Origin of the sequence: Acinetobacter sp. neg1, assembly GCF_000788125.1 — a bacterium.
GTDB lineage: Bacteria > Pseudomonadota > Gammaproteobacteria > Pseudomonadales > Moraxellaceae > Acinetobacter > Acinetobacter vivianii.
The window spans coordinates 115,344-173,014 of record NZ_JSZD01000012.1; the positions used below are offsets into that span (position 1 = coordinate 115,344).

54 protein-coding genes, 1 pseudogene and 1 riboswitch (1 of these 56 only partly in view) are annotated in these 57,671 nt (G+C 40.8%); of the genes and pseudogenes, 35 read left to right on the forward strand and 20 right to left on the reverse strand.

Features of this window, described 5'->3' with window-relative positions:
* Window positions 1-290: 290 nt before the first annotated feature.
* A complete protein-coding gene (locus tag PJ15_RS09000; protein WP_047430005.1) occupies window positions 291-722 on the forward strand; it encodes a hypothetical protein in 432 nt (143 codons plus the stop codon).
* A gap of 2 nt (window positions 723-724) precedes the next feature.
* Window positions 725-2,032, forward strand: coding sequence for a PQQ-dependent sugar dehydrogenase (locus PJ15_RS09005; RefSeq protein ID WP_047430007.1), 1,308 nt, complete (start codon window positions 725-727; stop codon window positions 2,030-2,032).
* Between the two features lie 47 nt (window positions 2,033-2,079).
* Here the strand turns inward: PJ15_RS09005 and PJ15_RS09010 are convergent.
* From PJ15_RS09010 to PJ15_RS09030, 5 genes and pseudogenes are all read right to left on the reverse strand, one after another.
* A pseudogene (locus tag PJ15_RS09010) lies at window positions 2,080-2,798 on the reverse strand (SDR family oxidoreductase).
* 198 nt (window positions 2,799-2,996) lie between these two features.
* Window positions 2,997-4,106, reverse strand: coding sequence for a D-alanine--D-alanine ligase (gene ddlA, locus PJ15_RS09015; RefSeq protein ID WP_047430009.1), 1,110 nt, complete (start codon window positions 4,104-4,106; stop codon window positions 2,997-2,999).
* Window positions 4,107-4,343: 237 nt separating this feature from the next.
* Complete coding sequence (locus PJ15_RS09020) at window positions 4,344-6,053, reverse strand: tetratricopeptide repeat protein (RefSeq protein WP_047430011.1); 1,710 nt, start codon at window positions 6,051-6,053, stop codon at window positions 4,344-4,346.
* A 127-nt stretch (window positions 6,054-6,180) separates the two neighbouring features.
* Complete coding sequence (locus PJ15_RS09025) at window positions 6,181-6,594, reverse strand: divergent PAP2 family protein (RefSeq protein WP_005260183.1); 414 nt, start codon at window positions 6,592-6,594, stop codon at window positions 6,181-6,183.
* 19 nt (window positions 6,595-6,613) lie between these two features.
* Window positions 6,614-7,492: a decaprenyl-phosphate phosphoribosyltransferase gene (locus PJ15_RS09030; RefSeq protein ID WP_005260181.1), complete on the reverse strand. Its 879-nt coding sequence runs from the start codon at window positions 7,490-7,492 to the stop codon at window positions 6,614-6,616.
* Between the two features lie 28 nt (window positions 7,493-7,520).
* On the opposite strand from PJ15_RS09030, the gene PJ15_RS09035 reads away from it, so the two are divergent.
* The 3 genes from PJ15_RS09035 to PJ15_RS09045 are packed head-to-tail and all read left to right on the forward strand — an operon-like array spanning window position 7,521 to window position 9,992.
* Window positions 7,521-7,934, forward strand: coding sequence for a GtrA family protein (locus tag PJ15_RS09035; protein ID WP_032863994.1), 414 nt, complete (start codon window positions 7,521-7,523; stop codon window positions 7,932-7,934).
* Entirely contained in the window at window positions 7,935-9,236 is a 1,302-nt protein-coding gene (locus PJ15_RS09040) for an FAD-binding oxidoreductase (RefSeq protein WP_047430014.1), read from the forward strand. It abuts the gene before it with no gap.
* On the forward strand, window positions 9,237-9,992 hold the full coding sequence (locus PJ15_RS09045) for an SDR family NAD(P)-dependent oxidoreductase (RefSeq protein ID WP_005260175.1): 756 nt from the start codon (window positions 9,237-9,239) through the stop codon (window positions 9,990-9,992).
* Between the two features lie 57 nt (window positions 9,993-10,049).
* Here the strand turns inward: PJ15_RS09045 and PJ15_RS09050 are convergent, their stop codons facing one another.
* Both PJ15_RS09050 and PJ15_RS09055 read right to left on the reverse strand, forming a co-directional pair.
* Complete coding sequence (locus PJ15_RS09050; protein WP_047430017.1) at window positions 10,050-10,253, reverse strand: DUF3565 domain-containing protein; 204 nt, start codon at window positions 10,251-10,253, stop codon at window positions 10,050-10,052.
* On the reverse strand, window positions 10,254-10,706 hold the full coding sequence (locus PJ15_RS09055) for a MarR family winged helix-turn-helix transcriptional regulator (protein WP_047430020.1): 453 nt from the start codon (window positions 10,704-10,706) through the stop codon (window positions 10,254-10,256).
* Between the two features lie 178 nt (window positions 10,707-10,884).
* Here PJ15_RS09055 and PJ15_RS09060 point away from each other — a divergent pair, with 178 nt between their 5' ends.
* The 9 genes from PJ15_RS09060 (at window position 10,885) to lpxC (ending at window position 20,832) form a co-directional block, all read left to right on the forward strand.
* A complete protein-coding gene (locus tag PJ15_RS09060) occupies window positions 10,885-11,367 on the forward strand; it encodes a glutathione peroxidase (RefSeq protein WP_047430022.1) in 483 nt (160 codons plus the stop codon).
* Between the two features lie 215 nt (window positions 11,368-11,582).
* Window positions 11,583-12,527 (forward strand): glutathione synthase, encoded by a 945-nt coding sequence (gshB, locus tag PJ15_RS09065; RefSeq protein WP_047430024.1) that lies wholly within the window; start codon window positions 11,583-11,585, stop codon window positions 12,525-12,527.
* Window positions 12,528-12,753: 226 nt separating this feature from the next.
* Window positions 12,754-13,851, forward strand: a complete 1,098-nt coding sequence (murG, locus tag PJ15_RS09070; RefSeq protein WP_081401154.1) for an undecaprenyldiphospho-muramoylpentapeptide beta-N-acetylglucosaminyltransferase — start codon at window positions 12,754-12,756, stop codon at window positions 13,849-13,851.
* A gap of 13 nt (window positions 13,852-13,864) precedes the next feature.
* A complete protein-coding gene (gene murC / locus PJ15_RS09075; RefSeq protein WP_047430026.1) occupies window positions 13,865-15,310 on the forward strand; it encodes a UDP-N-acetylmuramate--L-alanine ligase in 1,446 nt (481 codons plus the stop codon).
* 47 nt (window positions 15,311-15,357) lie between these two features.
* Window positions 15,358-16,284: a D-alanine--D-alanine ligase gene (locus PJ15_RS09080; RefSeq protein WP_004776253.1), complete on the forward strand. Its 927-nt coding sequence runs from the start codon at window positions 15,358-15,360 to the stop codon at window positions 16,282-16,284.
* 6 nt (window positions 16,285-16,290) lie between these two features.
* Window positions 16,291-17,148 carry a cell division protein FtsQ/DivIB gene (locus tag PJ15_RS09085; RefSeq protein WP_047430029.1) on the forward strand — a complete coding sequence of 286 codons (858 nt, stop codon included), beginning with the start codon at window positions 16,291-16,293 and terminating at the stop codon, window positions 17,146-17,148.
* A 61-nt stretch (window positions 17,149-17,209) separates the two neighbouring features.
* Window positions 17,210-18,472, forward strand: a complete 1,263-nt coding sequence (gene ftsA, locus PJ15_RS09090) for a cell division protein FtsA (RefSeq protein ID WP_004776251.1) — start codon at window positions 17,210-17,212, stop codon at window positions 18,470-18,472.
* A gap of 164 nt (window positions 18,473-18,636) precedes the next feature.
* On the forward strand, window positions 18,637-19,818 hold the full coding sequence (ftsZ, locus tag PJ15_RS09095) for a cell division protein FtsZ (RefSeq protein WP_047430032.1): 1,182 nt from the start codon (window positions 18,637-18,639) through the stop codon (window positions 19,816-19,818).
* A 111-nt stretch (window positions 19,819-19,929) separates the two neighbouring features.
* On the forward strand, window positions 19,930-20,832 hold the full coding sequence (lpxC, locus tag PJ15_RS09100) for a UDP-3-O-acyl-N-acetylglucosamine deacetylase (protein ID WP_004776249.1): 903 nt from the start codon (window positions 19,930-19,932) through the stop codon (window positions 20,830-20,832).
* A gap of 98 nt (window positions 20,833-20,930) precedes the next feature.
* On the opposite strand, the gene PJ15_RS09105 is transcribed toward lpxC, so the two are convergent.
* Window positions 20,931-21,371 (reverse strand): DciA family protein, encoded by a 441-nt coding sequence (locus PJ15_RS09105; protein ID WP_004776248.1) that lies wholly within the window; start codon window positions 21,369-21,371, stop codon window positions 20,931-20,933.
* Window positions 21,372-21,476: 105 nt separating this feature from the next.
* Between PJ15_RS09105 and PJ15_RS09110 the strand changes: the two genes are divergently transcribed.
* The 11 genes from PJ15_RS09110 (at window position 21,477) to recJ (ending at window position 35,229) form a co-directional block, all read left to right on the forward strand.
* Window positions 21,477-22,178 carry a M23 family metallopeptidase gene (locus PJ15_RS09110; RefSeq protein ID WP_005260156.1) on the forward strand — a complete coding sequence of 234 codons (702 nt, stop codon included), beginning with the start codon at window positions 21,477-21,479 and terminating at the stop codon, window positions 22,176-22,178.
* Window positions 22,179-22,382: 204 nt separating this feature from the next.
* Window positions 22,383-25,100, forward strand: coding sequence for a pyruvate dehydrogenase (acetyl-transferring), homodimeric type (gene aceE, locus PJ15_RS09115; RefSeq protein ID WP_005260155.1), 2,718 nt, complete (start codon window positions 22,383-22,385; stop codon window positions 25,098-25,100).
* A 2-nt stretch (window positions 25,101-25,102) separates the two neighbouring features.
* On the forward strand, window positions 25,103-27,067 hold the full coding sequence (locus PJ15_RS09120; RefSeq protein WP_047430035.1) for a 2-oxo acid dehydrogenase subunit E2: 1,965 nt from the start codon (window positions 25,103-25,105) through the stop codon (window positions 27,065-27,067).
* 138 nt (window positions 27,068-27,205) lie between these two features.
* Window positions 27,206-27,493 (forward strand): hypothetical protein, encoded by a 288-nt coding sequence (locus PJ15_RS09125; protein ID WP_047430038.1) that lies wholly within the window; start codon window positions 27,206-27,208, stop codon window positions 27,491-27,493.
* 34 nt (window positions 27,494-27,527) lie between these two features.
* Window positions 27,528-27,668, forward strand: a riboswitch (yybP-ykoY riboswitch).
* A gap of 84 nt (window positions 27,669-27,752) precedes the next feature.
* Complete coding sequence (locus PJ15_RS09130; protein WP_047430040.1) at window positions 27,753-28,328, forward strand: TMEM165/GDT1 family protein; 576 nt, start codon at window positions 27,753-27,755, stop codon at window positions 28,326-28,328.
* Between the two features lie 163 nt (window positions 28,329-28,491).
* Entirely contained in the window at window positions 28,492-29,298 is an 807-nt protein-coding gene (locus tag PJ15_RS09135; protein ID WP_047430042.1) for an MBL fold metallo-hydrolase, read from the forward strand.
* A gap of 127 nt (window positions 29,299-29,425) precedes the next feature.
* Window positions 29,426-29,791: a YkgJ family cysteine cluster protein gene (locus PJ15_RS09140; protein ID WP_047430045.1), complete on the forward strand. Its 366-nt coding sequence runs from the start codon at window positions 29,426-29,428 to the stop codon at window positions 29,789-29,791.
* Between the two features lie 141 nt (window positions 29,792-29,932).
* The gene (gene guaB, locus PJ15_RS09145; RefSeq protein WP_004776237.1) at window positions 29,933-31,399 is read left to right on the forward strand and encodes an IMP dehydrogenase; all 1,467 of its coding nucleotides are present in this window, start codon (window positions 29,933-29,935) and stop codon (window positions 31,397-31,399) included.
* Between the two features lie 128 nt (window positions 31,400-31,527).
* Window positions 31,528-32,865 (forward strand): phosphoglucosamine mutase, encoded by a 1,338-nt coding sequence (glmM, locus tag PJ15_RS09150; protein WP_047430048.1) that lies wholly within the window; start codon window positions 31,528-31,530, stop codon window positions 32,863-32,865.
* Window positions 32,866-32,877: 12 nt separating this feature from the next.
* Window positions 32,878-33,528: a pyridoxamine 5'-phosphate oxidase gene (gene pdxH, locus PJ15_RS09155; RefSeq protein ID WP_047430051.1), complete on the forward strand. Its 651-nt coding sequence runs from the start codon at window positions 32,878-32,880 to the stop codon at window positions 33,526-33,528.
* Entirely contained in the window at window positions 33,529-35,229 is a 1,701-nt protein-coding gene (recJ, locus tag PJ15_RS09160) for a single-stranded-DNA-specific exonuclease RecJ (protein ID WP_047430053.1), read from the forward strand.
* 47 nt (window positions 35,230-35,276) lie between these two features.
* Here the strand turns inward: recJ and PJ15_RS09165 are convergent, their stop codons facing one another.
* Together PJ15_RS09165 and PJ15_RS09170 are read right to left on the reverse strand one after the other, a co-directional pair.
* On the reverse strand, window positions 35,277-36,134 hold the full coding sequence (locus tag PJ15_RS09165) for a putative porin (protein ID WP_047430056.1): 858 nt from the start codon (window positions 36,132-36,134) through the stop codon (window positions 35,277-35,279).
* Between the two features lie 199 nt (window positions 36,135-36,333).
* A complete protein-coding gene (locus tag PJ15_RS09170; protein WP_004776230.1) occupies window positions 36,334-37,146 on the reverse strand; it encodes a putative porin in 813 nt (270 codons plus the stop codon).
* 418 nt (window positions 37,147-37,564) lie between these two features.
* On the opposite strand from PJ15_RS09170, the gene prfB reads away from it, so the two are divergent.
* The 5 genes from prfB (at window position 37,565) to PJ15_RS09195 (ending at window position 42,389) form a co-directional block, all read left to right on the forward strand.
* Window positions 37,565-38,660 (forward strand): peptide chain release factor 2 gene (gene prfB / locus PJ15_RS09175; RefSeq protein WP_123775406.1). Its coding sequence is split into 2 segments (ribosomal slippage): window positions 37,565-37,636 and window positions 37,638-38,660, totalling 1,095 coding nucleotides; the frame shifts between segments, so codons are not numbered across the junction.
* A gap of 162 nt (window positions 38,661-38,822) precedes the next feature.
* Window positions 38,823-39,125 carry an ArsR/SmtB family transcription factor gene (locus PJ15_RS09180; RefSeq protein ID WP_017196833.1) on the forward strand — a complete coding sequence of 101 codons (303 nt, stop codon included), beginning with the start codon at window positions 38,823-38,825 and terminating at the stop codon, window positions 39,123-39,125.
* Window positions 39,126-39,151: 26 nt separating this feature from the next.
* Window positions 39,152-40,216 carry an alkene reductase gene (locus tag PJ15_RS09185; protein ID WP_047430059.1) on the forward strand — a complete coding sequence of 355 codons (1,065 nt, stop codon included), beginning with the start codon at window positions 39,152-39,154 and terminating at the stop codon, window positions 40,214-40,216.
* Between the two features lie 146 nt (window positions 40,217-40,362).
* Window positions 40,363-41,682, forward strand: coding sequence for a 3-deoxy-D-manno-octulosonic acid transferase (locus PJ15_RS09190; RefSeq protein ID WP_047430061.1), 1,320 nt, complete (start codon window positions 40,363-40,365; stop codon window positions 41,680-41,682).
* Window positions 41,679-42,389 carry a 16S rRNA (uracil(1498)-N(3))-methyltransferase gene (locus tag PJ15_RS09195; protein ID WP_047430064.1) on the forward strand — a complete coding sequence of 237 codons (711 nt, stop codon included), beginning with the start codon at window positions 41,679-41,681 and terminating at the stop codon, window positions 42,387-42,389. Before PJ15_RS09190 ends, PJ15_RS09195 begins: the two co-directional genes overlap by 4 nt.
* On the opposite strand, the gene PJ15_RS09200 is transcribed toward PJ15_RS09195, so the two are convergent.
* From PJ15_RS09200 to PJ15_RS09215, 5 genes are all read right to left on the reverse strand, one after another.
* The gene (locus PJ15_RS09200) at window positions 42,369-43,349 is read right to left on the reverse strand and encodes a mechanosensitive ion channel family protein (protein ID WP_004776220.1); all 981 of its coding nucleotides are present in this window, start codon (window positions 43,347-43,349) and stop codon (window positions 42,369-42,371) included. The two genes, PJ15_RS09195 and PJ15_RS09200, sit on opposite strands and share 21 nt — an antisense overlap.
* A gap of 124 nt (window positions 43,350-43,473) precedes the next feature.
* Complete coding sequence (locus tag PJ15_RS09205) at window positions 43,474-44,517, reverse strand: SGNH hydrolase domain-containing protein (RefSeq protein WP_047430066.1); 1,044 nt, start codon at window positions 44,515-44,517, stop codon at window positions 43,474-43,476.
* Window positions 44,450-44,848 (reverse strand): acyltransferase family protein, encoded by a 399-nt coding sequence (locus PJ15_RS18945; protein ID WP_155766457.1) that lies wholly within the window; start codon window positions 44,846-44,848, stop codon window positions 44,450-44,452. The genes PJ15_RS09205 and PJ15_RS18945 overlap by 68 nt, the downstream gene beginning before the upstream one ends.
* Window positions 44,836-45,327: an acyltransferase family protein gene (locus tag PJ15_RS18890; RefSeq protein ID WP_047430068.1), complete on the reverse strand. Its 492-nt coding sequence runs from the start codon at window positions 45,325-45,327 to the stop codon at window positions 44,836-44,838. Before PJ15_RS18890 ends, PJ15_RS18945 begins: the two co-directional genes overlap by 13 nt.
* A 136-nt stretch (window positions 45,328-45,463) precedes the next feature.
* The gene (locus PJ15_RS09215; RefSeq protein WP_047430071.1) at window positions 45,464-46,033 is read right to left on the reverse strand and encodes a DUF805 domain-containing protein; all 570 of its coding nucleotides are present in this window, start codon (window positions 46,031-46,033) and stop codon (window positions 45,464-45,466) included.
* Between the two features lie 329 nt (window positions 46,034-46,362).
* Between PJ15_RS09215 and acs the strand changes: the two genes are divergently transcribed.
* Window positions 46,363-48,306, forward strand: a complete 1,944-nt coding sequence (gene acs, locus PJ15_RS09220; RefSeq protein WP_047430074.1) for an acetate--CoA ligase — start codon at window positions 46,363-46,365, stop codon at window positions 48,304-48,306.
* 58 nt (window positions 48,307-48,364) lie between these two features.
* Here the strand turns inward: acs and PJ15_RS09225 are convergent, their stop codons facing one another.
* On the reverse strand, window positions 48,365-48,907 hold the full coding sequence (locus tag PJ15_RS09225) for a cysteine hydrolase family protein (RefSeq protein ID WP_047430075.1): 543 nt from the start codon (window positions 48,905-48,907) through the stop codon (window positions 48,365-48,367).
* A gap of 104 nt (window positions 48,908-49,011) precedes the next feature.
* Here PJ15_RS09225 and PJ15_RS09230 point away from each other — a divergent pair, with 104 nt between their 5' ends.
* Window positions 49,012-49,425, forward strand: a complete 414-nt coding sequence (locus PJ15_RS09230; RefSeq protein WP_047430078.1) for an Lrp/AsnC family transcriptional regulator — start codon at window positions 49,012-49,014, stop codon at window positions 49,423-49,425.
* A gap of 79 nt (window positions 49,426-49,504) precedes the next feature.
* Here the strand turns inward: PJ15_RS09230 and sfnG are convergent, their stop codons facing one another.
* Both sfnG and msuE read right to left on the reverse strand, forming a co-directional pair.
* Window positions 49,505-50,611, reverse strand: a complete 1,107-nt coding sequence (sfnG, locus tag PJ15_RS09235) for a dimethylsulfone monooxygenase SfnG (protein ID WP_047430081.1) — start codon at window positions 50,609-50,611, stop codon at window positions 49,505-49,507.
* A 26-nt stretch (window positions 50,612-50,637) separates the two neighbouring features.
* Complete coding sequence (gene msuE / locus PJ15_RS09240) at window positions 50,638-51,378, reverse strand: FMN reductase (RefSeq protein ID WP_004776209.1); 741 nt, start codon at window positions 51,376-51,378, stop codon at window positions 50,638-50,640.
* 351 nt (window positions 51,379-51,729) lie between these two features.
* Between msuE and PJ15_RS09245 the strand changes: the two genes are divergently transcribed.
* On the forward strand, window positions 51,730-52,380 hold the full coding sequence (locus PJ15_RS09245; RefSeq protein ID WP_047430083.1) for a response regulator: 651 nt from the start codon (window positions 51,730-51,732) through the stop codon (window positions 52,378-52,380).
* A gap of 123 nt (window positions 52,381-52,503) precedes the next feature.
* Here the strand turns inward: PJ15_RS09245 and omp33-36 are convergent, their stop codons facing one another.
* The gene (gene omp33-36 / locus PJ15_RS09250; RefSeq protein ID WP_047430086.1) at window positions 52,504-53,400 is read right to left on the reverse strand and encodes a porin Omp33-36; all 897 of its coding nucleotides are present in this window, start codon (window positions 53,398-53,400) and stop codon (window positions 52,504-52,506) included.
* A gap of 732 nt (window positions 53,401-54,132) precedes the next feature.
* Here omp33-36 and blaOXA point away from each other — a divergent pair.
* Both blaOXA and PJ15_RS09260 read left to right on the forward strand, forming a co-directional pair.
* Entirely contained in the window at window positions 54,133-54,969 is an 837-nt protein-coding gene (blaOXA, locus tag PJ15_RS09255; RefSeq protein WP_047430089.1) for an OXA-294 family class D beta-lactamase, read from the forward strand.
* A 532-nt stretch (window positions 54,970-55,501) separates the two neighbouring features.
* On the forward strand, window positions 55,502-57,223 hold the full coding sequence (locus PJ15_RS09260) for a GGDEF domain-containing protein (protein ID WP_047430092.1): 1,722 nt from the start codon (window positions 55,502-55,504) through the stop codon (window positions 57,221-57,223).
* Window positions 57,224-57,565: 342 nt separating this feature from the next.
* Here the strand turns inward: PJ15_RS09260 and PJ15_RS09270 are convergent, their stop codons facing one another.
* On the reverse strand, window positions 57,566-57,671 hold the 3' portion of the coding sequence (locus PJ15_RS09270; protein WP_052138585.1) for a hypothetical protein. It continues 305 nt past the right edge of the window; only the last 106 of its 411 coding nucleotides appear in the window; its start codon lies beyond the right edge, outside the window — the gene reads right to left on this strand; its stop codon occupies window positions 57,566-57,568.

Consider the following 57,671-nt stretch of genomic DNA (forward strand, 5'->3'; position numbering starts at 1 on the left):
ATAAAAACAAAATTACGAAAGCATAAAAAACTCAGAATTTATTTTTATTTTGAAACCTATTGTTAAGTAAAAAACTCAAAAATGTCTGTTTTCGCCATAGCGATGGAAGCAGTTTTATTTATTTACCAAAAGTTTTTTGAGAATCAGTATTTGATGAATTTTGACAGCTATTTCATAGAATACTTATAGTGGATAAAAATTATACAGACTGGTGTTTCAGTAAATTATAAGCGCATTTCACTTAAATCATTATTGAACACCTATAAATAATCTAAAAGGAAGAAGTTTGAATGAAAAAAAACAATCCAAGATCTGGTGTTCTATATTACATTTATATGTTATTGAATCCATTGCCTTTCGGTTTCTTCGTTGCAGGTTGGATTTTTGATATTTTTTATAATAAAACTGCTGAGGTCTTATGGGCAAAGGCAGCCGCATGGTGTATTACGTTTGGATTACTATTTTGTATTATTCCACGTTTTATCAATCTATTTTATGTGTGGTTTCGGCCAGTTATAGAGCAAAGGAGGCCAGATGTTGTGGGGTTCTGGCTCTATGGTTTTGCCATCATTGCAGCGACATTTAATGCCTTTATACATAGCCGTGATGCTTTTGCCATCGTTCCAGCAAATATTATTCTATCAACGCTGACGGTCCTTCTTATTGCTCTGCATTATCTATATCAATCCACTCATATACAAAATAAGCTGATTGGAGAATAAATATGAAAATATCAAATACATTTTTCTTTTCAGCTTTGGTTAGCGTTGGATTATTCGGCTGTTCTGGTGGGCAACCACTTGATCCTCAAACACAATATGGCCCAGACCCACAATTACCTGAAGCCCAGAATTTCCTTGTTCCCCCGATGAAAGTGCCGAATGGAGTAGGTTGGAAAGCTCAACAAACACCTACGGTTGCTGCGGGTTTAAAAATTGAAAAGATTGCAGATCAGCTCGAGCACCCGCGTCAACTATATACCTTGCCAAATGGGGATATTCTTGTTGTGGAATCTAATAGTCCTGGAGAGGCGCCACTGACCTCACCGAAACAGGCGATTGCTGGTATTGTTAAAAAATCATCAGGAAAAGGCGGTAAAGGGGGAAATCGTATCACTTTACTTAGACTAGAAGCAGATGGTCATTGGAAGAAATATAAATTCTTGGAAAACTTACATTCTCCTTTTGGTGTGCAATTAATTGGTAATCATCTATATGTGGCAAATACCAATAATATTATGAAATACAACTACGAGGAGAATGCGACCAAGATTACCGACCAAGGTGTTGAATTGTCTGATTTGCCAGATACGGTGAATCATCATTGGACGAAAGCTTTATTGGCGAGTCAAGATGGGCAAAAATTATATGTGGGTGTGGGCTCAAACAGTAATATTACCGAAAATGGATTGGCGATCGAATATCGCCGTGCAACTGTTTTAGAGGTTGATGTTGCCACCGGGGCGAGTCGTATTTTTGCCAGCGGGATTCGAAATCCAACCGGATTGCAATGGGAACCAGAAACTGGAAAGTTATGGACCATTGTCAATGAGCGTGATGAAATTGGCGCTAGCTTGGTGCCTGATTATTTAACCTCGGTGCAGGAAAAAGGGTTTTATGGCTGGCCGTATAGCTATTTCGGTCAGCATGTCGATGAGCGTGTTCAGCCTCAACGACCAGATCTGGTTGCCAAAGCGATTAAACCTGATTATGCATTAAGCTCTCATGTTGCACCTTTAGGCTTATGGTTTGCTTCAAATACCACTCAGCTATCTGAGCGGTTTAAAAATGGCGCATTTGTGAGTAATCATGGCAGTTGGAATAGAGACCCTCTCAATGGCTATAACGTCATCTTTATTCCATTTAAAGATGGAAAACCAAATGGCATGCCTGTCACTGTAGTCAATGGTTTCTATTCCAAAGATGAAAAATCTTTATACGGTGCACCAGTCGGCCTCACAGAAGATAAAACTGGTGCTCTGTTGATTGCGGATGATGTCGGAAATACGATATGGCGCGTTTATTCGCCTTGATGAAATAGTTATAGTTTCTATTCTGAGGCCCAAATTGTTCTAAGAATTTAGATATTTTTATCCAGCATGGCAGGCATGAGTATTTCTTTGATGCAAGCTGCTTTGCTGGTTGAAATAATAAAATGAATCGCCTGAATCACATCTGATAATGGAATCAGAGAATATTTAGTTTCTTCTAAAATGGCTTGAGTCGATTTGTCGATCTCGTATTCACTGGCAAGGTAGCCTAAGTTTAGTACACTGACGCCAATCAAGTGTTCACGTAAGATTTCTCGAAGGGATTGTGCAATGCCTCTTAGGACAAATTTGGTAGCGGAGAAAACAAGTTCTTTACCATTATGATTATCAACGCCCCAAGTGGAACCAATCAGAATGATTTTGGCATTATCGGAGAGTTTTAGATTTTCAATGAGAGATTGAATCGACAAGATACAGGTGGTGATATTGGTGTTAATGATTTGGTTGATTTCAGTAGCAGAAACATCTTCAAAGTTATAGTCTTCGCTAAAAGCATGTTGTTCCCAGATCCCGACATTGTAAATCAGCACATAATTTTTTGTTGTCCAATTGCTATTTTGATATCGCTTACCGCTTGTTCAGGATTGGATAGGTCAGTACAAATCCAGCTTAAATTTGGAATTTCTTTTGGTTGGCTGCGAGATACGCCATAGATGGTATCTGTTGGCTTTGGTACAGCTTGAACAATGGCCTTGCCTAGGCCTTTACTGACACCATATATGAGGAATGTTTTCTTTGAATGACTCATCAATCTATCCGTATTTTTTTGATTAAAAAATCACTATAAAAGCTCAAGTTGGCTTGAGGTCAAGCTTCAAATATGTGAAAGGTTTTTTGTTTTAAGATGAAAAGATTGAGAGTGAAATAAAAAAGCCGTTGCAGAAGTAGAGTGACTGCTACAGCTTATAAAAAGTGATTAAGACTGATGAGATAATTTTTAAAACATTTACACTCTTTTATCTAAAGAAACTGTATTTTTTAGTTGAGCATCATTCTCATGATGTTCAATTGCGAGTTCTATTAAGCGGGTAATGAGATCAGAGTAATTTAACCCGCTTACTTCCCATAGCTTTGGAAACATACTTATATTGGTAAAACCAGGTAAAGTATTTATTTCATTGATAAATATCTCTCCATTTTTTGTTAAAAAAACATCAACTCTTGCAAGCCCTGTACACTCTAAAACTTCATAAGCTTTAATTGATATCTCTCTAATTTTTTCGCTAATTTGATCTGGTATGTTTGCGGGGATAGTCACTGTTGCCCCTTTGTCATTAATATATTTTGTGTCATAGGAATAGAAGCTATCTTCAAGTTCAATTTCTCCACAAACACTTGCTGAAGGCTCATCGTTACCGATAACGGCACATTCTATTTCTCTGCCATCAATCCCTTGCTCAATCAATACCTTATTATCATAAGTGAATGCCATTTCTAAGGCTGCTTCAAATTCTTCTGGAGAAGTGACTTTATTGACCCCCACTGAAGATCCTTGATTAGCGGGCTTTACAAATAATGGGCAGCCAAGCTGAGAGCTTGCGATTTCAAAGCTTATATTCTTTCTATTCTTTTTAGCTAATTTTATGAAAGGTGTGATATTTAAACCTGCATCTCTTAATAATCTTTTCGTTATATCTTTATCCATACACATAGCTGAACTTAAGACTTGAGAACCAACAAATGGAAGGTTCACCATTTTTAACAATCCTTGCAATGAGCCATCTTCTCCAAGTGTTCCATGAACAATAGGAAAAATCACATCTAATTGTGATAGCGTTTTGTCTTGAAACTCAATAATTTGTTCCTCATTTTTACCAGGAATAAATGCGATATTTCTTCCTGATTGATGAAGGGAAATCAGAGATGGATTATCTGAATTTAGTAAAAAATGTGTACTTTCATTGAGATGCCATATTCCATTTTTATCAATACCGATCAATGTCACGTTAAATTTATCTTTATCTATCGCATCAACAATATTTTTTGCGGATTGAAGAGACACTTCATGCTCGGTAGATTTTCCTCCAAATATAATGCCAACATTTTTTTTCTGCATATCTTTATTCCCTTGCGTAATTGAAAATTTCTTGCATTAAATACTAAATATTAATCTACACTTTAATGATGAAAAATTATTTTTTTGCTGTCCAATTGTTGTCTGGGTATAACTTGCTGCTTATTCTCGTTTGGAAATAATTTTTTAAAATTAATATGATATATGGGAAATTATAAAAAAGCCGTTCCTGTACACTGGGCTTGGGAACGGCTTACTATTAGGTTTAAGGGCTTAATGTTATTTCAGCTTAAGTGCTTCCAATGAAATTTCTGCTGGTAAATTTCCTTTATCTTTTAGTTCGGTTAATATTCTTAAAGCGATTTTTTTATTTCTAATAAAGCCATTGTTTCCATGCAAATAATTGATAGCCAACATGAATTTGGCTAAATCATTTCCATGGTTAGAAGCTTGTATTAATAAATTATTTGCCTTCTTAATATTTTTCTCGATACACATCCCGTTTCTATACATGATAGATAAGTTATACAATGCATGCTTATTTTGATTTTGGGCAGACATCTCAAACATCTTTAATGCAGAACAATAGTTTCTAGATGTATGTATTCCATGAAAATAGAAATAGCCAAGAGTATTTTGCGCTTCTGTACTTCCTTTTTTTGAAGCTTCGATATAGTAATTAATAACCAATATGTTGAGTTTATCTTGTTTGATTTCTTCTTGACTTAAAAAGAAAAGTTGTGTGATTGAATTGACATCTCCAATACTTAATCTAATATTGGATAAAGGTAACGGATCATTTAACTTAATAAGTAAGTCCTGATCCCATTTCTCTCTTTTTTCCCAAGGATGGTTTATTTCGTAAAAATTTGTAAAAGTACTTCCTATTCCTAGAGGTCCTAATAATAATGAAACTAAAGAATAGGAATATATAAGTTTTTTGAAATTTATAAAATTTGATGCAATTAAATTCCTGTCAATATTATTCATTATTGCTAATGACATAAATATTACGGAAAGGTTGAAGAAGAATAATGCAATCCATCTAATATAATCAAATGCTATTAAAGTTAGAGCTAAGGGAGATGCTGAAAAGAACAACATTAAAAGGAAAGTTGTTTTGTTTGTGCTTTTTTTAATAAATAAAAGAATAGGAGAGCAAAATAGAAATGTAAAAAATATTTTTAAATATGCTTTAGTTTCAAAGAAAGTCTGATAGTTTGTTACAAAATTTTCTTTTAATGTCAGTAGCGATGTACTTACCGCATAAGGTTGAAAGTGGTCATAATACATGAAACTTTCAATAATTGAGTTAACCTGGAAAGTAGACATTTTCCCAAAAATAACTACAGCAACCAATAGTATAAAAGACTCTACACCAATCAGTAAAATGTGGCTTATTTTTCTATATTTTTGATAGTATATAAATGCCAAAGTTGGAACGAAAAATATTAGCATCGCTTCATGTGTCAATGCCATTATTGGGAGTGTTAATAATATAAATGTTAGGACAATAGATTTTCTTACATTTTTTAATATAAGTAGAACTGAAATCAATAAAATAATTTGACCAATGTGATCAAAGCGAGATAGTTCTCTTACCCATTGGGAGGTTAAGAAGGATAAACTAAAAACACATAATGAAAAAATTATAATATATTCATTTTTAAAATCTAATTTCTTGAAAAAACTATATGTAATTCGGGTGAAAAGATAGAATAAGACCAATAGTAAGAGAATTGATGCTATACGAATATGTTTATAAGTTGGATCTACTCCTAAAATACTTAGTAATTCACCGGGTAAAGCTCTTCTTACAAAACCATAGTCATAGCTAAATACCCACTGGGAGTATAAATAGTCATGTAGTCTTATTGTGAAATCAAAAGAATAGATATTGCTATGGATAAATAAGATTATAATGAGAGTGAATAGGGAATATAAAATAAACTTAATATATCCCTCATTACCTTTAATGAACATGTTCATAGATATACTACTAGAAATTAATTTTGAAATAACTATTAATTAACCGACATTAGGTTAATAAAACAAAAAAATAAATTGGTGACTAAATTAACATTTAGAGTTATGTAGTCACGAATTAATATTTTATTTATAACGTACTCGCTAAATAAGCAACCAGACAACCTACCAGTACACCAGCTAAGATCTCAATCTTTGTGTGTCCCATACGTTCTCTTAGCTGTTTGTATTCAGGTGTATCTTTAGCCAGATGGTTAATCACTACCGCATGTTTACCAATAGCTTGTCTTAAACTATTTGCATCTAATAACACAATAAATGATAGGGTAAGTGCAACACCAAAAGCAGGGGTATCAATACCTTCTTTTATAGCGATAAGCGCGGTCATACTACTTACAATGGCACTGTGATTACTTGGTAATCCACCATAGCCAATTAAGCCAAAAGCCAGTTTCCTGGCTTTAATTGAATTAATAAGAAACTTTAGACAGCCCGCAACTAGCCAAGCTAGAAATGGGGTAATAAGGTAAATATAAGACTTCACGTAATAATCCAAAATAAAACTAAGCTGGCAATAATGTCCAGATACAACATGCGACCCATAAGACAACGGTTAATAATATTTGCCAGTCTTGAGCGATCACATCGGTTGGAGATTCTCCACCTTTTAGTGTTTCAACAATAAACCAGTAACGGAACAATCCAAACATTACAAATGGGATGGTGATAATGAGCTGTGGCTGCACTTCCATCGTATACAGGCTATAAAAAATAATTGCTGTAACGGCAGACATACCTGCAAAACGGTCAATCAGACTAACTGAATAGTGCTCAAGTACCCCACGTCCTTGAGAGCCACTTTGTATCAGTTCCTGACGACGTTTAATTGACGCGAGATAAAGTGAAATACTTAATGTTGTAATAAACATCCAGTGAGAGACTGGCACTGCAAGAGCTACAGCACCTGCATATACACGTAACACAAAACCAAAGGCCACGATGAAAATTTCAATCACAGGCTCATGTTTCAGTTTAAAGGTATAGGCCCAGTTCAGCAGTAAATATACTGCGATCACGTAGATGACTTTAGGTGCGATTAACCAGGAAAATCCTAAAGCGATATAAATCAGAGTTAATAGTATAATTGCACTCTGAGGACTCACTTGACCTGAAGCTAAGGGGCGTTTTAGAGACTTTTCAGGATGTGCTCGATCTTTTTCTATGTCCTTTAAATCATTCACGATATAGACTGCGGAAGCAGCCAGACAAAATAAAAAAGCGGCAAATAATACAGAATAAATAGATCCTAAGTTTAGGAATTCACCTGCAAAGATTAAAGGTGCAAAAACAAAGGTATTTTTGAGCCACTGTTTTGGCCTAATTAGTTTAATCAGTCCTGGGATTTCTGCTAGAAATGACCGATTTTCTGCTATATCATACATTTTTTTTTCAGCGCTATATTAAATATAAATGATGGACTCGATTAAGCTCGCGCTGCTTTATACAGCGTTTGCTATAGTTGCTACGTTTTGCAATATTATAGCACAAGATATTTCTAGTTATATTTATGTTGGAAATTTTTATATTTTTATATCAATTGTTATTGGCACGGGTGTTGGCCTAGTTGTTAAATACATTTTGGATAAGAAATATATTTTTAAATATAAAACACAGAATACCAAACATGATGGAAAAGTCTTTATTCTTTATACCATCATGGGCCTTTTTACGACAATTATTTTCTGGGGTTTCGAGTTTGGGTTTCATATCGTTTTTGAAACCAAAGAAATGCGTTACCTAGGTGGAATAATCGGTCTAATGATTGGCTATATTTGCAAATATTACTTAGATAAACGTTTTGTGTTTCGTAAGGTTGAGGCATAAATGAAAAACGTACAGGCCTGGGGTAGGCTTTCTAATACTGAACATCACGCTATTCCTTTAATAATACCTTCACAAGCCTCTAGACAAATACAGCATGGCGGCTTTCCAGGCATTGCCCATGGTATGGGGCGTAGCTATGGCGATGTCGCATTAAATGGCAATGGTACTCTATGGTTGACCACAGCCATGAATCATCTGATGTCTTTTGATTTAAATACTGGGATTTTACACTGTGAAGCAGGTGCGACCTTACAAGATATTCACCGGACATTGATCCCGCAAGGCTGGATGTTGCCTGTAACGCCAGGCACGCAGATGATTACCGTCGGTGGTGCGATTGCAAATGATGTACATGGTAAAAACCATCATGCTTTTGGCTCTTTTGGTGACCATGTTCTGCAAATAAAACTTGTACGAACTGATGGTGAAATTATTGAGTGTTCAAAGACTGAAAGAGCAGATTGGTTCTATGCAACTTTAGGTGGAATTGGCCTAACAGGTATAATTTTAGAGGCGAAAATACAATTGCGTCCGGTTCAAAGTTCGTGGATTGATGCAGAAACTATTCCTTATCACAATCTAGATGAATTTTTTTCACTCTCTGATTCATCTGAACCAGACTGGGAATACACGGTATCCTGGATTGATTGTATGAATGGTGCGAATGCCAAAGGACTTTTTTCGCGGGGAAATCTGGCGAGTGTGTCTGCGCAAGCAGAACCTGAAATTAACGATAAAACATTTCCAATTACACCTCCTATTTCATTGGTGAACAAACTCAGTTTACCTCTCTTTAACTTTGCCTATTTTCATGGCAACTCGTTAAAAAGCCAGTCACAAAAAGTACATTACGAGCCATTCTTTTATCCATTAGATGCCATGCACGAATGGAATAAAATGTATGGGCCAAAAGGTTTTTACCAATATCAAAGTGTTGTTCCGAAAGAGATCGGTAAAGAAGTTACCCAAGAGATGTTAAATGCGATTAAAAAGTCGGGCGAGGGCTCGTTTTTAGCCGTATTAAAAACATTTGGTGATCGTGAGTCTGGTGGATTACTGAGCTTTCCAAAATCTGGTGTTACTTTGGCGTTGGACTTCCCTAATCGTGGTGAAAAAACGTTAAAACTGTTAAATGAATTGGATCATATTGTCGAGCAAGCACAAGGTCGTCTTTATTTAGCCAAAGATGCTCGTATGCCAAGATCACTATTTGAAGCGGGCTATCCGCGCTTAAATGAATTTTTAAAATATCGGGATCCCGGCATCAGCTCGGAAATGTCTCGTCGTCTATTAGGGGCCTAAATGTCAAATCAACCAAAAATCTTAATTGTAGGCGGGACGTCTGCTATTGCTGAACACTGCGCCAGACTTTGGCTTAAACAGCAGCCTTGTGAAATTATTTTATTGGGTCGTGATCAAGAAAAATTACAGCGTGTTGTGAATGATCTTAAGGTGCGTACGCCGCAGGCCAATATCCAATTCCAGACTGTTGATTTTGTAAATGCTACAGCGATTCAGGATTGTATTAATACCATTAATCAACAAGGGAAAATCGATATTGCGCTGATTGCTCATGGTAATTTACCTGATCAAGAGCAATGTCAAAATGATTTACTCAAATGCCAACAGGCAATCGAAGTTAATGCACTTTCACCTGTATTATTTACAGAGAGTATTGCGAAACATATGATTGAGCATAATCATGGTAAATTGGCTGTGATTGGCTCAGTAGCGGGTGACCGTGGACGTAAATCAAATTATGTATATGGTGCATCCAAGGCATTGATTGATAAATACCTGCAAGGATTACAACACCGCCTAGCTTTAATCGGTTCTTCTGTTACAGCAACTTTAATTAAGCCGGGTCCAACAGCAACACCAATGACGGCTGGAATGTCTGGCAAAGGAAAGCTTGCCTCACCTGAGCAAGTTGCTAGTGATATTGTGCAAGGAATTGATAAAGCTAAATTGACAGTGTATACACCAGGTAAATGGGCAATCATTATGATGATTATCCGTAATCTACCTTTCTTCTTATTTAGAAAAATGGATATCTAAACTAAAAAGATAATTAAAAAGCTCAATCATATATTGGGCTTTTTTAGTTATCTGGGTTTAAAAGCACTCACCATTTATCTCCTCACACTTCTTACATTCCAACATCACTCCTAATTTTTCATTCCGCCCTTGTTCGGTTAACACCCAAGGACGATTTTGCCACGGTGGATCATGACGGACATGCTGACCATGCCCACAGGCGAGATCAGCAACATAATGTCCTTCTTCATCGAGATGAAAACCGACAATGGCCTGCTGCATTTAATTTTCCATAGACTCGAGTTTCGATTGTTCCAAACCCTTTAAAAAACGATGGCACAGATTATGAATTGCCTGCAGATCATTCTGCTCCATGCCTAAAGCGCAGGCGAGTTTAAACGGAATTGCGATAATCTCATCTTTTGCCGCCAGCGCTTTTTCAAGCAAAATCACTTTTTTCATTCGTTCGTCTTCTTTGACTGCGACACGTTTTAAAAACTGTTTTTCTTCTAGTTTTTTAATAATGGGTGTCAGCGTTCCGGAATCAAAAAAAGTCTTTTGTCCAATCTCTGACAACATCACATTGTCTCGCTCATATAACGCTAGCAACACAATAAATTGCGGATAGGTCAGATCGTATTCCTGAAGCAACGGACGATACTGGCGAATCATGGCATTGGTCGCGGAATACATGGCAAAACACACTTGGTTATCCAAAAATGAAACTTCAGCCATGATGTTTTTTGCTCGACTTGATTGTTGAACATTCAGTATAAATTGGATTGTTTAAAAAGTACATTGTGCATAATTAACTTGTACACAATATAATTGTGTGCAATATTAAATAAGCAAGCTGAATGATTAAGCAAACTATTTTGAGTAATTCCACCATTGGGTAGATGAGAGAACACCTATGAGCAAAATTTATGATTTTCAGGCTGAACTGTTAGAAGGCGAGCAAAAGAAGCTTTCTGATTATCAAGGTAAAGTATTATTAGTCGTGAATACCGCTAGTCAATGTGGTCTAACGCCACAATTTGAAGGTTTGGAAAAGTTATATCAAGACTATCAAAAACAAGGACTGGTGATTTTGGGTTTCCCATGTAACCAATTTGCCAATCAAGATCCATCCAGTAACGAAGAAATCGGCAGCTTCTGTCAGCGTAATTATGGCGTGTCATTTCCAATGTTTGCCAAGATTGATGTGAATGGCCCAACAGCACATCCCTTGTATCAATATTTAACTTCTGAAGCCAAGGGGATTCTGGGGAGTGAAAGTATTAAATGGAACTTCACCAAATTCCTGATTAATCAAAATGGTGAGGTGGTAAAACGCTACTCGCCGATCACCAAACCTGAAAAAATTGCCAAAGATATTCAAAAACTTTTGGCTTAAGTTGAATTTAAAATTTGATGTTTTACAAATTACTGGCGATCGATTCATTTGCCAGTAATTTTTATCCATAAGAAAATCGTTTATTCAAATAAATAGAATCTAGTGATTTGAATAAATTAGAATTTTTTAGATTTAATAATTACATAACTTGTTTAAACATCATCAGTAAACTTCGTTATACTTTTTGCCAAGATTAAAAATACGAGCGTCAGATTATGCGTGTACTTGTAGTGATGGACCCGATTGAAACTGTGAATCTTAAAAAAGATTCAACCATGGCAATGTTATGGGCGGCCAGCCGTCGCGGACATGAATTGGGTTATGCATTACAGCACGATTTATATATCGACCAAGGCAAAGCTTTTGGTCTGATCTCTCCTTTGAAAGTATTCGAAGATTACAATCATTATTACGAGTTGGGTGAGAAGCGCAAAGAGTCATTAGCGGATTACGATGTGGTATTAATGCGTAAAGACCCACCGTTTGATATGAATTTTGTCTATACCACCTATATTCTGGAACAGGCTGAGCGTGAAGGTGCGTGGATTATCAATAAGCCGCAATCGCTACGTGACTGCAATGAAAAGCTATTTGCTACCCAGTTCCCAGAACTACAAGTTCCCACTTTGGTGACGTCTCAACAAAGCCTGATTCGTGAATTTATCAAAGAACATGGTGATGTGATTGTGAAACCCCTTGATGGAATGGGCGGCATGGGCATTTTCCGTTTGTACCAAGATGGGGTAAACATCGGTTCGACGCTGGAAATGCTCACAGAAATGGGTACACGTCCGATCATGGCACAACGTTATATTCCTGAAATTGTAGAAGGTGATAAGCGTATCTTGATGGTCAATGGTGAACCGATTCCATATTGTCTGGCACGTATTCCACAAAATGGTGAAGTGCGCGGTAATCTGGCGGCAGGTGGTTTAGGACAGGCTCGTCCACTGACTGAAAATGATAAATTGATTGCAACAAAAGTTGGCCCATTCTTACGTGAAAAAGGTTTGGTTTTCGTTGGTCTGGATGTGATCGGGAATTATGTGACTGAAATTAATGTGACCAGCCCAACCTGTATCCGCGAGATTGATGCACAATTCGGTACCTCGATTGCAGATGATTTATTTGCAGTGCTGGAAGCTGGGCTTAAAAATTAAATAATTCTTATTTTTTGACCAAATTGCCCGTTTGTATTTACTCGAATTTTGGATGCAAATGGGCTTTTAGATATCGGCAGTCTCTAGTTTTTAACAAAGAATCGAAAAAAGCTCAGCTTTCTGTTGTAAACAAGTGAAATTCGCTTTTCGTGAATGAAGCTTTAGGATTAAAATAACGCTCGAAAACAATAGACGATAACCTTTTTTTGAGTTGAAGAATTAAACCGTGACCAATTCACCACAGAACAAACCCAAACATGTCATGATGATGGCCGCTGGTACAGGTGGACATGTTTTTCCTGCGCTTGCTGTTGCCAAACAACTGCAACAAGAAGGCTGTCAGGTCTCTTGGTTGGCGACCCCGACGGGAATGGAAAACCGGTTACTCAAAGATCAAAATATTCCAATTTATCAGATTGATATTCAAGGTGTACGTGGCAATGGTCTGCTACGTAAGCTCAGTGCACCATTTAAAATTTTAAAAGCAACCTTAAGCGCAATGCGCTATATGAAACAGCTGAAAATTGATGCTGTCGCTGGTTTCGGCGGTTATGTCGCTGGGCCAGGTGGTTTGGCTGCACGTTTGCTGGGTATTCCTGTGTTGATCCATGAGCAAAATGCGATTGCAGGTTTTACTAATACCCAACTGGCACGTATCGCGAAAACCGTATGTCAGGCTTTTCCAGATACTTTCCCAAGTAGTGATAAAGTGGTGACTACAGGAAATCCTGTGCGTGCTGAAATCACTGCGATTTTGAATCCATCATGGCGTTACCAAACTCGTGAACAGGAACAATTGCCACTAAATATTTTAATTGTGGGTGGTTCATTGGGGGCGCAAGCGTTAAATGAGCGTTTGCCAGAAGCATTAAAAAAGGTCAGTGTACCGCTGAATGTATTTCATCAATGTGGTCAAAATAAGCAAGATGCGACGCGTGCACTTTATCAAGGTGCATCTGAGCAATTAAATATTCAGGTTGAGCCATTTATTCATGATATGGCCAAAGCGTATAGTGAAGCTGATTTAATTATTTGCCGTGCTGGCGCGTTGACTGTGACAGAAGTTGCAACAGCGGGTCTGGCAGCGGTTTTTGTTCCTTTACCTATTGCGGTGGATGACCACCAGACTGCAAATGCTAAGTTTTTGGCAAATGCAGGTGCTGCAAAAATTTGCCAACAAGCAGAAATGACACCTGCTGTTTTAGATGAGTTATTTGCCAGTTTGCTCAATCGCCAGCTACTCTCTGAAATGGCAATTAAAGCACGTCAACAAGCACAACCGAATGCGACGCAGCATGTGGTTGATCTGATTAAAAAATTGTAATTCGAGTTTATCTATGTCTCCTACAAATCCAAACCAAGCCAAAAAGCTGATTAAAGTGCCAGAAATGCGCCGTATTAAAAATATCCACTTTGTTGGTATTGGCGGTGCGGGGATGTGTGGTATTGCTGAAGTATTGAGTAACCAAGGTTATAAGATTTCAGGTTCAGATATTAAAGCGTCGAAAACGACAGCTCAACTCGAAGCAAATGGCATCAAGGTGTTTATCGGCCATTCGGCAGACAATATTAAAAATGCCAATGTGCTGGTGGTATCGACTGCGATTGATCCTGAAAATCCAGAGATTAAAGCTGCAATTGAACAACGTACACCGATTGTGCGCCGTGCGGAAATGTTAGGTGAGTTGATGCGTTACCGTCATGGTATCGCGGTTGCGGGAACACATGGTAAAACGACAACCACAAGTTTGTTGACTACCATGTTGGCGGAAGAAAACCTTGATCCAACTTATGTGATCGGTGGTTTGCTGAATAGCACTGGGGTCAATGCTGCGCTGGGTGAAAGCCGTTTTATCGTGGCAGAAGCGGATGAGTCGGATGCTTCATTCCTGTATTTGCAGCCGATGGCAGCCATTGTGACCAATATCGATGCAGATCACATGGATACCTATGAAGGCAGCTTCGATAAATTAAAAGATACGTTTATCCAGTTCTTGCATAACCTGCCATTCTACGGTTTGGCAGTTGTCTGTGGTGATGACGCCAATATTCGTGAGATTTTACCGCGTGTAGGCCGTCCGGTATTAACTTACGGTTTCAATGAAGACAACGATATCCGTGCTGTTGATGTAGCTCAGGAAGGCATGCGTTCGCACTTTACGGTATTGCGTAAAGACCGTGAGCCATTACGTGTCACTATCAACCAGCCTGGCTTGCATAATGTCCTAAATGCGCTTGCTGCAATTGGTGTGGCAACCGATGAAGGCGTTTCTGATGGTGCGATTTGCCGTGCCTTAGAAGGCTTTAGCGGTGTTGGTCGTCGCTTCCAGGTTCAAGGTGAATATGAAGTTGGCGAGGGCATGGTGAAATTGGTGGATGACTATGGTCACCATCCAAAAGAAGTTGAAGCAACCATTAAGGCTGCACGTGCCAGCCATCCAGATCGTCGTTTGGTGATGTTGTTCCAGCCGCACCGTTTTAGCCGTACGCGTGACTGTTTTGATGACTTTGTGGATGTATTATCACAAGTCGATCAATTGTTATTGTTAGAGGTTTATTCAGCAGGCGAAAAACCAATTGTGGGCGCTGATAGCCGTGCTTTGGCGCGTAGTATTCGTCTGCGTGGTCAAGTGGAACCGATTCTGGTTGATCCAGTGGAAGGGAATTTACCAAGCGTTTTACAAAAAGTGTTACAAGCTAATGACCTGTTATTAACACAAGGCGCGGGTAACGTGGGTGCAATTTCGGTAGAATTGGCTCAGCATCGTTTGTATGCCCAATAATTTTGTTTTTTGAATATTAAAAGTTTTACAGTTTTAAGGATATAAACGTGTCAAATGCTGCGAAATTCGGCAAAGTTGCTGTGTTATTTGGTGGGAAATCGGCTGAGCGTGCGGTGTCATTGGACAGCGGTCAGGCCGTTTTAGATGCATTGTTGCGTTCGGGTGTGCAGGCAGAAGCATTTGATCCGCAAGATCGTAGTGTGACTGAGCTGGTGGGTTACGATCGTGCTTTTATCGTATTGCATGGTCGTGGCGGTGAAGATGGCCAAATTCAGGGTGTACTGGAATGGTTGAATATTCCATATACCGGTACTGGCGTGCAAGGTTCTGCAATTGGTATGGACAAAGTCAAAACCAAGCAAATCTGGCAAGGCAGTGATTTGCCGACTGCGCCTTACCGCATTATCACCAAAGACACCGATCTTGATCCGGTGATTGCTGAATTGGGTCTACCTGTCATTATCAAACCTGTACATGAAGGCTCAAGTGTTGGCATGAGTAAGGTTGAGAAAGCAGAAGACTTTGCTGCGGCTATTGAAAAAGCGACCCAACATGATGCTGTGGTTATGGCTGAAAAATGGATTACAGGTCGTGAATTCACGATTTCATTCCTGAATGGTCAGCCTTTGCCCGTGATTCGTTTACAACCACCAGCAGACGTTGCTTTTTATGACTATGAAGCAAAGTACCAGCGTAATGATGTGGAATATGGCATTCCTTGCGGTTTAAGCGAAGCAGAAGAGAAGAGCTTGCAAGCATTGTGCTTACGTGCTTTTCAGGCCGTGGGTGCCGAAGGATGGGGCCGTATTGATGCGATGCAGGATGAACAGGGTAATTTCTGGTTGTTGGAAGTTAATACCGTTCCAGGCATGACCAGCCACTCTCTCGTACCAAAAGCAGCGCAAGCCGTTGGTTATAATTTTGATCAGCTCTGTGTTGCGATTTTAGAGCAAACTTTAGCAAAGTCGGCTTAATTATTTATGGCTCAACTTCCTGCATCTATGCGTCGCAAAACGCGACCAGCCATTAGCTCGATTCACGAGAAACCGCCTACGCCTAAACAAAAGATGGTGAATGCGGGGGGCTGGGCATTACTTGTTATTGCATTCGCTGTACTGACATTAGGTCTGTTTGGCTTATATAAAGTCATGACGGATGCCAAAGTTGCAGAGTTGCAGGTGGTGGGAACCAATTCTGAAGTTGAAAATCAGCAATTAGTTAAATACCTAAATCCTGTCATTAAAGATAATTATTTCACTTCGGATTTAGAGCAGATTCGGGATCAGGCGTTAAAAGTATCTTGGGTTGATCATGTAGTGGTATCACGAGCTTGGCCAAATGCAATTCGGGTGCGGGTGATGCCGCGTCATGCGATTGCACGTTGGGGAACAGGGCGTTTGCTTAGTGATAATGGTGAAGTGTTTAGTGAGGCTGTTCCTCAAGCACATCCAAATTTGCCACTGTTACATGGGCCAGCCAGCCAATCCAAAATGATGATGCGTCGCTATAATGAAATTAACCAATTATTTCATCCAGCGAATTTAAGATTAAAAGAACTGTATTTAACTGAGCGTATGACCTGGTTTATGCAGTTTGATTCAGGTTTACGGATTATCGTGGATCAGGATCAAACCATGAACAAGCTCCAGCGCTTAAGCCATTTGGCACAAACAGATCTAAAACCTGTATGGTCGAAAATCACGGCAATTGACCTGCGTTACCGGAATGGTTTGGCCATTCAATGGAAAAATGCAGCTCCGCCAAAGATTGTCAACGGTCAGTTAGTTGTAACGATTGATGACACAAGCCTTGCAGGGGCAATTCAGGCAAAGCCATAATACGTGGCTTAAAATAAAGGGCAGTGGTCCTAAACAACACTAAAGATATGGTATTGAAGTAATGAGTGAAGCTGTTCCCTCAGTTGTTGCGATTGATATTGGGACTCATAAAGTCTCAGTTTTGATTGGTAAGGTCCATGCACCGGATAAGATACAGGTCATTGGCATGGCAACTGCTCGCAACCGAGGCATGGTTAAAGGCAAGATTGTCAGCTTGGACAAGGTCATTGCTGCGATTAAAAATGCAGTATCCGAAGCAGAGGATATGGCAGAGTGCCGTATTCATAGCGCATGGGTGTCTATCCCGAGTACTGAATTACAAAGTTTTTATGCATCAGGTCGTACCCCTGTAGCCAACCACGATCATATTATTACGACAAATGAAGTGGTGCGCGCATTAGAGTTGGCCAAAGCCAGCCATTTATCACCTGATTATTATCTTGCCAGCGCTGTTCCATTGGGCTTTGAACTCGGTGATTCGGCTGAGTGGGTGCAAAATCCTGTGAATATGTCTGCACATAGCATGACAGGTCATTATCAGTTGATGATGATGCCAATCAGCACCATGCAAAACCTTGATCGTGCCATGAAAGGGGCGAATATCGGGGTGGAGAAAATGGTGGTGTCTTGCTTGGCAACGGCTGAAGCAAGTTTGCTAAAAGACGAAAAAGAATATGGTGTATGTCTGGTTGATATCGGTGCAGGTATTACCAATATTGCAGTTTATCTGGATGGTCGATTGGCTTTAGCACGTACCTTGCCACGTGGTGGTGAGAATGTGACCCGTGATATTGCAGCTGTTTTACAAACCACGACTGAAGAAGCTGAACGCATCAAGATTTTACATGGCTGCGTCGATCTTAGTGTAGTAAAACCAGATCATATGATTCAGGTACAAGGCATTGATGGCACACAAACCATCAGTCGTATTGAACTTGCAGAAATCATCATTGCGCGTTATGAAGAAATCTTTAGCTTAATTCGTGAAGAACTGGAGCATAGTGGTGCAATTCATGGTTTATATCATGGTGTGGTACTGACTGGCGATGCGTGTCAAATTGAAGGTATGGTGAATTTGGCGCGTCGTACGTTAGGCGTATCTGCGCATCTGGGTAACCCTCCATTGCAAGTGTATGCGGATGATCAGCACTTACCAGCATTGCGTCGTTCAATGTACGCTACTGCGGCAGGTCTGTTGATGTTTAGCCAGAGTGATTTGCAAGATACGGTTGAAGAACCAGAAGAGGCCAGCGATCGTAGTTTTGTTGATCGGGTTGCCAATGGTTGGAATGCATTAAATAGCAAATTAAAGGCCATCTTTTAAGTTGTAGTTATTTTTGGGAAAATTTGTTAGGAAGTTGTTCTAAATCACCCACTGTACTTGACAATCTGGTGATTATTGAACAGCATCCTAAACATCAGTTGTTTAAAAATCAGGGCAGTAACGGGCTGAAGTAACTGCCATTAATATTAGGAAATCTAAAGGTCATGGCCTCATTTGAATTTATAGAAGATGAACTAGACAATGGCAACGGTCAAGCCCGTTTCACAGTATTTGGTGTGGGTGGTGGTGGCGGTAATGCTGTTCAACACATGGCACAGTCAGATATTCAAGGTGTAAAGTTCGTTTGTGCAAATACAGATAAACAAGCACTGGACAGCATGAACGCGCCATTCAAAATTCAATTGGGTGAACAAAGTACGCGTGGTTTAGGCGCTGGTGCGAATCCAGAAGTGGGTCAAATCGCAGCCGAAGAAAGCCGTGATGTGATCCGTCAGCACCTTGAAGGGACTGATATGGTCTTCGTAACCGCTGGTATGGGTGGTGGTACGGGTACAGGTGCTGCACCAGTTGTTGCTGAAGTTGCAAAAGAAATGGGTATCCTGACAGTTGGTGTGGTGACAACCCCATTCAACTTTGAAGGCCGTCGCCGTCAAAAGTCTGCTGAAAAAGGCATTGATGCCTTAGAAGCACATGTTGATTCATTGATTATTATTCCGAACCAGCGCTTACTCAGCGTATATGGCGATATCTCAATGAAAGATGCCTATAAAAAGGCAGATGATGTATTGTTGAACGCAGTTCGCAGTATTTTTGACCTTGTGGTCAATCGTGGTCACATTAACCTCGACTTCGCTGACTTGAAAACAGCGATGAGTACACGTGGTTATGCAATGATGGGTGCTGGTTTAGGCCGTGGTGAAGATCGTGCCCGTCAGGCAGCTGAACAGGCGATCCGTAGCCCATTGCTTGATAATGTGAATATTATCAACGCGAAAGGTGTGTTGATTAACATCACTGGTGGCGATGATATTACCTTGCGTGAAACTGAGATCATTACAGATGTCGTGAACCAGATTGTCGATCTTGATGAAGGTGAAATTTTCTACGGTACGGTATTCGATCCAGATGCACGTGATGAACTTCGTGTTACGGTTATAGCGACTGGTTTAACGCGTAATGCAAGTGAAGTTGATCAGAAGAGACGTACTGCAGCTTCGCATATCAGCGCTTCTCAAGTGGCACAACAACCTGTTGATGAAGACGACGTTCCAGCGATTAGTAAACGTGCAAATGTAGATGCTCCAGCGAGTGCTACAGCAAGTTCTACGCCACGTTCATCGCCAATGAGCATCCAAGACTACCTGAAAAATCAGCAACGTAAATAATAAAATCAGTTATTTAGAGAAAGGAGGCAATTAATTGCCTCCTTTTTTATTTTTTTAAAATGGCAAAATATGCTAAGTTATATCGGTTTTTGCAAATGAAGTTGGTATGGCATGTTGAAACAACGTACTCTCAAGCGTGTGGTGAAAGCGAGCGGGATTGGTTTGCACAGTGGTCAAAAGGTGCTGATCAATTTTGTTCCACACCATATTGATGGAGGTATTGTCTTTCGCCGTATCGACTTAAATCCCCCAGTGGATATCCCAGCCAATGCCTTGCTGATCCAAGAAGCATTTATGTGTTCAAATCTGGTGCGTGACGACATTAAAGTGGGAACCATTGAACATGTCATGAGTGCGATTGCCGGATTGGGAATCGACAACCTGATTGTCGAAGTGTCTGCTTCAGAAGTTCCGATTATGGATGGTAGTGCAGGGCCGTTTATCTATCTTCTCATGCAAGGTGAGCTGGCAGAGCAGGATGCGCCAAAGAAGTTCATCCGCATTTTAAAGCCAGTTGAAGCTTTAATTGATGATAAAAAAGCGATTTTCACGCCACATTCAGGTTTTCAGCTCAACTTCACCATCGATTTTGATCATCCCGCCTTTGCCAAAGAATACCAGTCAGCGACGATTGATTTCTCGACAGAAATCTTTGTGTATGAAGTAAGTGAAGCGCGAACGTTTGGTTTCATGAAAGATCTGGATTATCTCAAAGCCAATAATCTGGCCTTGGGTGCAAGTCTGGATAATGCCATTGGTGTAGATGATACGGGTGTGGTCAATGAGGAAGGATTACGCTTCGCCGACGAGTTTGTCCGTCACAAGATTTTAGATGCCGTAGGCGATTTGTATTTGCTCGGACATCAGATTATTGCCAAGTTTGATGGCTATAAGTCGGGTCATGCTTTGAATAATCAGTTATTACGCAATGTTCAAAATGATCCAAGCAGCTATGAAATTGTAACATTTAATAACGAGAATGATTGTCCGATTCCTTATGTTAGTGTGACATAAGTCCTTGTCTTTTATTGGCTATGTTATATTATAACAAATGAAAATGAGAATTTTGTCACAAAATATAATTATGTATTTCGATACTTAATGTATGAAGTTTACTTTTTATTGCTTGCCAAACGTAGTAGAGCTTGGCTAAGCTTAGGGTCGCTCACATATTCAGCGGCGCTACGCAATTGCTCTTGGGTCTCTGATGTAAGTGCTTTTGTTGGGGGAGAGGGTTCACGAGAGACAGCCTTTTTGTTTCTTAAGCGAACTTGGATTTTTCGTAATTCCTTGAGTCCTTCGAGCTGAGCTAACTGCGCAACATAGTTGCTTTGTAAATAGCTGAGTTGACTAATCATGGCCTGATTTTCACCAGTTATGATCAAAACGCCATGTTGATAACAAACAACTTGCCATTGCTCTGGTTGGGGCAATAACGGTTGAATAATTTTCGTAAGTTGTTTCCATTGTGTAACTTGCGTTGTCAGAAACGTTAAGTTTCCAGTTTTTATGTGTTGTCCTTTCTGTTGGAAAACGTTGTTAGGCTCAGACATAGAACTTCCTCGGAGGTAATGTGTCCATCTTAAGCGTTTGGTTCAGCTGTTATCAAGGAAGAGATGATAAAGGAACGTTTGAAGGACGGTTTCAAGAGGTTTTTTATGCATCATACGCGTCGTATTTTACTCGCATTTTCATTGGCTGCTTCAGCTGCTTCGGTTGCTTTTGCAGACTACCAGAACATTGGCCAGTCAACAGGTGATGACCGTTTAGAGCAATTATCAAAAACCTTGGCTCAAGGTTCTTATACTCATTCTGCTGATATGGATTTGCCAGCCGTTTCGAATGTATCGGTTAAATTACGTGAAAAAACCATTGAATTGAATAATGCGACGATCGAGAAAAAATACGGTCGTTCAGCGATTTCATCTCAGGATAATGCGCCTTCATTTTCTGCCAACACGGGTTATTCTTGGTTGGTAAGTCATCCTTTACAAGAAGGACGTGTGAGTTCTTCTTGGGGCAACCGTACTCTGCTCGGTTCAACTCGCCATCACTCTGGTCTGGATCTTGCTGCACCATCAGGTACACCAATTTATTCAACAGGCCCTGGTGTCGTGACTAAATCAGGCTGGGGTACAGGTTATGGTCAATATGTTGAAATTGATCATGGCAATGGTTATATCACTCGCTATGCACATGCATCACGTTTAATCGTGAATGCGGGTGACCGTGTAAGCGCAGGCGAGCATATTGCCAATGTTGGTTGTACGGGTCGTTGTACTGGCCCACATTTACATTTTGAAGTTGTGAAAGATGGTCAACGCAAAAACCCATCAACTTACCTCGCAATGTTGCCTTAATGTAATTTGTTAACAGTTGTATATAAATATTCAGAAAAATCGCCTTTATTGGCGATTTTTTATGTGTTTTGTTTCAATTCGGTCAATGACTATTTTGTCAGAAAATAATAAGGCGTTTTCCATTCAGCCAAGGCCATACCCCTTATAAAGCAAAACATGATAAAAATAGGGTCGACAAATAACTTAAGGGAAAAGGTGAATTGTATGGCGTTTTATGGCGACTCTGACGCGCAAGAAACCCAAGAATGGCAAGAAGCATTTGATTCTGTATTACAACACATGGGCACGGAACGAGCTGCTTTCTTACTAGAAAAACTCTATCAACGGGCAATTGCGAAACATGTGCCAATCCAGCGCTTAAACACACCTTACCTCAACACCATTTCAGTTGAAGAGCAACCAGCGATGCCTGGCGATCAGGATATGGAACGCCGTATCCGCGCATTGATTCGCTGGAATGCTTTGGCAATGGTATTACGTGCGAATAAAACGGGCGATGACCTCGGTGGTCACCTTGCAAGTTTCGCATCGTCTGCAACATTGTATGACGTTGGTTTTAACCATTTCTTCCGCGCAAACAGCGATAACTTTGGCGGCGACATGATTTATTACCAAGGTCACTGTGCGCCTGGTATTTATGCACGCTCTTTCCTTGAAGGTCGTTTAAACGAAGAACAGTTAAGTAATTTCCGTCGTGAAGTTGGCGGTAACGGTTTACCAAGCTATCCACATCCCTATTTAATGCCAGACTATTGGCAGTTCCCTACTGTATCGATGGGCCTAGGTCCAATCATGTCGATTTATCAGGCGCACATTCAAAAATATTTGATGAATCGTGGCTTGATCAAAGAAGAAGATCGTAAAGTCTGGGCTTATCTGGGCGATGGTGAGATGGATGAGCCAGAAAGTACAGGTGCAATTTCACTTGCTGGTCGTGAAAAGCTTGATAACCTGATTTGGGTCGTGAACTGTAACTTGCAGCGCTTAGATGGTCCTGTACGTGGTAACGGTAAAATTATTCAAGAATTAGAGTCTTTATTCCGTGGTGCGGGCTGGCGTGTCATTAAAGTTGTGTGGGGCCGTCATTGGGATCCACTTCTTGCAAAAGACAGCTCAGGCGCTTTAAAAGCGGTTATGGATGAAACAGTTGATGGTGAGTATCAACGCTATCAAGTGAAAGGCGGTGCATATACACGTGAGAAATTCTTTGGCAAGTACCCAGAAGCTGCGGAACTTGTAAAAGATTTAAGCGATGAAGATATCGACAATCTTAACCGTGGTGGTCATGATCCGTACAAAGTTTTTGCTGCCTATGCAGAAGCAATGAAAGCCAAAGGTCAACCAACCGTTATTCTTGCGAAAACGGTTAAAGGTTATGGTTTATCTGAAGAAATTGAAGCGGTGAACAAAACTCACCAAATCAAAAAAATGCAGATCGACTCTTTGAAATATGTACGTGACCGTTTCAACTTGCCATTTACAGACGATAAGTTAGAAGAGCTTCCATTCTACCGCCCAAGTGAAAACTCTCCAGAAATGAAGTACATGAAGGCGCGTCGTGAAGCATTAGGTGGTTACCTACCTGCACGTCGTAAAGAGAGTGAAACTTTAGCGATTCCTGAATTATCTGTATTTGATGCTGTATTAAATGGTTCTGGTGGTAAAGAGCAATCGACGACGATGCTGATGGTACGTTTAATTGCTGCTTTACTGAAAGAAAAAGCAATTAAAGACCGCGTAGTTCCAATCGTTCCAGATGAAGCACGTACATTTGGTTTAGAAGGTATGTTCCGTCAGTTGGGTATTTATGCCGCTCACGGTCAAAAATATACCCCAGAAGACCAAGAACAGTTAATGCATTACCGTGAAGCAAGTGACGGTCACATGTTGCAAGAAGGGATTAACGAAGCGGGTGCGATGAGCGCTTGGGCTGCGTTGGCAACCAGTTATTCAACCAATAACTTGCCAATGATTCCGATGTACATGTACTACTCAATGTTCGGTTTCCAACGTATTGGCGACATTGCATGGGCTGCGGGCGATGCACAGGCACAAGGTTTCTTGTTGGGTGCAACAGCTGGCCGTACCACATTGAACGGTGAAGGTTTACAGCACCAAGATGGTCATTCACATATTTTGGCGAACACGATTCCAAACTGTGTATCTTATGATCCATGTTTTGGTTATGAATTGGCTGTGATCGTACATGACGGTTTACAACGTATGTATGTGAACCAAGAGCGTGTGTTCTATTACTTAACCGTAATGAACGAAAACTACGAGCATCCTGCAATGCCAGAAGGCGCTGAGGAAGGCATTAAACGTGGTATGTACTTGTTCGAAAAAGATGAAAAAGCAACGGTTCAATTGCTTGGTTCAGGCGTTATTCTGCGTGAAGTGATTAAAGCTGCAAAAATCTTACGTGATGAATACCAGATTCACTCAAATGTTTGGAGCGTAACAAGCTTCAATGAGTTGTCACGTGACGGTATGGCATGTGAAGAATACAACCGTTTACACCCACTGACTGAAGAAGTGAAAGAGTCTTGGGTATCTAAACAGTTACGTGGTACAGAAGGTATCGTTGTTTCAGCAACAGACCATATGCGTGCGTATAGCGAACAAATCCGTGCATATCTTCCAGATGGTCGTCCATTTGTTGCATTAGGTACAGATGGTTATGGTCGTTCAGATACACGTGCAAACTTACGTAGTTTCTTTGGTGTTGATGCTGCGCATATCGTGGTTGCGACTTTGAAAAAACTCGCTGACGAAGGTGAAGTAGACGCACGTTTAGTCAAAGATGCAATTTCTAACTTTGAGTTAGATACGGATCGTCCAGTTGCATGGGCACCACAAGCGCATCCAGAAGTTCAAGCCGTTGCTGAATACAATGAAACACAAACAGGTGAGGGGAAATAATCATGCAAATCCAAGCACCTGATATTGGCGTAGATAAAGCGCTCGTTGCAGAAATCTTGGTCAAAGTAGGCGACCATGTTGCAGTTGACGATAGTCTTCTGGTTTTAGAGTCAGATAAGGCAACGGTAGAAGTACCAAGCACTGCGGCAGGTATCGTAAAAAGTATTCTGGTTAAACAGGGTGATGAAGTTACTGAAGGCGTCGCATTGATCGAACTAGAGTCTGAGTCTGCTGCTGAAGCCCCTGCGAACGAAGCACCGAAAGCGGAAGCGCCAAAAGCAGAAGCAAAACCTGTCGAAGCTGAAACAAAAGCACAACCAGCTGCCGCTCCAACAGCGACAGCAAGCCAGGTTGTGGATGTAAAAGTTCCAGATATTGGTGTAGAAAAAGCGTTAGTTGCAGAAGTATTGGTCAAAGTTGGTGATCAGATTGAACCTGAACAAAGTATTGTTGTGGTTGAATCGGACAAGGCGACTGTAGAAGTACCAAGCTCGGTTGCGGGGATTGTGGAAGCGATCCAGATTAAAGAAGGCGATAGCATCAAAGAAGGCGTGGTATTGATTCAGGTCAAGACTGCGAGCGCCGCAACGTCATCTGAACCGCAAGCAGCCTCTGCTCAAACAGAAGCGCCAGTCGCAACTACAGAAGCACCAGCTGCAAGCAATACCTCAACAGGTAATGTTGAAATTGAAGTACCAGATCTAGGTGTAGAAAAAGCACTTGTTTCAGAAATTTTGGTCAATGTCGGTGATCGTGTTGAAGCTCAACAAAGCCTATGCGTGGTTGAGTCAGATAAGGCGTCTGTTGAAGTGCCAAGCTCAGTAGCAGGGATTGTGAAAGCAATCCATGTCTCTGCTAATCAAGAGGTTCGTCAAGGCGTGGCTTTGGCAACGATTGAGGTGAGTGGTCAGGCCGCTGCTCCAGCAGCACCAAAAGCTCAACCAGCCGCTGCACCTTCTGCTCAAGCAGCACCAGCAAAACCACAGGCAGCAGAGACAGCAGCACCAAGTGCGCCAGCGCAAGCTGAGAAGCTGACCAAAGAGCAAGAAGCAGAAAATGCGAAGGTTTATGCAGGCCCTGCCGTGCGTAAACTAGCACGTGAATTAGGCGTTATTCTTGGTCAGGTGAAGGCTTCAGGTGAACATGGTCGCGTAATGAAGGACGATGTTTTTGCTTATGTAAAAGCACGTCTCACGACAGCGCAGCCAGCACCTTCTGCTCAAGCAGCACCAGTGGCTTCGGGCTTACCGAAGTTGCCAGACTTTGGTGCATTTGGTGGCGGTGAAGTGAAAGCAATGACGCGTTTACAGCAAGTATCTGTACCGCAGTTGTCATTGAATAACTTTATTCCTCAAGTCACCCAGTTCGATTTGGCTGATATCACAGAGCTTGAAGCGTGGCGTGGAGAGCTTAAAGACGGCTTTAAAAAGCAGGGTCTGAGCTTAACTATTTTGGCCTTTATTGCCAAAGCAGTTGCGCACTTGCTGAAAGAAGAACCTTATTTCGCAGGCCATTTGGCTGATGATCAGAAGTCAGTATTGTTACGTAACGAAATTCATATGGGTATTGCTGTGGCGACCCCAGATGGTTTGACTGTTCCAGTGCTGCGTAATCCTGACCAGAAGTCAATTAAGCAAATCGCGACAGAACTGGCTGAACTGAGCCAGAAAGCGCGTGACCGCAAATTGTCACCGAAAGATTTGCAAGGTGCTAACTTCACGATTACCAGCTTAGGTAGTATTGGTGGTACTGCATTTACGCCGTTGGTGAACTGGCCACAAGTTGCGATTCTAGGTATTTCACCAGCAACCATGCAGCCTGTATGGAATGGTAAAGACTTTGATCCGCGCTTAATGTTGCCATTGTCATTGTCTTATGACCATCGTGTGATTAATGGTGCAGATGCAGCACGCTTTACCAATAAGCTGACCAAGTTACTCAAAGATATTCGTAGCTTATTGCTCTAATATCTTTTGAATCTAGAAAACCTCGCATCAGCGGGGTTTTCTGTTTTTAGGATGACAAAATTGTGGCTTTATTTGTAAATACTTTTCTCTAGAATACGGTTCTATCTATAAGAAATTTCTTTGAGATCAGGAGCAAGGATGTTGATGATTTATCGGGTAATGTTGCCATTATTGCTGGTTGTTTTTGTATTGATGGGCTTATGGGTGAGTTTCTTACATTTTCCCTGGGACTGGGTCATGTACGCCGTCATGGGACTGGAAGTGCTGGTCGCGACCGTGGTGATGGCAATGGAATATCAGGCACAGCATGTCGGTGGTGCAAGTGGCTGGGGCAGTTTTGGTTTTCTTGGTCTCAGTGCCTATCTGGCATTTTTTCTGGGGCTTGTCCGTATCTTGGTCTGGGGTTACCAAAAATTTTGGGCTTAACGATTCAAAAGCATTTTATTGTTTGATAGAATGGCGTTACTTCATTGGGGAGTAGCCGCTCTTTACGCAAAGTAAAGAGGTGATGATCAACATAATTGTTCAACAGAACATGGTCATCATAGCAAAGAACCAAGAACAGCTTTTCAGCTGTGCTTTTGTTGGCAAGACCTTTGATTTACCACTCTGCATCAATCTATTTGATTTTGGCTAGCAGGAGGGGTAGGTCATCGGTATATTTTGCTAGCCAGAGCATTCAACTATGTATGAATTCCTCATCTCCACATCAATTGTTGCCCTTGCTGAAATGGGCGATAAAACGCAATTGCTTGCATTATTACTTGCTGCACGTTTCCGTAAACCCGTTCCGATCTTAATTGCGATCTTGCTTGCTACCACCATTAACCACGGTATTTCGGCTGTCTTAGGTCAATGGATTACGACCGTCCTGAGCCCTGAAATTCTGTTATGGATTCTCGCACTCGGCTTTATCGGTATGGCAATCTGGATGCTGATCCCGGATGAGTTGGGTGATGAAAGTGAGAGCATTAATAAATGGCAGAAATTCGGCGTCTTTGGTGCAACCTTCATCTTATTCTTTTTGGCTGAAATTGGTGATAAAACTCAAATTGCAACAGTGGCGTTAGCGGCACGTTTTGACAGTGTGTTCTGGGTCATGTGTGGAACAACGTTTGGTATGATGATTGCCAACGCACCTGCGGTCTTTATCGGCGATAAGCTGGCAGATAAATTACCGATCTCCCTGATTCATAAAATTGGTGCCGCAATCTTCTTGGTGGTGGGTATTTCAACTTTGGTTCAGCATTATTTCTTTTAATTTTTCCCTGCATTTATTGTTTAAAGACCCATCCAGATGTGATGGGTCTTGTTTTATAAATCATGATAAAAATCCAATATCAGATTGAAACCCAAATCAAATCCCATTATTTTATTATGGAATTAAAAATATTTCATATTTAAAGAATTTTTCTGGGGTCGCTATGAGTTTCGAACGAACAACATCACAAATATTATTTGATAATGGCACACACAAATGCATCAGTTTTACCAGTCTGGTCAAAGGGGAAGGCATTCAGGCCAATCAGTTTTTAATTATTGACCATGATCGGGCCGCAGTTTTAGATCCAGGTGGTGACTTGACCTATGTGCCATTAACCATGGAGCTGAATCGCTATACCAAACTGAAAAATCTGGACTATGTGATGGCCTCACACCAAGATCCTGACATTATTACTTCGATGCCACGCTGGTTGGTGTATACCGATGCCAAAGTCGTGGCCTCTAAACTGTGGGCACGTTTTTTACCGCATCTGAACTCTGCTTTTATGAGTGATCGTATGAAAGGCAATTGGGAAGAACGCCTGATTGAGTTATCGGATACGGGACAAATCATTCCTTTGGGCGAATCTGCCATTGTTGCCGTGCCTGCACATTTCCTGCATTCAGTTGGCAACTTTCAGTTCTATGACCCTACTGCAAAAATTTTATTTTCAGGGGATATGGGGGCTTCGATTGTTGACGATGCCAGCTTACCAATTGCTGACTTTGATGCGCATATCAAAAAAATGAAAGGCTTTCATCAGCGCTATATGTGTTCCAATAAAGTGATTCGTTTGTGGGTCAATATGGTTCGGCAGATGGATCTGGAGATGATTGTGCCACAGCACGGGACCGCTTTTATTGGTAAAGAGATGATCAATCAATTTCTAGACTGGATCGAAACGCTGGAATGTGGCGTAGATCTGATGAATGAATATGTTTTTAGTTTGCCGACTGAAATGAGCTAAATTCTAAGTCTGGAGAATGACTGAAAAATACATAAATTGCTGATTCAGCACTCTTGTCGCCACCAATAAATTTTCTTAGGATATCATCGGATAAAGGATTGAATTTGATAACGAGAATCTTAAGAAAATGTTGTCTCAAATTGCGACACCAGATGCGTGTGTCAGTTGCGGTGCGTGCTGTGCAAATTACCGTGTTTCTTTCTATTGGGCCGAGGCGGAACAAATCCCTGAGCACATGGTTGAACCACTTACAGCAGTCTATTCCTGTATGAAGGGAACCAATCAGGCACAAGTTAGATGTGTGGCCTTGCAAGGCGAAGTGGGACAGCAAGTAAGTTGTTCCATCTATCCATTTCGGAGTTCAAGTTGCAAGGAAGTGCAGATTGCCGATTCACATTGTAACAAAGCACGGCTGGCCCATAATCTGATTCCACTGGTCACGATTGAGCAGCAGTCCTCTGAAAATAATGATAATTTCGATCAGGTTTGCTAACAGGATTTATTGGATTCGGAAGCAATAAGCATCCATCAGACAGCTTTTTAAGCAATGATTGAAATTATTTTCATCATAGAAAATGAAAATCACATCGAAATTTGTTTATAATAGCTCACGGAAATTACCAGTGAGATTGTTATGCTGACCATCGTTCAAGAAGCGTTAACCTTCGATGATGTCTTATTACTTCCTGCCTACTCAACTGTTCTCCCAAAAGATGTCTCCTTAAAGACACGTTTAACTCGCGGAATTCAACTTAATATCCCTCTCGTTTCTGCTGCAATGGATACAGTGACTGAATCACGTATGGCGATTGCAATGGCGCAAAACGGTGGTATGGGGATTTTGCACAAAAACATGGATATTGCAGCACAAGCCGCTGAAGTCCGTCGTGTGAAAAAATTTGAAGCAGGTATGGTGAAAGATCCAATCACCGTGACACCTGAGACAACAGTTCGTGAACTTATCGCGATCACTCAAGCGAATAATATTAGCGGTGTGCCTGTTGTAAAAGATGGCAAAGTAGTGGGTATTGTCACAGGACGTGATACACGCTTTGAAACCAATCTTGAACAGCCTGTAAGCAACATCATGACCGGTCAAGACCGTTTGGTGACTGTTCGTGAAGGCGAATCAAAAGAAAATATTCAAGCTTTGCTACAAAAGCATCGTATTGAAAAAGTGTTAGTGATTGGTGAAAACCATGAGCTGAAAGGCTTAATTACGGTCACTGACTTCCGTAAAGCTGAAAGCTATCCAAACAGCTGTAAAGATGATCTTGGCCGTTTACGTGTTGGTGCTGCTGTCGGTACAGGTGCTGAAACACCAAGCCGTGTAGAAGCATTAGTTGATGCGGGTGTCGATGCAATTGTCGTTGATACTGCACATGGCCACTCAGCAGGTGTAATTGAACGTGTACGTTGGGTAAAAGCAAACTACCCGCAAGTTCAAGTGATTGGCGGAAACATTGCAACAGGTGATGCAGCATTGGCATTGCTTGATGCAGGTGCAGATGCAGTTAAAGTGGGTATCGGTCCTGGTTCGATCTGTACGACACGTATTGTTGCTGGTATTGGTATGCCACAGATTTCTGCCATTGATAGCGTTGCCAATGCACTGAAAGATCAGATTCCTTTGATTGCCGATGGTGGTATCCGTTTCTCGGGTGACATGGCGAAAGCGATTGGCGCAGGTGCGAGCACGATTATGGTCGGTTCACTCCTAGCTGGAACCGAGGAAGCCCCTGGTGAAGTTGAATTCTTCCAAGGCCGTTACTACAAAGCATACCGTGGTATGGGTTCATTAGGCGCGATGGCAGGCGTATCTGGTTCTGCTGACCGTTACTTCCAAGACGCTAAAGCGGGTGCTGAGAAATTAGTACCAGAAGGGATCGAAGGCCGAGTTCCATATAAAGGTCCAATGGGTAACATCGTACACCAAATGATGGGCGGTTTACGTTCATCAATGGGTTATACGGGTTCATCTGTGATTGAAGATCTTCGTCAAAATGCGAAATTTGTCAAAATTACTTCAGCAGGTATGTCTGAATCGCATGTGCATGACGTGACTATTACCAAGGAAGCGCCAAACTATCGAGTTGGTTGATTTTTGGTAATTTTGCCGATCGAAAAACCGTCAGTACACTGACGGTTTTTTTTGTTTTGGTGTAAAGTGAACAAGATGAAGAAAGATATGGTTACAGGCCATATAAAAGATAAGAAAGTGAGTAAAACATGAGCTATTTTGGTACTGACGGAATTCGAGGCAAGTTTGGACAAATGCCAATTACCCCAGAGTTCGCATTAAAACTAGGTTTTGCCGCAGGAACAGTATTAAAAAGAAATAGTCCTAAGAGTAAGCCGATAGTTGTATTAGGGAAAGATACACGTTTATCTGGTTATATTCTGGAAGCTGCATTACAGGCGGGTTTAAATGCGGCAGGTGTTTATGTGCATCTGTTGGGGCCTTTGCCGACACCAGCGATCGCACATTTAACGCGTGCACTACATGCGCATGCAGGTATCGTGATCTCAGCTTCACATAACCCATATTTCGATAACGGGATTAAGTTCTTCTCAAGCGAAGGGAAGAAATTACCTGATGCCATTCAGGATCAGATCAATCAGGAATTAGAGAAAGACCTGATTATTGATGACACAGCAAATCTAGGTAAAAGCGTACGTGTCAAAGATGCCAATGGTCGTTATATCGAATTTTGTAAATCGACATTCCCATACCATTTTGACCTACGTAACTTAAAAATCGTGGTGGATTGTGCCAATGGGGCTGCTTATAGCGTAGGCCCATCAGTATTCCGTGAATTAGGTGCGAAAGTTATCCCACTGTTTAATGAGCCAGACGGTTTAAATATTAATGAAAACTGTGGTTCAACCCATCCTGAACAATTGCAAAAAGCAGTGATCGAACATCAGGCGGATCTTGGTATTGCGTTTGATGGTGATGCAGATCGTGTGGTGATGGTTGATAAAAATGGTCAATTGGTTGATGGTGACCATATCCTGTATATCCTTGCGACACAGGCAAGCCACAAGCCAGCAGGTGTTGTCGGCACTGTGATGAGCAACATGGCACTGGAACTTGCCTTACAAAAGGCTGAAGTTGGCTTTGTCCGTGCCAAAGTGGGTGACCGTTATGTGTTACAGGCGTTAGAAGAAAACAACTGGGTGACAGGTGGTGAGCCTTCAGGCCATATTTTAACGCTGGATAAGAGTACTACTGGTGATGCGATCATTGCTGCGCTTCAGGTCTTAACCGTAATGGTTGAACAAGGTAAGGCTCTACATGAGCTGGTTGCAGGTTTTGAACTGTTCCCGCAAGTTTTGGTGAATGTCCGTTTACAGGATATGATTGATCCATACTCGATTCCTGCACTGGTTGCAGAATTTGAAAAAGCAGAGCAGCAACTGAAAGGCCGTGGTCGACTGTTGATTCGTAAGTCAGGTACAGAGCCTGTTATTCGTGTCATGGTGGAAGGCGATCAGCAACAAGAAGTTGAAGCACTGGCCAATCATTTGGCTGATGCGGTACGTGCTCACGCCCAAGCTGCTTAAGAGAGTTCCAGCATGAATGATGTGATTAAAGACCTGAGTGAATTACGTTTAAGTTACGAGCAAGGTGAATTACATGAAACCCAAGTGAGTGAGCAGCCTCACTTGCAGTTTTTAAACTGGTTTAATCATGCCCTTGCAGCGAATTTGCATGAACCTTATGCCATGTCTTTAGCAACAGCAAATGCACAAGGCCGCCCGCATGTGCGTACGGTTTTGTTGCGTGGCGCGACAGAAGCGGGTTATGACTTTTATACCAATTATGACAGTCAGAAAGGCTTGGATCTTGCTGAAAATCCTTATGCTGAATTGTTATTTTACTGGCCTAGTCTGGAACGTCAGGTACGGATTGGCGGCAAAGTCGTAAAGATTTCTGAACAGGAATCGACTGACTATTACCATAAACGTCCGCGTGATAGCCAGATCGCAGCGCATATCAGCACACCACAGAGTGGCGTGATTGAGAGTCGTGAAGTACTGCAACAACGCTTTCAAGAATTACAGAGCCAAGCCCAAGCTGAACTGGATAAACCTGAGTTTTGGGGCGGTTACCGCTTAGAAGCTGATTATTATGAGTTCTGGCAGGGGCGACCAAATCGCTTACATGATCGTTTGAGTTATGAAAAACAAAATGATCACTGGGCCCTACAACGTTTGATGCCATAAATGACGCAGATTCAAATTCAAAAAAGACCTTTAATTACACGCCCTGAACAGTTTCAGGGCGTGCCTGCTTTTATTGCTGAAATTCTGGCAAGACGGGGCGTGCAATCAGAACAAGAGCTTGAACTAAAACTGAAACACTTGTTACCTCCAGCACTAAAAGGCTTGGAGACGGCAGTTGAGTTGATGGATCAGGCGATCGATCAACAAAAACAGATTGTGATTGTCGGGGATTATGATGCGGATGGGGCAACCAGTACTGCATTGATGGTGCTGGTTTTAAAAGAAATGGGCGCCAAAGTGGATTATCTGGTGCCTGACCGCTTTAAATACGGTTATGGACTCACTCCAGCAATTGCAGAACTGGCCCAGCAAAGTTATCAGCCTGATCTTTTGATCACCGTAGATAATGGTATTTCCAGCCATGCAGGCGTGGAAACGGCACAGGCATTGGGAATGCAGGTGATCATTACCGATCACCACTTAACCACTAAACCTACACCAACTGCTGAAGCGGTTGTGAATCCAAATCAGCTAGGTTGCGAATTTTCCAGTAAAGCACTGGCTGGGGTAGGTGTCGCCTTCTATGTGCTGGCTCGATTGGCAAGTTTACGTACTCAGCAAGGTAAAACGACCAGCAAGGTCACGCAGTATCTGGATCTGGTGGCATTGGGAACCTACGCCGATGTTGCAACACTGGACTATAACAATCGTATCCTGATTGATGCTGGTTTAAAGCGAATTCAGCAACATCAATGTCGTGCGGGTATTTTAGCTTTACTGGATATTGCTGGGCGTGATCCTGCTAGTCTGCGAGCACAAGATTTAGGTTTTGTTGTCGGGCCTCGCATTAATGCCGCAGGTCGCATGGAAAGCATGCGTATCGGGATCGAATGTCTGCTTGCGGCAGACATGGAAACGGCTTATCCACTTGCGCAGCAATTGAATCAATTGAATATCGAGCGCCGTCAGGTTGAAGGTGAGATGAAGCAACAGGCGATGCAAGCCTTGCAACATATTCAACTGGAGACTACGCATTTGCCTGCCGCATTGGTGATGTTTGATGAACAATGGCATCAGGGTGTGATTGGAATTGTTGCAGGGCGCTTAAAGGAACAGTTCCATCGTCCGAGTCTGGTGTTTGCACCTGATGAAGATGGTGTACATATCAAGGGTTCAGCACGTTCGATTGAAGGTATTCATATCCGCGATACCATCGAGCAGGTGGCTGAACAATATCCTCATTTGGTCAGTCATTTTGGTGGTCATGCTGCGGCAGCAGGTTTGACCCTGAAAAAAGAAAATTTTGATACCTTCAAAACCGTATTTACTCGGTCAATTGCAGAGATGGATGAAGATTTATTTCAGGCGACTTTGTGGACCGACGGTGAGTTGACCGATGTCGATCTGCATTTAGGTACGCTGGACTGGATCGAGCAACTGGGGCCGTGGGGACAAAAATTTCCATTACCGCAATTTGAAGGACGTTTCAAAGTCATTGATTATCGCTGGTTGAAAGAGCAGCACCTGAAATTGAAACTGGCTGTCGGGCCGCATTCTGTGGACGCCATTGCCTTTAATGCAAAAGATCGTTTTGGATTTGATCCAATGTTGGGTTATGTCGATCTGGTTTATACGTTGGAACGTAATGTATTTAATGGCAATACCAGTCTGCAATTGCAAATCGCCCATTTAAAACAATAAAAAAAATCCGCTCAATTAGAGCGGATTTTTAAATTCATAGGTTGTGATTAGAAACGAGCTGTTCCATTGAGACCATATGAGTCTGCACCATCTGTCGTGGTATAACCGACACCTACAGCAAATTGCGGATTAAGGAATTTTTGCGCACGAATATTGAAAATACTGTCTGAATCTTTCAGCGTCGAATCAGCAAATGAGATACCGATACTCAAAGTTGGATCAAGATATAAATCTGCACCTAAACGATATGTTGTTTCATCGCCAATATAGCTGAGTGCTTCAAAATTGGTGTAGTAGCCGCCCACTTGCGTGACATATTTGGCACGTAAGGAAATAGCAGTATCATCCTTTTCTTCAGAAACAATGGCAGAGTTGGCAATATTCGTCATAAAGCCATATTGAGCAATTTGTATTGGATCAATACTATCTGACAGATCTGCAACACCTGCCGCAAGTAATAAACCATGAACTGGCAGAAAACCCGCTTCTAGATGATAGCCATGACCATTTTCAGAGTGAGAACCCACTCCATTAATAGTTGTTTTAACATTGGTACGGTGTAAAGCACCAGACAGATAGAATTGAGAATCCGGGATATAGAACTCACCTTGCAGACCTAAGATGTTAAATTGTAGGTCACCAAAACCTTCGTCATCTTTCAGTTTGCTATAGGCATAGCCGCCGCCAATATTGGATGCTCTATCCAGAAAAGCTGCTTCTGCTAAAGGTGCATTACGGGTTTGTACGGGATTAAAATAATATTTTCCTGTAACGACAGCGCTATTTCCTTTGCCATCGTCCATGTTGATCCGTTCATATGATCCCTTCGTTTCGGTCTGATAGGCATGGGCATTGATTGCAAAACATGCACTGATCAGTGCTGTAAGAAGACTTAATTTTTTCATTGCTACTTCCCCTCGATTAAAAAGAATACAAATTTTGTTACGGGCTGTAGTGTATTCAAAAATCTGAAAGCGTCAATTCTTAAAGAGGGAATAAAAGTATAAGCAAAAGAAAAGTTGATGCTGTTAAAAAAACTGGCCCAATAAGAAACGCCCTGAATATTCAGGGCGTTTCTTGTGTGTTGCTACTGGGCTTCATGTATTAGAAGCGGTATGCACCACGAAGACCGAATGAAGTGTAGTCATTGTCAATATACGATTTATCGTTACCGAAGCCTACACGACCTTCTAAACTTACTTGTTGATTGAAGAATTTCTTCGCAGAAATACCCCATTCATTTGAGTTAACGATTGTGTCGTCATACTTAAGTTTTTGATAATCCACACCAACGCTTAAAGTTTTGTCGATGAAGTAATCACCTTTTAATTTCACTTCTTTGTTGTCACCAAAAGCAGTGTAAGCTTCCAAGTTCACGTCATTTTGACCAACTTGAGTTACATATTTGGCACGAAGTGTTGGGCTAGTTTCACGGTCGCCGTCTTTTACGTCAACAGTTTTTGCACCCGCAGCAACTAATAAGCCTGGAGCTGGTAAGTAACCAACTTCACCTGAGTAATGGTTAATTTTTAATTTGTCTTCGTCAGTTGCATATTTAGAATTTGGTTTGATTTCTTCACGGCCAATATTACCGCTTAAATAGAAATCACTGTTTGGAACAAAGTATTCAATACCTGCGCCATACTGGTTGTTTTTGAATGCATCATCTTCTTCATGAGCGTACTGTGCTTTCACGTTGCTAGCACGGTCAAGGAAAGCTGCTTCTGCAAGTGGTGCATTACGTGTTTGTACTGGATTAAAGTAATACTTACCATCTACGCTGAAACGATCATTATCACCAAAACGATCTTGGTCTTTATAGGTATAAGAACCACCGACTTCAGCTTGATAAGCATGAGCAGTGCCTGTTACTGCTAAAGCAGAGAGTAGTGCTGATGCAATTGCTAATTTTTTCATGGTTATGCCCCTTTTGAGATAATGAACCAAATGAATGTTGATTACATGTTTTGTTACAACTCCCAGTCTAATTGAAATAACAAGAGCGTCAATCGTAGGAACGTAAGTGGACTGTACGAATGTAAGTGACTTGTAAAATTGACAAAGCATATTATTGATATTTAATTATAAATTTGAATTGTTTTGAATTATTAAAACTTAGGAGAGATTGTGTTTATGGCTATTTTTAAGACAAATTTAGATGAATTGTTAAGCAATTTAAACTCAAATAAGGCGAGTTTAGCCAATTGTTTATACTGAATAGCTAACTTGAAATATTATTTTTTTAAACAAATAAAGCCAAAATAAGGGTGCTGTGTCGACCAAAACAGTTATGTTAAAATAGCGGATTAAGTGAAAAAGTTGTGAGAAAACACGCGTGGAAATTAATCCGTATTTAGTCCAATTGAAAGATTTATCTGATCGTAGCCAAACACTACGGGGGTATCTTTGACTACGATCTAAAAGTTGAACGTTTAGAAGAAGTTTTAAGAGAATTAGAAGACCCTGCGATTTGGAATGATCAAAACCGTGCTCAAGCTATCGCAAAAGAAAAGGGCAGTTTAGAAAATACCATTGGTGTATTTGATCGTCTTGCTGAACAGCTCGATGATGCTAAAGCGATGCTTGATCTTGCTGTTGAAGCGGATGATGAAAGCTTGCTTGTCGATGTACAGGCTGAATTAGACAGTGCTGAACAGGCTTTAGGTAATCTTGAATTCCGCCGTATGTTTAGCAATCCGATGGACCCAAATCCTTGCTTCCTTGAAATCCAGTCAGGTTCTGGTGGTACAGAGGCACAAGATTGGGCGTCGATGTTATTGCGTATGTATTTGCGCTGGATTGAACGTCACGGCTTTAAAGCGGAATTGATGGAAGTTTCTGATGGGGATGTTGCAGGGATTAAATCTGCGACCATTCGCGTAGATGGCGAGTTCGCTTATGGCTGGTTACGTACCGAAAGTGGTGTTCACCGTTTAGTACGCAAATCACCATTTGACAGTAACAATAACCGTCATACTTCATTCTCGGCCGTGTTCATTTCACCTGAGATTGATGACAATATCGAAATTGATATTAATCCTTCGGATGTCCGTACCGATACTTACCGTGCTTCGGGTGCGGGTGGTCAGCACATTAACAAAACTGACTCTGCGGTACGTTTAACTCACGCACCAACAGGTATTGTGGTGGCGTGTCAGAACCAGCGTTCTCAACATGCTAACCGTGATCACGCATGGAAACAGTTACGTGCCAAACTCTATGAATTAGAGATGAGCAAACGTAATGAAGCTGCGCAAGCGCTGGAAGACTCAAAGTCTGATATTGGTTGGGGCAGCCAGATTCGTTCTTATGTTTTAGACGATTCACGTATCAAAGACTTGCGTACCAGTGTAGAAACTTCGAATACCAAAGCAGTTTTAGATGGTGATCTCGATAAATTTATCGAAGCAAGTTTGAAGCAAGGTTTATAAGTTTTAATCCAATTAAAACGGCAATCTCGTTCAGCATCGCCCAGTTAATCGAAAAAATATGATATTAATATCGGAAAAAATAGATATTAATATTTAAAAAGTTCGATATACTGGGTTTAGATGCTGAACAAAGCTTTGCCTGTTGAGAAGCGTGGTGAGTCTATGGATATTGATGTAATAAGCAAGGCCTTAGCCAATCCATTACGTCGACAGATTTTGCAATGGTTGAAAGAGCCTGAGCAATTTTTACCGGTACAAGAATGTGGTGGCAGTTTCGAACGGGGCGTATGTGCAGGGCACATCGAACGTTTAGGAAAGGTTGCACAGTCGACTATGTCGAATCATTTGTCTGTGTTACAGCAGGCAGGTTTGATTAATGTCGAAAAATATGGGCAATGGTCCTATTTTACCCGCAATGAAGCTTTGATTCAGCAATACATCGAACATTTAAAACAAACACTTTAAATCAAGAAGTGTAAGTTGAGGCGATCATGGCTGAACTAAATTCTGCGTTACAAGTAGGTGATTTTACAATTAAAAACCGTCTGGTTTTAGCACCTCTAACCAGAGCACGTAGTGGTGCACAACGTATTCCGAACGATTTAATGGTGGAATATTATCAACAGCGTGCCAATGCGGGCTTAATTCTTACTGAAGCGACTGTCATCAGTCCCAAAGCAGCAGGTTATGCCAATACCCCGGGCTTATGGTCACAAGAACAGGCTCAGGCATGGCACAAAATTGTAGATGCTGTGCATGCACAAGGCTCGAAAATTGTGGTTCAGTTATGGCATGTTGGACGTATTTCACATCCAGACTTACTGGATGGCGATACGCCTGTCGCACCAAGCGCGATTCAACCTGCAGGTGAAGTGAGCTTACTTCGTCCAAAACGTCCTTTTGTAACCCCTCGTGCTTTATCGCATGAAGAAATTCAGGAAATTGTTGCGCAATATAAACATTCTGCAGAATTGGCAAAAGCAGCTGGTTTTGATGGTGTTGAATTGCATGCTGCCAATGGTTATTTGATCGATCAGTTCCTGCAAAGCACTACCAACCAACGTAATGATGAATACGGCGGCCCAATTGAAAACCGTGCGCGTTTATTATTGCAAGTGGTCGATGCATTCATTGAAGTATGGGGCGCGGGTCGTGTTGGTGTGCATCTTGCACCACGTGGTGATTCCCATGATATGGGTGATGAAAATCCATTGGCAACGTTTGGTTATGTGGTTGAGCAATTGGATCAACGCAATATTGGCTTTATTTTCACACGTGAATATGAAGCAGAAGACAGCTTAATGCCAAAATTACGCCCTAAATTTAAAGGTGTATGGATTGCCAATGAAAGCCTCACTGCCGAATCAGCGAAACGTATTTTGGCAACTGGACAGGCGGATGCCGTTTCATTTGGTAAACAATATATTGCAAACCCAGATTTACTGGATCGTTTGCAGCATGACTTACCATTAAATCCGCTTCAGCCACAAACATTATATGGTGCAGGTGCGGAAGGTTATACCGATTATCCTGTATTTGAAAAGTTAGAAGCTTAATCTGCTTTAAAACTTTAAAAAATTTTAAAACTTTAAAAAATTTTAAAACTTTAAAAAATGACTCATGTGATTTACCAAAATTGCATGAGTTTTTTATTTAAATTCCGCATAATGAGCGGGAATCAAATTGTGAATCATGGTCTCGGATGGCGCAGCAAAACGCAGTACAGCAAACCCCGTTCTGGTATAACTTTTTATTGACATGTATCAAGCCGTTATATCGTTGGAAAATCAAGCAGCGGGCGGAAAGTGATGCACTGTTTCAGCAAGAATGTCTTGAGCGTTTTGGTCCATTTCAACCCGTCAAAAATAGTGGAGCCATCTGGTTTCATGCGGTATCTGTTGGCGAAACCAATGCAGCCCAGCCCTTAATTGAACATTACTTAAAATTAGGCCATCCAGTTCTGGTGACCAATACCACCAAGACAGGACAGGCACGGGCAAAGTCACTTTTTCAAAAAGCACCTTATTTAGATTTATTTCAGGCGGTCTATCTGCCTGTCGATCAGAAGTCATTACTCAAACAGTTTTTTCAGCGTTATCAACCTAAAATATTGGCTTTGGTCGAAACTGAAATCTGGCCGAACCTGATTGCAGAAGCAAAACAACAGCAAATTCCCTGCATTTTATTAAATGCTCGCCTTTCTGAAAAATCTGCCAATGGTTATGCTAAAGTTCGCCGTTTAACCCAGCCAATGTTGCAACAGTTAACGTGGTTACTGGCACAGGATGTAGCTACGCAGCAACGTTATGTCAGCTTGGGGCTTGATCAAGCCAAAAGTCAGGTGGTGGGCAATATTAAATTTGATATTACTGCGCCAGAACATTTTGTAGCGCAAGCACAGCAACTCAAACAGGAATGGCACTTGGCTGATCGGCAGATCATCACGCTGGCCAGTACCCATGCACCTGAAGAGCACAGTCTGCTACAACAGTTGCAGCCACATTTAAATTCAAATCCGAACCTTCTCTGTATCGTGGTGCCACGGCATCCAGAACGCTTTGATGAAGTGTATCAAGTCTGCCAAAGTTTAAATTTAAAAATTCAACGCCGTAGCCTGCAACAGCCGATTGAGGCGGATACACAAGTTTTTCTTGCTGACAGTATGGGCGAAATGTGGCTGTGGTATGCCTTGAGTCAGGCTTGTTTTGTTGGTGGTTCACTGAATGAGCCAGGCGGGGGACATAATATTCTGGAGCCTATGGCACTGGATGTTGTCACCGTAATTGGCCCGCGTTACTTCAATTTCCAGAGTATTGTGGATGAATTCGTTGCTGAACAAGGTATCTTGATCGGTGATGATGCCGCGCAGGTGGTACAGCATTTATTGAGCTGTCTAGATGATTCTGCACAAGCCACGCAACTGGTTGAACGTGCGCAGCAGGTGTTGCAACGTAATCAGGGTTCGTTACAAAAACATATTCAGTTACTTGATCATTACCTTGCACAAACCACTTTGCCATGAATATTGTTTTACTTGAACCCGACCAGATTGTTAACAATGATGCATGGCAAATTGACAATCCACGCCAACTTCAACATTTACGGCAGCATCTCGAATTAAACGTAGGTGATAGCTTGAAAGTGGGGATACGCCAAGAATTGCGTTATCTCACCGAAGTGTTGGAGATTTCAGAACAGCGCATTATAGTGAGACCGATTCAGGCAGATACAGTGCCTGAAAAACTGCCTGTGCATTTGATTCTCGCCTTGCCACGGCCCAAAGTGTTGCGTCGTATCATCATGGATGCAGTAACGATGGGCGTTGAACGAATCAGCCTGATTCATAGTTATCGGGTGGATAAAAGTTACTGGCAAACGCCATTTTTACAACAACTCGATGATTATGTGACGCTTGGTCTGGAACAGGCAGGCGATACCATTGCACCCGAGATCCAGCTTTATAAACGCTTTAAGCCCTTTGTTGAAGATGTCTTGCCGACATGGATCAATGCCGAGCGACCTGCTTATGTGGCGCATCCTTATGCGGAACAACACATGCCTTATGCGATTCAGCATGGCTGTAGCCTGATTATTGGGCCAGAAGGTGGCTTTATTCCGTATGAAATTGAGCTGCTGAAAAAAAACGGCTGCCAAGCAATGAGCATAGGCAACCGAATTTTGCGGACTGAAACAGCCGTATCAAATATTTTAGGTCGTTTGTTTGTCTGAGGAATCAGCCTGTTCAGATTGATCGCCACGATAGACTTTCACTTCCTGTACTGGATATGGAATAGAGATGCCTTTCTCATCAAATGCCGTCACCACAAGTTCCTGAATTTCACTGATTGAGGTTGATGTTGATGTTTCCGTGGTATTGACCCACCAGCGTACAGTCAGGTTAATTGAGAAATCTGCAAGCGCCGTGACATTGACGGAGAATCCTGGCTGACTCAATACGTTTAGATTGTGATCCAGAATATCCATAATAATCTGCTTGGCCTTTTGCATATCATCTTCATAGCCAATGCCGACCACAAATTCGCAACGACGACGTTGATAGGCATTATTGACCGTGACTGCGCTGGTATAGACGGTCGCATTTGGAATCACGATGCGGCGACCATCCGGAGAACGTAAAAAAGTCGCGCGGATCTGAATGTCTTCGACATTGCCTTCCATACCATTAACGACAATATCATCGCCAATACGGAACGGTTCACTGATCAGAATCAGGATGCCTGATAGCAAGTTCTGGAAAATATCCTTGAAAGCGAAACCAATCGCAACCGAACCAATCCCCAAAGCACCAATCAGTTGGCTTGGTGTAAAGCCTGGAATAGCGATCACCAATGCAATCAGGAAACCGAAGAAGATAATAAAGGTACTACCGACGCGATTCAGCACCAGTACCAGATTCTGTCGGGTATAGCTGCGATTTTCTAAAGTCTTGCGAATAAACAGTTTAAATAATTTGGTGAGTAGCCAGAAAATAACGAAAACCGTAATCGCGATTCCGATATAGGGCAGGCGCTCCCAGAAGCTATCCATGATTTTATCAATCGTGGTATAGGCATCGTGATATTTTTCAGTATGGGCGAGTACGGTCTGGGTCGTTTTTGTCCCTGCTTGATGAATCAGCTCACCCGTATCTCTCGCGACTTCAGTCAATGTTGTTTGTTCATTCGCCACAGGAAAATCTCTATTTCGCAAAGGAAGGAGTCAATGAGGGAAGCAATCATAATGAATTTCTTGCGAATACGCATGCAAAATTCAGCCTCTGTTTCCCATCATAATCAAATCAAACCATAGAATATTATCGCCTTCTATCATCTATGGAATAGCTGTTAAGAAGAGTATTTATTTGTAATTTATTTAATACATTTAATAACTCATTGCCAGTAGCTTCCGCATAATACTTTGATCCAAGTTCATTTAAATGATTTGAGTCATAGTAAATAAATTTATCATTAAATTTAGGAACATTGTTAAAAAAATGATTATTAGAAAAATTAATAAATTCTATATCATGGCGTTGACTTATTTCTTTTAATTTAACATTGGCTTTCATTTGTAATGGGTCGATTGATATCTTTGGATTTAAATGTAAATTTTGGAAATGCTGTATTCGATTAATGTTTTTTGTAAATGTAGGTATTTGCCCTAGTATAATGATACGATGATTAACTTTGTTTTTTTCAATAAAGTTATCTAAAGCTGTCATAGACTGTTGGTCTTTGAAATGTTTTGACCATAATCCAGCAATGATTATTGTATTGTAATTGTTTAATTTAGACTCAATGACTTTAGTCTGAGATGTACAAGAGGCCCGAGCCCACGTTGGAAGGTTATTAATATTGAAATTTTGAATAGGGAGGCAAGAGCTTGAAGATATAATGTTAAATGAATATGATGATTTAAGCTGAAGAGTATCAAAATAAATATTTAATTGAGCTGCATGCGAGTCACCAATAACTAATATTGAATGGTCTTTTATGAGTGGTTTTAAGCACATTTCAACTATTTTTCCATGGCATATTTTTTTGTCATCAGCATATCTGGTAAGATATATTGGTTGTTCAGGAGTGATTTTTTTGTTTATTTTTTCTCCAAAAAATAGAACAAAAGAAAGAAGAATTAAATTTGCTATTATAAATAGATAAATGTAAATTGTTTTGCATTTTGATAGTTTATTTTCTATGAAAATGTAGGAAATGTAAGCACAAAAAAAAGTGAGTGAAATAGCAATAATAATGGTTGGTAGTGTCAATTGTTGTGTATTTTGATAATATCTAAAAAAGGCTAAAAATTGGCCAATGCCATAAATATAGAGAATATGAAATAGTTCCAATAAATACAAGAGATTTTCTTTCTAATATTTTATTAATAAAACTATCTTTCTGAATAATAGTTAAAGCAATGCAAATAGATGGAATTAGACCTAATACTCCTGGGAAGTGTTGATTTGGGATTAAAAAGAAGCAAGGAAGTAAAATAAATATTCCAATTAAACTTAGAAACTTTTTTTCTTGTATGATAGGGTTTCTAGCGAGTAGGGCGGCTAGAGTTCCAATAAGAAATTCTGGTATTCTTGATAGTAAAGAAAAATATTGGTCTTCATTGGTTCTGTTAAGCTTTATTTCGACCCATAATGTTAGAAGGACAATTAATATAATTGTTATTTCTTTAATTTTTTTCTAGAAAAAAATGTAAGCAGAATTGGTAAAATGAAGTAGAATAGCATTTCTATAGCAAGTGACCAAGTATGTAATAGGGGGAGCTCCTCCGACATTGGTGAAAAGTAATCGCCAAATGTAGAAAAATAATGATTACTATAAAAATATAGAGTATATTTCAAACTTTCAAGGAAGTATCTTAAATCAGAAAGGGTGAGTAGTATTATTGAAACAATTGCACAGATGCTGAGTAAAAGTAAATATGCTGGAATAATCCTAATTATTCTTTTTTTATAGAAGTTTAAGAAGCTAAAATTTTTATTATTATTTAAAATAATAGAGGAGATGATAAATCCAGAAATAACAAAAAAAATATCAACTCCAATAAAACCTGATGGTAACCATTCTTTGTTAACATGAAAAATAATTACTGCAAGGACGGCAACAGCACGTAATCCCTGTATATCGAGTCGTAAAGGAGTTGATGATTGCATGCAAATAAAGAGAATAAATCATTCGTTCTATCATAGCTGATTTATCTCATGAATTGGATAGATCTCCGCCTAGATATGCAGTTTAAGAAAAGCTTTAGTGATACTGTTCATATTCTTAATCACATATAAAGCTTCTTTAGAAATATTCAGTTGTGTTTTGAATCATTTGTGTTGGCATATCCAAAAGGTCTGGGCTGGCAAAATAATAAGCAAATGTGAATAGGCCAAACATCATCAGAACTGTGATGAGAATCATGATCCAAGCCAGTATTTTTTCCCAGCCACGTGAAGGACGCACATCACCATAGTCATTACGATGTGGTGTACCTGGCGCAAGTAGCACATATAAGGTAAAGAAGAATTGCAGAATAGGCACCAATAAGATCAGGCATAGCCAGCCCGTTTTATTCAGGTCATGTAAGCGACGGATCAAGAACACAATTTGACAATACAGCGCCACTAACCACAGTGCAATCAGGGCAAAAAACGAGAGGCCTGAAAATACTGACATGATAGCCGCATCAACATTCGCCTGATTCATGCTAAAAAATCCAGTGAATGCAAAAATGCCGATAAAAGCAGCCATACACACCAGACTCAATAATCCGTACCAGCCGATATAACTCAGACGATTAAAACGTCCATTTGGCGATAATGGATGATCATTGATCGGTAGAGGAGATGTGGGTGTTTCGGGGTTAAACATAGGTGATTCCTGTTCTTTTGTTTATTAAATCTTTTAAGCTCGATGCAATGATCAAAATAATCACTTATTTTAAAAAGAAAAAGCATAGACAAGCAGTTCAGATTTAAATTATTTTGAGTAAATTTTTGAAAATAAATTAGGGGCTGTTAACATTTCAGCCATTGTGAAATGTTAACAGCCCCTAGTCGTAACAGAATAACATTCCTACGACCAAAGCCGCATTGTTTGCGCTTGTAAATGGTGCCCATACTGCTAGAGAGAACAAAACATATCCAGAAGAATAGATGAGAGCATCTAGGATATGAGATAAAAGACCAAGGAAGTAAGCTATGAAAGACATCTACCCAGTGCCTGATAAATTCAAAGAAACGGCAAGAATCTCGGAAGCAGACTATTTCAAACGTTATCAGGAATCGATTGAGCAGCCTGAAGCATTTTGGGCAGAAGAAGCAAAAAATATTGACTGGATTAAGCCGTTTACGCAGGTGAAAAATACCAGTTTTCATCAAGATAATTTTAAAATTGAATGGTTTGCAGATGGTGAATTGAATGTCTCTGTAAACTGTTTAGACCGTCACCTTAAAGATAATCCATTAAAGCCCGCGATTATCTGGGAAGGTGATCACCCGTCACGTCATAAGATCATCTCTTTTGTCGAACTGCACGATGAAGTGTGCCGCTTTGCCAATGTCCTGAAAAAACAAGGGATCAGCAAAGGTGATCGTGTGGTGTTATATATGCCGATGGTGCCTGAAGCTGCGATTGCCATGTTGGCCTGCGCACGGATTGGTGCAGTGCATTGTGTTGTATTCGGCGGCTTCTCTCCAGACTCATTGGCCAGCCGTATTGAAGATAGCCAAGCGAAACTGGTGATTACTGCTGATGCTGGAATGCGTGGCGGTAAGTTGCTTCCATTGAAAGAAAATGTTGATGCCGCATTAGAGATTGCGGGAACAGAAAGCGTCCAGAATGTGATTGTGGTCCATCGTACAGGTAACCCGATTCAGTTCAATGCACCACGTGATATCTGGTATCACTTGGCGATCATGGAAGTTGATGAGCATTGTCCTCCTGAGCCAATGAAAGCGGAAGACCCGTTATTCATTCTCTATACCTCAGGTTCAACTGGTAAACCTAAAGGTGTGTTGCATACCACAGGCGGTTATCTGGTTTATGTCAACAGTACCTTTAGAGAAATCTTTGATCTAAAAGAAGATGATGTGTACTGGTGTACCGCGGATGTGGGCTGGATTACAGGGCATAGTTATCTGCTTTATGGCCCGCTTAGCAATGCCACTACAACAGTGATGTTTGAAGGCATTCCACAATATCCGACATGGGCACGTATTGGTCATGTTATTGATAAGCACAACATTACCATTCTCTATACTGCACCAACCGCGATTCGCGCCATGATGCGCGAAGGCGATGCTTATGTGCGTGAAAGTGATCGCAGTAGCTTACGCTTACTTGGTTCTGTAGGCGAGCCGATCAATCCAGAGGCATGGAACTGGTACCACGAAGTTGTTGGTGAGGGGCGTTGTCCAATTGTCGATACATGGTGGCAAACTGAAACAGGTGGAATTCTGATTTCGCCATTACCAGGTGCTACTGCGCTCAAACCTGGTTCGGCGACACGTCCATTCTTTGGGGTACAACCTGCGTTGGTGGATGGTGAAGGCAATGAACTTGAAGGTGCGACTGAAGGCAATCTGGTAATTAAAGATTCATGGCCAGGCCAGATGCGAACCATTTGGGGCGATCCAGAGCGCTTTATTGAGGCTTATTTCTCAACCTTTAAAGGCAGTTATTTTACAGGTGATGGCGCGCGTCGAGATGAAGATGGCTATTACTGGATTACAGGGCGCGTCGATGATGTATTAAACGTCTCTGGACACCGTTTGGGTACGGCTGAAATTGAGAGCGCGTTGGTGGCACATGAAGCGGTTGCTGAAGCTGCTGTGGTCGGGATGCCGCATGAGATCAAAGGGCAGGGTATTTGCACCTTCGTCACCTTACAGGCTGATGTTGCAGAATCGGAAGAGCTACGTAAGGAGTTGGTGAACTGGGTGCGTAAAGTACTTGGGCCTGTGGCAACGCCTGATGCCTTACATTGGGCGCCAGCTTTGCCAAAAACACGTTCAGGTAAAATTATGCGCCGTATCTTGAGAAAGATTGCTGCCAATGAACTTGATACGCTTGGTGATACTTCAACACTGGCAGAGCCAGCTGTGGTTGATCATTTGATTGCGACGGTTTATCCAAACCGATAGAAACCATTTAAATTGAAAAAGAGCGTTTAAACGAACGCTCTTTTTTTATGTATATTACTTAATGATTTGCTAAAAAATCAGCCGTGCTTTGTACCGTGGCAAAGAAACCTAATGCCGATAAAAATGCGGTTTGGACATCCGCGGCTTTCACGGTTTTACCGTCATATTCGAGATCACGGGTTGCAGTTGCATCGGCAATCACGATGGGTTGGTAGCCCAGCTCTTTGGCAGCACGTGTTCCTGAATCAATACATACATGCGTCATCATGCCAGTAATCACCAGTTGTTCGACTTGATGCTGCTCAAGGATAGCTTTCAGATTGGTATCGACAAAGCTATTTGGGAAATGCTTTTCGACAATAATCGAGTGATTGTTTACTTTTAATTGTGGATGTAATTCAGCACCGACGGTATTTTCCTGAAAAAAGCTGGCAGTGGCTGGGCTAATATGCTGGATATAAATAATAGGCAAATTATTCTGGATAAAATAATCTTCTAATCGGTTGGTTTGCGCCAGTGCGTGGTCTGGATTGACCAGTTCCATTTTACCATTTTTAAAATAATCGTTCTGAATATCAATAATCAGGAGGGCTTGTTTCATCGTTTTTACTTCCAGTGTTAAGTTAAAACAAGAGTAGGGGAAGCGTGAAAAATCCGCTATATTCAGATGAAAGCATTGTTGCTGGTTTTCTTTCGTAATGAAAAATGAATATTGAACTTGATCCCATCGACTTAAAAATTATTGAACTTCTCAAACAAGATTCGCGTTTAAGCCATAAAGACATTGGTCAGCGAGTACATCGTACAGGGCAAGCGGTGGGTGCGCGTATCGCCCAACTCATGGATGCAGGCATCATTAAAAATTATACGATTGCTGTTCATTATGAACATAAGCAGTTTATTCAACTGTTTATGAATGATCAGCAAGCTTTTATTGAAGTGGAACTGCTGGTGAAACAATATGAGCAGGTGGATGAGTGTTTTAAAATTCTTGGCAATGCCTGTTATATGATTGTCAGCCATTTTGATCCTGCACAGTTAAATGAGTTTATCGAGCAGTTATCCAAATGGTGCCGTTATTCGGTCGAGACGGTGATGCGAGAAATTGCAACGGCTTAAAATAAAAGACCCCAAGCCGAGTCTTGGGGTGAGAGTATGTGCCATGTCTTTTATTTTTCTTCTTGTTTAGTTCCAACGCTTAAGCTGATTTTTCGATCAATAGATGCTCCTGTTGTTGTTCAAGTTGACGAACCAGTGGCAAGACTTTTTCTCCAAAATATTCGACTTCTTCAATGAAATGCAGAAAGCCTGAAAGTACTAAATCAACGCCGACATTCTTCAACGCTACGATTCGTTCCGCAATTTGCTGGGGTGTACCAATCAGATTAGTCTTAAAACCATCGTTATATTGCACCAGATCATCAAAGGTTGATTTCGCCCAGTTGCCTTCACGTTCAGGCGCTGCTGCTCCTGCTTCGCGTGTCGCATCACCAAAGGCATTGACGGCTTCTACATTGGCCTGAGCAATAATTTCATTCAAGACAGCTTTGGCTTCTTCTTCGGTATCGCGGGCGATAATAAAGGCATTGACGCCAATCTTGACCTGACGATTTTCTAGCTTGGCCTTTGCCCGTACATCATCAATCTGTTTTTTGATTTCGTCCACACTATTGCCATTGGTAAAGTACCAGTCGGATACGCGAGCAGCCATATCACGTGCGGCGCGGGAACTACCACCCTGAAATACTTCGATATGAGGTTTTTGCAGTGGTTTCGGTTTTAGCGTGTAATTCTGGAACTGGTAATATTTGCCATCAAAACTATAGTTGTCAGTAGTCCAGATGCCTTTGAGGGTGCGGATAAATTCTTCTGAACGCACATAACGTTCATCGTGTTCAGGCCACGGTTCGCCTATCGCATCAAATTCGCCACGGAACCAGCCACTGACCACATTAATCGCAACACGTCCTTGGGTCAGATAGTCAATGGTGGCTAGCTGTTTAGCTGCAAGTGCAGGCTTCCAAGGGCCTGGTAAAATCGCAGCAATCACTTTGAGTTTTTCAGTTTTTGCCAATAAGGCATGGCTAAAACTTACCGACTCATGCTGGTTTTCAGCACCATAGCCTGCCGTAAAACGGATTTGGGTCAATGCATATTCAAAGCCACTTTTTTCTGCTGCCTGTGCGAGGCGCACATTGTAGTCGTAGCTCCAGTCGGTACGTTGTTCAATGTTGCTTACAACGAGACCGCCACTGACATTGGGAACCCAATAGGCAAATTTAATTGCTGATGTTGTTATTGTCATCGTTGTAGCCTCCACAGAGATAGGGTTTATGCGACGTGGGTTAAATTTTTTGCAGATTTGGGATGAAGACGCGATTCGGCTGCATCCAAATTCGGTACAGCAGCTGAAGGCAAGACTTCTGCCTGTTCGATCTGTTTATTGATGCCAAGGTTTTGATTGGCTTGTTCAGTTTTGGTTTTAATTACAGCAGCACGCTGACCTTTGGCTGGCGCCCATTCCAAAATCGGCAAGGCACGTGCCACCGCCAGTGTGACGCGATCAGCCAATTGCTCACTTTTGACCGTATATTCAGGGGTGAAATCCCGATCAGTCGCATAGACACCAATCGGTAAGGTCTGGGCTTGAAAGAAGCTAAACAGTGGACGTAACTGATGTTCAAGAACCAAAGCATGACGATCACTGCCCCCTGATGCAGCCAGTAAAACAGGGACATCAACCAGTGCAGTTTGTTCTACAAAATCAAAAAAATGTTTGAATAGACCAGTAAAGGAAGCGCGATAAACAGGGGTGCCCACAATGAGAGCATCGGCTGCTTCTACGGCTGCCAAATCATCCTGAACCCGTTGCGGAAGTTGATTACGGTAAATGGCTCCACCGAGTAAAGGGCCAATTTCGCTGAGTTTGACAAAATGCACCTTGATATCAATGGCTTCTGAGAGTTCATCCAGAATGGCTTGCACCAGACTTTCAGTTTTTGAAGGACTATTTAAACCACCAGAAACAGCAACAATATTGAGGGGAGTGGATACCGTATTGCGATTGGACATAATAACTGCCTAAAAAGATTATTTCGAATTGCTATTTATTTATCTACATCGGCATGGGGGCTGTAAAATAAGGAAATGCTGCAAGCTTATCTTTTTTATAGATATATCAATTAATCAGCATCAATTAAAAATAATCTGGGTTTAATCGGCTGTTTCTATTCAGGATTTTTCATCCACTTTTTGAATTGAATATGATTTAAACGAGTTATATTAATATTTGATTTATTTTGCGGGAAAAAGAAATAAATCAATGCTTGTGCTTGACCTCGGCGCTAATTGAAAATAGGCTTAGACGGATTGAATTTAAATAAACATCGTACAGTGACGTACTTACAGATAGCTTAAGCGCTTATGAATATTTTAATTGTAGACGACCACCCCCTCTTTAGACATGCCTTGATTCAAGCGGTTCGTTATAGTTTGCCTCAGGCACAGATTCAGGAGACGGCTGATGTTGATGAATTCTATGCACGCTTAGAACATGGTGCAGAACCTGATCTAGTTTTACTGGATTTAAATCTCCCTGGTGCTTCCGGTTTCTCCGCTCTGGTGTATGTCCGTGCACAATATCCTGCGATTCCGATTATTGTTGTTTCAGCACATGAAGAAGTTTCGATTATTCAACGTGCCATTGCACATGGTGCGATGGGCTATATCCCGAAATCTTCACATCCAAGTCATATTGGTGAAGCAATTAAACATGTTCTGGAAGGTGAAATCTGGTTACCACCGAATTTACCAAGCCATTCAGGTTTTGATCCAAGAGCCGCGGATGAAACTGCTTTGGCAGAACGTCTTCAATCATTGACACCACAGCAATTCCGCGTGTTAATGATGGTGGCAGAAGGTTTATTAAATAAGCAGATCGCTTATGAATTGGAAGTCTCTGAAGCGACGATTAAAGCGCATGTCACCGCAATTTTCCGTAAATTGGGCGTACAGAACCGCACTCAGGCTGTATTGGCGATCAGTGCTTTAAATATTGAAGACAAAAAGATGTAATCTGTTGAAATGAGAGTTTAGGCTCTCATTTTATGAAATGACAGAGAATAAAAAAACCAGTTCTTTCGAACTGGTTTTTTTATTATGAATTCGTTGTTCTATCGCTAGAACTAAAATCCAATATTAGAAACGGAACTTCGCGTTTACGCCAACAGTTTGCGTATCCACATTTGCATGAACTGCATTTGCATTTACGTAGCTAGCACCTACAGCAATTGCTGGAGTGATGAAGTAGTTAACGTTCGCGCCCCAAGCAGATTTGATCGGAGAGAAGTTGTCGTTAGCTGGGTTTTTGCTAAAGTTTGCTTCAGCATAAGAAGCGCCAACGCTTAACGCAGGTGTTAAATAAAGATCAGTTTTTAAACCGTAAGCTTGGTTTTCGCCGTATGCAAGACCAGTTTCAAAACCAATAGCCATGTTTGTACCGTCGATGTTACCAACGTATTTAGTACGTGCAGTTACAACGTCTTGTTTATCACCAATTGTTGCTGAATCAGCAACAGCACTGAATACGCCATTTTCAAGAGCTTTGTTTGCATCTAAAGCAATTTGGTCAGCAACGCGAGTATAACCTACAGCAACTAAGAAGTTAGGTAAAACCATAGCACCAAGTTCTACAGAGTAGCGGTCGCCATTGTCTTTTTCGCCTTCAGCTTTAGTTTGAGAGTGGCTATATGCAGCACTTGCGTAAGCAGGTACATAAGGAGTAGGAAGATAAACTTCACCTTTTGCACCGAAAGTGTTGTTCTTAACAGTTACTGCCTTATCACCGCTTAACTTTGCATAGTTGTATGCAGCAGAAACATTAGAAGCTTGGTTTAAGAAAGCCGCTTCAGCTAAAGGACCTTTAGATGCGTCTACATTTTTGAAGTAGTAAGTACCTTTAGCAGCACCAGTAAAGTCTTTGTCATTTAAGTCTTTAGCTTCGATGAATTCAGATTGACCTTGAACTTCGAATTGGTATGCATGAGCGCCGGTCATGGCTAAAACTAGAGCAGTGGCTAAACCGAGTTTTTTCATAATGATTTCCAGCTTTAAAACAAGAAAGAGTAAATTTGGAGTCATTGTATTGTAACAATTTATGAAGTCAATGTAATAAATTCGCCCTTCCGATAAGCGATCAAAATGTGACTTGTCATCGTGCAAAAAGTGAACGTTTAATTAAATTGTTGTCAACCTTTTATAAATTATATAACTAACAAGTAGATAAGCTTACATTTTGTCTTTTTATAGAATGTAATCGCTATCTCACAGTTGAATAGTTTGATTGGTTTGTTCGATTATTTTAATCGTTTTTTTCGTTGATAAAGGTCTTTATTTTGTCATAAAAAGGCAACTAAAAGCGTGAGCTGAAATGACCTTATTTGTATTTTTTGCGATGAAGTATGCAAAAAACTGCTCCTTCTGACCAAATTAATATAACCGAAAATACCCAATAAGTCTGATTTTTAATAACCAATTAACAAAAACGATTGGAAATTTAATTCCGATCTATTTAATCGACTTTACTTTCCGAGAAGTACTTCACATAATAATAAGCAAGAGGTATCTAATTTGCATTTTAGTATCTCATAACATTTTCTTGAGTATTTCGATGTTTTAAACATCAATGTTTTACTAGCTCGGCTTTCCCCAAGGCTGAGCTTTTTTTTGTCTGCAATTTCTATTTGTACACATAAATAATGCTACAGCACCGAGAGAAGAAACAATTTATAGTCATTAACTCTCTACGCATTATTCAATTCTTTCATTATGTCTAAAAAATTAAAATTACTCGCGCTATGTGCAACTGTAATCTCAGCTGCAACATTGGTCGGTTGTCAAAATATTCAGTCCCAAGCTCAACCTCTAGTCTTAAATAAACAGGCTCAGGATCAGATCGCAACTGCATTCGAAAGTATCCAGACAACCGGTGTATTGGTCACCTATGATGGCAAAAATTTTCAAAAATATGGCAATGATCTCAGCCGTGCAGATCAGCGTTACATTCCGGCCTCAACTTTTAAAATGCTCAATGCCTTGATTGGTATACAGCACCATAAAACCTCACCTAATGAAGTGTTTAAATGGGATGGACAGAAACGGGCTTTTCGTAGCTGGGAGAAGGACTTAACGCTTGCTGAGGCAATGCAGGCTTCGGCTGTACCTGTCTATCAGGAGCTGGCGCGCCGTATCGGTCTAGAATTAATGGCAAGTGAAGTAAAGCGGGTTGGCTACGGTAATCAAAATATAGGGGCGCAAGTTGATAATTTTTGGTTAGTGGGGCCTTTGGAGATTACGCCAGTTGAGGAAGTAAAATTTGCTTATGCCTTAGCCAAACAGCAACTTCCATTTGATCCCTCAACACAGCAGCAAGTCAGAGATATGTTGTTGATCGAAAATGTTCAGGGAACTAGAATTTATGCCAAAAGCGGTTGGGGAATGGATGTACATCCTCAAGTCGGATGGTGGACAGGTTGGGTCGAACAACCAAATGGTCAAGTCACAGCATTTTCGCTGAATATGGAAATGAAAAAAGCAGAACATGCGGATGCGCGTAAAGCCATTGTTTATCAAGCTTTACAACAGTTAGGTTTATTACCCCAATAAAATTCTGATAAAAAAAGACCCAGCTTTTAAGATAAAGCTGGGTTCGAAAAGGATGTTTCACATTGGGGAGAAAACATCCTTGAGGGTTTCTGTGCAAAACAAAGAATCTCAGTGCTTGATGAAATTATGTTCTTTGGAAAGTAATTTGTGAAATTGATAATTTTTATTTTAAAGATAGGGTTTTTCGATCAAAAATAAAATGATATTTAAAAGTAAAAGGTGAATTTGGGCTGATCAGTTGACTTAAATTAATTTAAAAATACTAGCTATCTTTTTGACTTTTATCATTTATATTCTAAATTTTAAACACGATCAATATAATTTAATTCAGTAAATATAAATAAAAATTATTCTCAATAAATAATATTTCTTTTCATTGTTTACTTGGAAATCTAGAGAGTCTTGCTGTTATCGCTTAATACGCACAAAAAACTCGGCATAATCGTAGTCGTGTGATTTAAAATTCAGGTAAAATTATTATCTGTTTAAAATGCAATCGAGACCTTTTTTTGAAAAATAGTCAGGTGTGTTAATGGGGCAACACTTAAAAAGCTCGAAATTACGTTCTGAGCAAATTAGTCGGCGCCTATTTCTTTGCATGCTCGTTATTATTTTTTCGATCTCCTATCTTTCCATTCCTTTAATTATTAATAGTTATCAAGAATATATAAGAACAAATCAAACACTGACCGAAATCATTAGTTTGCGTAGCTTGGTCAAGACCGCAAATAAAATTTCCAAAGAGCGTGCGCCGTCAAATAAGGTGATGTCGAGTCAACCTCAAGATCTGGCTGAAAATCGTAAGGAATTGCTGGAATATCGAAAGCTGGTCGATATGCAAATTGATCGGACCATTGAAGTTTTAAAACACAATGGTTTTGAAATGATTGCCGAGGACCTAGATACAGATCTTAAGACGAAATTGGCTCAGGCACGCACTGTCGTGGATGCGTATGCGGATACTCCGAAGGATCAGCGAACATCGATCCAGTTTGATCGCGCTATTCTATCTATGTTTGATGTTTGGGATGAAAGTCGTGAGCTTTTAAAATGGCTGATGGTTCAGTCGAATAGTAAAAATAGCAAAATGTCGAACTATTTCACCTCGATCCTGATTTTGACCGATATGCGGGATCAGGCAGGTCGTGTGGCTTCAAATATTATGGCGCCCGTGACATTTGATGAGAAAATTTCTGATGAGAATCGGGCGCGTTCATTACAGACTCAGCACCAAGCCATTTATCTTTGGGGGCTGATTGATACCATCCAGCCTGAACAATCAAAATCACCTGAATATGTTCGACTCTATTTACGGGTAAAAACAGAATTTCTGGATAAGGGACTCCCCATCATTTCGCAGTTACTGGATGAAAGTAAAAATAATGAAGCTTATTTTATTTCAGGGACGGAATTGACCGATCAAATGGTCGGAAAATTTACCACAGTGATGGATTTGCAGAATTATATTCTGAACGACAGTATTGAAGTTGCAGAAGATCAAAACCGACGTGCAAAACTGCAGTTTATTTTTACCCTGTGTATTTCCAGTTTATCGTTGCTGATTGCCATCTTTACCATGATTTATGCTAAGAGAAGGGTATTTGGTCCATTAATCAATGCACGAAACATGATTTTGCGTCTTTCGGGGACTTCTGATGAGCTTTCTCATATGACCAAAAATAAGGAAGAGTTTTTTTCCTTGTTTGAAGCCATCGATAAACTCAAAGGTATGTTGAAACAGCGCGATACGATGGAGTTGCAATTAAAGCAAATCGCGAATTCTGATGTACTGACAGGCGTGGCAAACCGATTGGCACTAGAAGAATATATTGCTGCGCTGGAAGCTAAACCTGAGGGCTTATCACAAACGTGTGTGATCGCGATTGATATTGATAATTTCAAGTTTGTAAATGATCAGTACGGGCATATTGTCGGAGATCAGGTCATTACCATGATTGCAGATCAGCTTAAACGCAATGTGCAGGCTTCTGACCTGATCGTGCGTTATGGCGGTGATGAGTTTCTGATTGTTCTTGAAAATATTCAAATGGACGCGGCCAAAGCCATTGCAGAGAATATTCGTCTAGGTGTTATTCGGGAAAATATTGTGATTCAGAGTATGGCTAAAGAGATTCAGGTTTCGGTGAGTATTGGTATTGCGATTGGGGCAAATAGTTGGTTAGCGTTGTTAGAAAAAGCAGATCAGTCGCTGTTAAAAGCGAAGGCAAAAGGGAAGAATGTGGTGGATATTTAAAAATTTATATTTTTAAGCTCTAAGTATTTTAGTTTTACTAAACTTTACTACCCTTTAAAAAACTCTTAAGTATTTGATATTTAATCTGATTCATTGGTATAGATCATTGTATGGGTGTTATTGATAATATCTAAATATAAATTCTCAGAAAATTCTTGTTTTGTAAGGAAGTTAAAATCGAAACTAATTCCAAATTTTGCACTTAATTTTGAGATTCTTTTTTTTAAGGTCTTATAAAGCTTGAAATTATCATTTGATATTCCTACAAAGAGTATATCGATATCCTTGAAAAGATGATTACCATGAAAGAAAGATCCAAAACCAATGACGCAATGTAAATCATTAGAGTGATCCAAAGCAATATCTTGGACTTCCTTCGTCATCTTTTTTATGGTACAACCAGAATTTATCAAAATGTATGCCACCTTTAATTTCATCAACACGATAT

Bases quoted from the DNA above. Each gene is read 5' to 3' on its own strand.
- PJ15_RS09000 (WP_047430005.1), top strand. From the start codon at position 291: ATGAAAAAAAACAATCCAAGATCTGGTGTTCTATATTACATTTATATG.
- PJ15_RS09005 (WP_047430007.1), top strand. From the start codon at position 725: ATGAAAATATCAAATACATTTTTCTTTTCAGCTTTGGTTAGCGTTGGA.
- ddlA (WP_047430009.1), bottom strand. From the start codon at position 4,106: ATGCAGAAAAAAAATGTTGGCATTATATTTGGAGGAAAATCTACCGAG.
- PJ15_RS09020 (WP_047430011.1), bottom strand. From the start codon at position 6,053: ATGAACATGTTCATTAAAGGTAATGAGGGATATATTAAGTTTATTTTA.
- PJ15_RS09030 (WP_005260181.1), bottom strand. From the start codon at position 7,492: ATGTATGATATAGCAGAAAATCGGTCATTTCTAGCAGAAATCCCAGGA.
- PJ15_RS09035 (WP_032863994.1), top strand. From the start codon at position 7,521: ATGATGGACTCGATTAAGCTCGCGCTGCTTTATACAGCGTTTGCTATA.
- PJ15_RS09040 (WP_047430014.1), top strand. From the start codon at position 7,935: ATGAAAAACGTACAGGCCTGGGGTAGGCTTTCTAATACTGAACATCAC.
- PJ15_RS09045 (WP_005260175.1), top strand. From the start codon at position 9,237: ATGTCAAATCAACCAAAAATCTTAATTGTAGGCGGGACGTCTGCTATT.
- PJ15_RS09050 (WP_047430017.1), bottom strand. From the start codon at position 10,253: ATGCAGCAGGCCATTGTCGGTTTTCATCTCGATGAAGAAGGACATTAT.
- PJ15_RS09055 (WP_047430020.1), bottom strand. From the start codon at position 10,706: ATGGCTGAAGTTTCATTTTTGGATAACCAAGTGTGTTTTGCCATGTAT.
- PJ15_RS09060 (WP_047430022.1), top strand. From the start codon at position 10,885: ATGAGCAAAATTTATGATTTTCAGGCTGAACTGTTAGAAGGCGAGCAA.
- gshB (WP_047430024.1), top strand. From the start codon at position 11,583: ATGCGTGTACTTGTAGTGATGGACCCGATTGAAACTGTGAATCTTAAA.
- murC (WP_047430026.1), top strand. From the start codon at position 13,865: ATGTCTCCTACAAATCCAAACCAAGCCAAAAAGCTGATTAAAGTGCCA.
- PJ15_RS09085 (WP_047430029.1), top strand. From the start codon at position 16,291: ATGGCTCAACTTCCTGCATCTATGCGTCGCAAAACGCGACCAGCCATT.
- ftsA (WP_004776251.1), top strand. From the start codon at position 17,210: ATGAGTGAAGCTGTTCCCTCAGTTGTTGCGATTGATATTGGGACTCAT.
- ftsZ (WP_047430032.1), top strand. From the start codon at position 18,637: ATGGCCTCATTTGAATTTATAGAAGATGAACTAGACAATGGCAACGGT.
- lpxC (WP_004776249.1), top strand. From the start codon at position 19,930: ATGTTGAAACAACGTACTCTCAAGCGTGTGGTGAAAGCGAGCGGGATT.
- PJ15_RS09105 (WP_004776248.1), bottom strand. From the start codon at position 21,371: ATGTCTGAGCCTAACAACGTTTTCCAACAGAAAGGACAACACATAAAA.
- PJ15_RS09110 (WP_005260156.1), top strand. From the start codon at position 21,477: ATGCATCATACGCGTCGTATTTTACTCGCATTTTCATTGGCTGCTTCA.
- aceE (WP_005260155.1), top strand. From the start codon at position 22,383: ATGGCGTTTTATGGCGACTCTGACGCGCAAGAAACCCAAGAATGGCAA.
- PJ15_RS09120 (WP_047430035.1), top strand. From the start codon at position 25,103: ATGCAAATCCAAGCACCTGATATTGGCGTAGATAAAGCGCTCGTTGCA.
- PJ15_RS09125 (WP_047430038.1), top strand. From the start codon at position 27,206: ATGTTGATGATTTATCGGGTAATGTTGCCATTATTGCTGGTTGTTTTT.
- PJ15_RS09130 (WP_047430040.1), top strand. From the start codon at position 27,753: ATGTATGAATTCCTCATCTCCACATCAATTGTTGCCCTTGCTGAAATG.
- PJ15_RS09135 (WP_047430042.1), top strand. From the start codon at position 28,492: ATGAGTTTCGAACGAACAACATCACAAATATTATTTGATAATGGCACA.
- PJ15_RS09140 (WP_047430045.1), top strand. From the start codon at position 29,426: ATGTTGTCTCAAATTGCGACACCAGATGCGTGTGTCAGTTGCGGTGCG.
- guaB (WP_004776237.1), top strand. From the start codon at position 29,933: ATGCTGACCATCGTTCAAGAAGCGTTAACCTTCGATGATGTCTTATTA.
- glmM (WP_047430048.1), top strand. From the start codon at position 31,528: ATGAGCTATTTTGGTACTGACGGAATTCGAGGCAAGTTTGGACAAATG.
- pdxH (WP_047430051.1), top strand. From the start codon at position 32,878: ATGAATGATGTGATTAAAGACCTGAGTGAATTACGTTTAAGTTACGAG.
- recJ (WP_047430053.1), top strand. From the start codon at position 33,529: ATGACGCAGATTCAAATTCAAAAAAGACCTTTAATTACACGCCCTGAA.
- PJ15_RS09165 (WP_047430056.1), bottom strand. From the start codon at position 36,134: ATGAAAAAATTAAGTCTTCTTACAGCACTGATCAGTGCATGTTTTGCA.
- PJ15_RS09170 (WP_004776230.1), bottom strand. From the start codon at position 37,146: ATGAAAAAATTAGCAATTGCATCAGCACTACTCTCTGCTTTAGCAGTA.
- PJ15_RS09180 (WP_017196833.1), top strand. From the start codon at position 38,823: ATGGATATTGATGTAATAAGCAAGGCCTTAGCCAATCCATTACGTCGA.
- PJ15_RS09185 (WP_047430059.1), top strand. From the start codon at position 39,152: ATGGCTGAACTAAATTCTGCGTTACAAGTAGGTGATTTTACAATTAAA.
- PJ15_RS09190 (WP_047430061.1), top strand. From the start codon at position 40,363: ATGGCGCAGCAAAACGCAGTACAGCAAACCCCGTTCTGGTATAACTTT.
- PJ15_RS09195 (WP_047430064.1), top strand. From the start codon at position 41,679: ATGAATATTGTTTTACTTGAACCCGACCAGATTGTTAACAATGATGCA.
- PJ15_RS18890 (WP_047430068.1), bottom strand. From the start codon at position 45,327: ATGCAATCATCAACTCCTTTACGACTCGATATACAGGGATTACGTGCT.
- PJ15_RS09215 (WP_047430071.1), bottom strand. From the start codon at position 46,033: ATGTTTAACCCCGAAACACCCACATCTCCTCTACCGATCAATGATCAT.
- acs (WP_047430074.1), top strand. From the start codon at position 46,363: ATGAAAGACATCTACCCAGTGCCTGATAAATTCAAAGAAACGGCAAGA.
- PJ15_RS09225 (WP_047430075.1), bottom strand. From the start codon at position 48,907: ATGAAACAAGCCCTCCTGATTATTGATATTCAGAACGATTATTTTAAA.
- PJ15_RS09230 (WP_047430078.1), top strand. From the start codon at position 49,012: ATGAATATTGAACTTGATCCCATCGACTTAAAAATTATTGAACTTCTC.
- sfnG (WP_047430081.1), bottom strand. From the start codon at position 50,611: ATGACAATAACAACATCAGCAATTAAATTTGCCTATTGGGTTCCCAAT.
- msuE (WP_004776209.1), bottom strand. From the start codon at position 51,378: ATGTCCAATCGCAATACGGTATCCACTCCCCTCAATATTGTTGCTGTT.
- PJ15_RS09245 (WP_047430083.1), top strand. From the start codon at position 51,730: ATGAATATTTTAATTGTAGACGACCACCCCCTCTTTAGACATGCCTTG.
- omp33-36 (WP_047430086.1), bottom strand. From the start codon at position 53,400: ATGAAAAAACTCGGTTTAGCCACTGCTCTAGTTTTAGCCATGACCGGC.
- blaOXA (WP_047430089.1), top strand. From the start codon at position 54,133: ATGTCTAAAAAATTAAAATTACTCGCGCTATGTGCAACTGTAATCTCA.
- PJ15_RS09260 (WP_047430092.1), top strand. From the start codon at position 55,502: ATGGGGCAACACTTAAAAAGCTCGAAATTACGTTCTGAGCAAATTAGT.